The 57,671-nt window shown below is 70.2% G+C and carries 48 protein-coding genes and 2 pseudogenes (1 of these 50 running past the window's edge); 37 read left to right on the forward strand and 13 right to left on the reverse strand.

Going from position 1 to position 57,671, the window contains the following annotated elements:
- Positions 1–95, forward strand: a pseudogene (locus tag J2Y69_RS15935) (IS5/IS1182 family transposase); the annotation flags it as partial.
- A gap of 69 nt (positions 96–164) precedes the next feature.
- Positions 165–1,316: a flavodoxin-dependent (E)-4-hydroxy-3-methylbut-2-enyl-diphosphate synthase gene (gene ispG / locus J2Y69_RS15940; protein WP_310022569.1), complete on the forward strand. Its 1,152-nt coding sequence runs from the start codon at positions 165–167 to the stop codon at positions 1,314–1,316.
- Here the strand turns inward: ispG and J2Y69_RS15945 are convergent.
- Entirely contained in the window at positions 1,306–2,724 is a 1,419-nt protein-coding gene (locus J2Y69_RS15945) for an aminotransferase-like domain-containing protein (RefSeq protein WP_310022571.1), read from the reverse strand. The two genes, ispG and J2Y69_RS15945, sit on opposite strands and share 11 nt — an antisense overlap.
- Between J2Y69_RS15945 and J2Y69_RS15950 the strand changes: the two genes are divergently transcribed.
- The 3 genes from J2Y69_RS15950 (at position 2,723) to J2Y69_RS15960 (ending at position 4,971) form a co-directional block, all read left to right on the forward strand.
- Positions 2,723–3,694 carry a DMT family transporter gene (locus tag J2Y69_RS15950; RefSeq protein WP_310022573.1) on the forward strand — a complete coding sequence of 324 codons (972 nt, stop codon included), beginning with the start codon at positions 2,723–2,725 and terminating at the stop codon, positions 3,692–3,694. The two genes, J2Y69_RS15945 and J2Y69_RS15950, sit on opposite strands and share 2 nt — an antisense overlap.
- A complete protein-coding gene (locus J2Y69_RS15955; protein ID WP_310022575.1) occupies positions 3,691–4,023 on the forward strand; it encodes a nuclear transport factor 2 family protein in 333 nt (110 codons plus the stop codon). The genes J2Y69_RS15950 and J2Y69_RS15955 overlap by 4 nt, the downstream gene beginning before the upstream one ends.
- Before the next feature lie 84 nt (positions 4,024–4,107).
- A complete protein-coding gene (locus J2Y69_RS15960) occupies positions 4,108–4,971 on the forward strand; it encodes an alanyl-tRNA editing protein (protein ID WP_310022577.1) in 864 nt (287 codons plus the stop codon).
- 48 nt (positions 4,972–5,019) lie between these two features.
- Here J2Y69_RS15960 and J2Y69_RS15965 read toward each other — a convergent pair whose 3' ends face one another.
- From J2Y69_RS15965 to J2Y69_RS15975, 3 genes are all read right to left on the reverse strand, one after another.
- Positions 5,020–6,519 (reverse strand): carboxylesterase/lipase family protein, encoded by a 1,500-nt coding sequence (locus J2Y69_RS15965; protein WP_310022580.1) that lies wholly within the window; start codon positions 6,517–6,519, stop codon positions 5,020–5,022.
- Positions 6,519–7,751, reverse strand: a complete 1,233-nt coding sequence (locus tag J2Y69_RS15970) for an MFS transporter (protein WP_310022582.1) — start codon at positions 7,749–7,751, stop codon at positions 6,519–6,521. Before J2Y69_RS15970 ends, J2Y69_RS15965 begins: the two co-directional genes overlap by 1 nt.
- A 125-nt stretch (positions 7,752–7,876) precedes the next feature.
- On the reverse strand, positions 7,877–10,267 hold the full coding sequence (locus tag J2Y69_RS15975) for a glycoside hydrolase family 3 N-terminal domain-containing protein (RefSeq protein ID WP_310022584.1): 2,391 nt from the start codon (positions 10,265–10,267) through the stop codon (positions 7,877–7,879).
- Positions 10,268–10,374: 107 nt separating this feature from the next.
- Between J2Y69_RS15975 and J2Y69_RS15980 the strand changes: the two genes are divergently transcribed.
- Complete coding sequence (locus tag J2Y69_RS15980) at positions 10,375–11,058, forward strand: TetR/AcrR family transcriptional regulator (RefSeq protein ID WP_310022586.1); 684 nt, start codon at positions 10,375–10,377, stop codon at positions 11,056–11,058.
- Between the two features lie 3 nt (positions 11,059–11,061).
- Here J2Y69_RS15980 and J2Y69_RS15985 read toward each other — a convergent pair whose 3' ends face one another.
- Together J2Y69_RS15985 and J2Y69_RS15990 are read right to left on the reverse strand one after the other, a co-directional pair.
- Entirely contained in the window at positions 11,062–12,393 is a 1,332-nt protein-coding gene (locus J2Y69_RS15985; RefSeq protein WP_310022588.1) for an erythromycin esterase family protein, read from the reverse strand.
- Positions 12,390–13,805, reverse strand: coding sequence for an RNB domain-containing ribonuclease (locus J2Y69_RS15990; protein ID WP_310022590.1), 1,416 nt, complete (start codon positions 13,803–13,805; stop codon positions 12,390–12,392). Before J2Y69_RS15990 ends, J2Y69_RS15985 begins: the two co-directional genes overlap by 4 nt.
- Positions 13,806–13,857: 52 nt before the next feature.
- Here J2Y69_RS15990 and J2Y69_RS15995 point away from each other — a divergent pair, with 52 nt between their 5' ends.
- The 4 genes from J2Y69_RS15995 (at position 13,858) to J2Y69_RS16010 (ending at position 18,989) form a co-directional block, all read left to right on the forward strand.
- Entirely contained in the window at positions 13,858–14,631 is a 774-nt protein-coding gene (locus tag J2Y69_RS15995) for an isocitrate lyase/PEP mutase family protein (RefSeq protein WP_310022592.1), read from the forward strand.
- Positions 14,632–14,707: 76 nt separating this feature from the next.
- Positions 14,708–16,468 (forward strand): proline--tRNA ligase, encoded by a 1,761-nt coding sequence (locus J2Y69_RS16000; RefSeq protein ID WP_310022594.1) that lies wholly within the window; start codon positions 14,708–14,710, stop codon positions 16,466–16,468.
- Between the two features lie 43 nt (positions 16,469–16,511).
- Positions 16,512–17,540, forward strand: a complete 1,029-nt coding sequence (locus J2Y69_RS16005) for an LOG family protein (RefSeq protein ID WP_310022595.1) — start codon at positions 16,512–16,514, stop codon at positions 17,538–17,540.
- Between the two features lie 720 nt (positions 17,541–18,260).
- Positions 18,261–18,989: a hypothetical protein gene (locus J2Y69_RS16010; protein ID WP_310022597.1), complete on the forward strand. Its 729-nt coding sequence runs from the start codon at positions 18,261–18,263 to the stop codon at positions 18,987–18,989.
- A 5-nt stretch (positions 18,990–18,994) separates the two neighbouring features.
- Here the strand turns inward: J2Y69_RS16010 and J2Y69_RS16015 are convergent, their stop codons facing one another.
- The gene (locus tag J2Y69_RS16015) at positions 18,995–19,192 is read right to left on the reverse strand and encodes a hypothetical protein (protein WP_310022599.1); all 198 of its coding nucleotides are present in this window, start codon (positions 19,190–19,192) and stop codon (positions 18,995–18,997) included.
- 250 nt (positions 19,193–19,442) lie between these two features.
- Here J2Y69_RS16015 and nusA point away from each other — a divergent pair, with 250 nt between their 5' ends.
- From nusA to J2Y69_RS16040, 5 genes are all read left to right on the forward strand, one after another.
- Positions 19,443–20,426, forward strand: a complete 984-nt coding sequence (nusA, locus tag J2Y69_RS16020; RefSeq protein ID WP_310022601.1) for a transcription termination factor NusA — start codon at positions 19,443–19,445, stop codon at positions 20,424–20,426.
- 36 nt (positions 20,427–20,462) lie between these two features.
- Entirely contained in the window at positions 20,463–20,735 is a 273-nt protein-coding gene (locus J2Y69_RS16025) for a YlxR family protein (RefSeq protein ID WP_310022603.1), read from the forward strand.
- Positions 20,736–20,795: 60 nt separating this feature from the next.
- Entirely contained in the window at positions 20,796–23,582 is a 2,787-nt protein-coding gene (infB, locus tag J2Y69_RS16030; protein ID WP_310022605.1) for a translation initiation factor IF-2, read from the forward strand.
- A gap of 85 nt (positions 23,583–23,667) precedes the next feature.
- Positions 23,668–24,099, forward strand: coding sequence for a 30S ribosome-binding factor RbfA (gene rbfA, locus J2Y69_RS16035; protein WP_310022607.1), 432 nt, complete (start codon positions 23,668–23,670; stop codon positions 24,097–24,099).
- A gap of 207 nt (positions 24,100–24,306) precedes the next feature.
- Positions 24,307–26,514 (forward strand): helix-turn-helix transcriptional regulator, encoded by a 2,208-nt coding sequence (locus J2Y69_RS16040; RefSeq protein ID WP_310022608.1) that lies wholly within the window; start codon positions 24,307–24,309, stop codon positions 26,512–26,514.
- A gap of 17 nt (positions 26,515–26,531) precedes the next feature.
- Here J2Y69_RS16040 and J2Y69_RS16045 read toward each other — a convergent pair whose 3' ends face one another.
- Positions 26,532–27,428 carry an HhH-GPD family protein gene (locus J2Y69_RS16045; protein WP_310022610.1) on the reverse strand — a complete coding sequence of 299 codons (897 nt, stop codon included), beginning with the start codon at positions 27,426–27,428 and terminating at the stop codon, positions 26,532–26,534.
- Between the two features lie 137 nt (positions 27,429–27,565).
- Here J2Y69_RS16045 and J2Y69_RS16050 point away from each other — a divergent pair, with 137 nt between their 5' ends.
- From J2Y69_RS16050 to J2Y69_RS16065, 4 genes are all read left to right on the forward strand, one after another.
- Positions 27,566–29,467: a T7SS effector LXG polymorphic toxin gene (locus J2Y69_RS16050; protein ID WP_310022612.1), complete on the forward strand. Its 1,902-nt coding sequence runs from the start codon at positions 27,566–27,568 to the stop codon at positions 29,465–29,467.
- 22 nt (positions 29,468–29,489) lie between these two features.
- Positions 29,490–30,248 carry a PoNe immunity protein domain-containing protein gene (locus J2Y69_RS16055; RefSeq protein ID WP_310022614.1) on the forward strand — a complete coding sequence of 253 codons (759 nt, stop codon included), beginning with the start codon at positions 29,490–29,492 and terminating at the stop codon, positions 30,246–30,248.
- 92 nt (positions 30,249–30,340) lie between these two features.
- A complete protein-coding gene (locus J2Y69_RS16060; RefSeq protein WP_310022614.1) occupies positions 30,341–31,099 on the forward strand; it encodes a PoNe immunity protein domain-containing protein in 759 nt (252 codons plus the stop codon).
- Between the two features lie 56 nt (positions 31,100–31,155).
- Entirely contained in the window at positions 31,156–32,073 is a 918-nt protein-coding gene (locus tag J2Y69_RS16065; protein WP_310022615.1) for a hypothetical protein, read from the forward strand.
- Positions 32,074–32,084: 11 nt separating this feature from the next.
- Here J2Y69_RS16065 and J2Y69_RS16070 read toward each other — a convergent pair.
- A pseudogene (locus J2Y69_RS16070) lies at positions 32,085–32,534 on the reverse strand (DDE-type integrase/transposase/recombinase); the annotation flags it as partial.
- A gap of 151 nt (positions 32,535–32,685) precedes the next feature.
- Between J2Y69_RS16070 and truB the strand changes: the two are divergent.
- The 6 genes from truB (at position 32,686) to J2Y69_RS16100 (ending at position 39,088) form a co-directional block, all read left to right on the forward strand.
- Positions 32,686–33,627, forward strand: a complete 942-nt coding sequence (gene truB / locus J2Y69_RS16075; RefSeq protein ID WP_310022618.1) for a tRNA pseudouridine(55) synthase TruB — start codon at positions 32,686–32,688, stop codon at positions 33,625–33,627.
- Entirely contained in the window at positions 33,624–33,992 is a 369-nt protein-coding gene (locus tag J2Y69_RS16080; protein WP_310022620.1) for a hypothetical protein, read from the forward strand. Before truB ends, J2Y69_RS16080 begins: the two co-directional genes overlap by 4 nt.
- Before the next feature lie 123 nt (positions 33,993–34,115).
- Complete coding sequence (locus J2Y69_RS16085) at positions 34,116–34,565, forward strand: hypothetical protein (protein ID WP_310022622.1); 450 nt, start codon at positions 34,116–34,118, stop codon at positions 34,563–34,565.
- A complete protein-coding gene (locus J2Y69_RS16090; protein ID WP_310022624.1) occupies positions 34,562–35,518 on the forward strand; it encodes a bifunctional riboflavin kinase/FAD synthetase in 957 nt (318 codons plus the stop codon). Before J2Y69_RS16085 ends, J2Y69_RS16090 begins: the two co-directional genes overlap by 4 nt.
- Positions 35,519–35,686: 168 nt before the next feature.
- The gene (locus J2Y69_RS16095; RefSeq protein ID WP_310022626.1) at positions 35,687–37,843 is read left to right on the forward strand and encodes a DEAD/DEAH box helicase; all 2,157 of its coding nucleotides are present in this window, start codon (positions 35,687–35,689) and stop codon (positions 37,841–37,843) included.
- Positions 37,844–38,059: 216 nt separating this feature from the next.
- Positions 38,060–39,088, forward strand: coding sequence for a 6-phosphofructokinase (locus J2Y69_RS16100; protein WP_310022628.1), 1,029 nt, complete (start codon positions 38,060–38,062; stop codon positions 39,086–39,088).
- Between the two features lie 167 nt (positions 39,089–39,255).
- On the opposite strand, the gene J2Y69_RS16105 is transcribed toward J2Y69_RS16100, so the two are convergent.
- Positions 39,256–40,182, reverse strand: coding sequence for a hypothetical protein (locus tag J2Y69_RS16105; RefSeq protein WP_310022630.1), 927 nt, complete (start codon positions 40,180–40,182; stop codon positions 39,256–39,258).
- Between the two features lie 276 nt (positions 40,183–40,458).
- Positions 40,459–42,594: a S9 family peptidase gene (locus J2Y69_RS16110; protein WP_310022632.1), complete on the reverse strand. Its 2,136-nt coding sequence runs from the start codon at positions 42,592–42,594 to the stop codon at positions 40,459–40,461.
- Positions 42,595–42,769: 175 nt separating this feature from the next.
- Here J2Y69_RS16110 and J2Y69_RS16115 point away from each other — a divergent pair, with 175 nt between their 5' ends.
- From J2Y69_RS16115 to J2Y69_RS16155, 9 genes are all read left to right on the forward strand, one after another.
- Positions 42,770–44,008 carry an inorganic phosphate transporter gene (locus J2Y69_RS16115; RefSeq protein WP_310022634.1) on the forward strand — a complete coding sequence of 413 codons (1,239 nt, stop codon included), beginning with the start codon at positions 42,770–42,772 and terminating at the stop codon, positions 44,006–44,008.
- On the forward strand, positions 44,005–44,337 hold the full coding sequence (locus tag J2Y69_RS16120; RefSeq protein ID WP_310022636.1) for a peptidase: 333 nt from the start codon (positions 44,005–44,007) through the stop codon (positions 44,335–44,337). Before J2Y69_RS16115 ends, J2Y69_RS16120 begins: the two co-directional genes overlap by 4 nt.
- A gap of 15 nt (positions 44,338–44,352) precedes the next feature.
- On the forward strand, positions 44,353–45,252 hold the full coding sequence (locus J2Y69_RS16125) for a phosphodiesterase (protein WP_310022637.1): 900 nt from the start codon (positions 44,353–44,355) through the stop codon (positions 45,250–45,252).
- A 65-nt stretch (positions 45,253–45,317) separates the two neighbouring features.
- Complete coding sequence (locus J2Y69_RS16130; protein ID WP_310022639.1) at positions 45,318–46,793, forward strand: aspartate ammonia-lyase; 1,476 nt, start codon at positions 45,318–45,320, stop codon at positions 46,791–46,793.
- A gap of 298 nt (positions 46,794–47,091) precedes the next feature.
- On the forward strand, positions 47,092–48,357 hold the full coding sequence (locus J2Y69_RS16135; protein ID WP_310022641.1) for an extracellular solute-binding protein: 1,266 nt from the start codon (positions 47,092–47,094) through the stop codon (positions 48,355–48,357).
- 4 nt (positions 48,358–48,361) lie between these two features.
- Entirely contained in the window at positions 48,362–49,312 is a 951-nt protein-coding gene (locus J2Y69_RS16140; RefSeq protein WP_310022643.1) for a carbohydrate ABC transporter permease, read from the forward strand.
- A gap of 4 nt (positions 49,313–49,316) precedes the next feature.
- Entirely contained in the window at positions 49,317–50,207 is an 891-nt protein-coding gene (locus J2Y69_RS16145; protein ID WP_310022645.1) for a carbohydrate ABC transporter permease, read from the forward strand.
- 71 nt (positions 50,208–50,278) lie between these two features.
- Positions 50,279–52,114: a glycoside hydrolase family 3 protein gene (locus J2Y69_RS16150; protein ID WP_310022647.1), complete on the forward strand. Its 1,836-nt coding sequence runs from the start codon at positions 50,279–50,281 to the stop codon at positions 52,112–52,114.
- 47 nt (positions 52,115–52,161) lie between these two features.
- Complete coding sequence (locus J2Y69_RS16155) at positions 52,162–53,295, forward strand: LacI family DNA-binding transcriptional regulator (RefSeq protein WP_310022648.1); 1,134 nt, start codon at positions 52,162–52,164, stop codon at positions 53,293–53,295.
- Positions 53,296–53,319: 24 nt separating this feature from the next.
- Here the strand turns inward: J2Y69_RS16155 and J2Y69_RS16160 are convergent, their stop codons facing one another.
- Positions 53,320–54,207, reverse strand: coding sequence for a fumarylacetoacetate hydrolase family protein (locus J2Y69_RS16160; protein ID WP_310022650.1), 888 nt, complete (start codon positions 54,205–54,207; stop codon positions 53,320–53,322).
- Positions 54,208–54,266: 59 nt separating this feature from the next.
- On the opposite strand from J2Y69_RS16160, the gene J2Y69_RS16165 reads away from it, so the two are divergent.
- The 3 genes from J2Y69_RS16165 (at position 54,267) to J2Y69_RS16175 (ending at position 56,852) form a co-directional block, all read left to right on the forward strand.
- A complete protein-coding gene (locus J2Y69_RS16165) occupies positions 54,267–55,517 on the forward strand; it encodes a PrsW family intramembrane metalloprotease (protein WP_310022651.1) in 1,251 nt (416 codons plus the stop codon).
- A 259-nt stretch (positions 55,518–55,776) separates the two neighbouring features.
- Positions 55,777–56,145 (forward strand): FKBP-type peptidyl-prolyl cis-trans isomerase, encoded by a 369-nt coding sequence (locus tag J2Y69_RS16170; protein ID WP_310022654.1) that lies wholly within the window; start codon positions 55,777–55,779, stop codon positions 56,143–56,145.
- Positions 56,146–56,300: 155 nt separating this feature from the next.
- The gene (locus J2Y69_RS16175; protein ID WP_310022656.1) at positions 56,301–56,852 is read left to right on the forward strand and encodes a YceI family protein; all 552 of its coding nucleotides are present in this window, start codon (positions 56,301–56,303) and stop codon (positions 56,850–56,852) included.
- 37 nt (positions 56,853–56,889) lie between these two features.
- On the opposite strand, the gene J2Y69_RS16180 is transcribed toward J2Y69_RS16175, so the two are convergent.
- Positions 56,890–57,671, reverse strand: partial view of an MFS transporter gene (locus J2Y69_RS16180; RefSeq protein WP_310022658.1) — the 3' portion only. 499 nt of this gene lie beyond the right edge of the window; the window shows 782 of its 1,281 coding nt (coding positions 500–1,281); its start codon lies beyond the right edge, outside the window; its stop codon occupies positions 56,890–56,892.

Here is a 57,671-nt window from a genome sequence, read left to right on the forward strand (position 1 = left end):
CCACTCGCTACGACAAACTCGCGATCGTCTATCGCGCCGCCGTGATCCTCAACGCCGTCATTGCCTGGACCCGACAATTATCAGACACACCCTAGGCGCTTCTGTGCGTGGACGGTGTCCCCGGGCTCGGGTCCCGTTCAGCCGCGGCGGCGTAGGCTGGGGAGGTGCCAGCAGTGAACCTGGGGATGCCCCGCGTCCCGGAAGTCCTCGCGCCCCGTCGCACCTCCCGCCAGATCAAGGTCGGCAAGGTGCTCGTCGGCGGCGACGCGCCCGTCTCGGTGCAGTCGATGACCACGACGAAGACCACCGACATCAACGGCACGCTCCAGCAGATCGCGGAGCTCACCGCGTCCGGCTGCGAGATCGTACGAGTGGCCGTCCCCTCGCAGGACGACGCCGATGTGCTGCACATCATCGCGAAGAAGAGCCAGATCCCGGTGATCGCCGACATCCACTTCCAGCCGAAGTACGTGTTCCAGGCGATCGACGCCGGCTGCGCCGCGGTCCGGGTGAACCCCGGGAACATCCGTCAGTTCGACGACAAGGTCGGCGAGATCGCGAAGGCCGCGAAGGACGCCGGGGTCTCCCTGCGCATCGGCGTGAACGCGGGCTCGCTGGACCGCAGGCTCCTGGAGAAGTACGGCAAGGCCACCCCCGAGGCGCTCATGGAGAGCGCCGTCTGGGAGGCGTCGCTGTTCGAGGAGCACGACTTCCACGACTTCAAGATCTCCGTCAAGCACAACGACCCGGTCGTCATGGTCAAGGCGTACCGGCTCCTCGCCGAGCGCGGCGACTGGCCGCTCCACCTCGGCGTGACCGAGGCGGGGCCGGCCTTCCAGGGCACGATCAAGTCTGCGACGGCCTTCGGCATCCTGCTGTCCGAGGGGATCGGCGACACCATCCGCGTCTCGCTGTCCGCGCCGCCGGCCGAGGAGGTCAAGGTCGGACACCAGATCCTCCAGTCCCTCAACCTGCGCGAGCGCAAGCTGGAGATCGTCTCCTGCCCGTCGTGCGGGCGCGCGCAGGTGGACGTCTACACCCTCGCCGACAACGTGACCGAGGGGCTCAAGGACATGACGGTGCCGCTGCGCGTGGCCGTCATGGGCTGTGTCGTGAACGGCCCCGGTGAGGCGCGGGAGGCCGACCTCGGCGTCGCCAGCGGCAACGGGAAGGGTCAGATCTTCGTCAAGGGTGAAGTCATCAAGACCGTCCCGGAGGCGGACATCGTCGCCACCCTGATCGAGGAGGCGAATCGCATCGCCGCCGAGATGGGCCCCGACGCCCCCCTCGGCACCGCCCAGGTCGTCACGAGCTGACGGCGCCCGTCTCGCGCAGGACATCGGCGAGGATGCGCGCGGCCTCGTCGAAGCGTTCCGGCGTCGGCCCCGCGAAGCTCAGCCGCACGTAGGGCGCCGGCGCCTCGGCGGGGAACCACTCGCCGCCCGCGGCGATCGCCAGCCCGCGGAGCTCGCAGAGGCGGGCCACCTCCTCGGCGTCGACGTGGTCGGGAAGCCGTGCCCACAGCGTCAGCCCGCCGAGGGGACGCGTGTCGACGCGCACCGACGGCGCGTGCTCGCGGAGGGCTGCCAGGAGCGCATCCCTGCGGTCGCGCAGCGTCGTGCGGAGGGAGCGCAGGTGGGCGCGCCACCCGGGCTGCGAGACGACATCGAGCGCCGCTGCCTGCAGCACCCCGCTGACGTACATCGTCTCGGCGGCGCGGTCGGCGAGGATCCGCTCCCGGACAGGGCCCCGGGCGACCACGGCGGCGACCCGCAGCGACGGCGAGACAGACTTCGTGAGCGAGCGGATGTAGACGACGTGCCCGTCCTCGTCGAAGGCGGCGATGGGCGGGAGGCCGGCGTCGATGGCGAGATCGCGCGCCCAGTCGTCCTCGATCAGGAAGGCGCCGTGCGCGCGGATCACGTCGAGGACCTCCCGCCGTCGTCCTGCGCTCCAGAGGGCCGCGGTCGGGTTCGCGAAGGTGGGCTGCGCGTAGAACGCACGGGCTCCCGACTCCTGCAGCGCCCGCTCGACGTCCCGCGGGTCCGGGCCATCGGCGGTCGTGGGGATCGGGACGAGCCGGATCCCGGTCTGCTCGGCGGCGAGGACGGCGCCCCAGTAGCTGGGGGACTCGATCACCATCGCCCGCTCGTGTCCGGCGACCGCGCGGAACACCGAGCTGAGCGCGCTCTGGCTGCCGGGGACGATGACCACGTCCCTGGCCGATGGTCGTGGCGCGTCCGCGGGGACGGCTTCGGCCAGATCGGCGGCGAACCATGCGCGAAGCTCGGCGAGGCCCGCCGCGGGCATGGCGGCGAGGGCGCGCGGCGTGCGGGCGGCACGGATGAGCGCGGTGCGCACGAGCTGCTCCGGCAGCAGGGCAGGCGCCGGATAGCCCGAGTGCAGCGCGATGACGTCGTCGGCCACTGTGCGCTGGGTCGCCGAGAGCCGGATGCGGGCAGGCGCTGCGCCGAGAGCCGCGGTCTGCCAGCCGAGGTCGGCGGAGCGGGGGAGACCTCGGGGGAGCACGAAGGCGCCGACCCCCGGGCGGCTCTCGATGAGGCCGAGGGCGACGAGGCGTCGGAGCACCTTCTGGATCGTGACCGGGCTCGCGCCGTGCGCGGCCGTCAGCGCCCGGGTCGTGGGCAGTTGGGCGCGCGACGGGGCCGCCTCGACCCAGGCGCGGAGCTCTTCGAAGATGTGCGAAGTGCTATCGTTGTCCATGAAGAACAAGAGTAGCGCTATCCGGTCTGACGCGAAGGCGCTATCGTCACGATCGGGACTCGCCTGGGGCGGGCTGGGGGTGCTGGCGTTCTCCTTCACGGTTCCCCTCACCCGGGTGGCGATCGCCGAGCTGTCGCCGGCGTTCGTGGGAGCGGGGCGCGCCGTCGTCGCCGCGGCGCTCGCGGCGATCGCGCTCGGCGCGACCAGGCAGCGGCTCCCGTCGCTCGGGCAGTGGAGGCGGATCGCGCTCGTCGCCGGGGGAGTGGTGATGGGCTTCCCGATGCTCACGTCCTATGCGCTCACCACGGCGCCCGCCGCGCACGGCGCGATGGTGGTCGGCCTGCTGCCCGCGGCGACGGCGATCGCCGCGGTGATCCGCACCGGGGAGCGTCCCGGCACGGCGTTCTGGCTGTTCGGCGGCCTCGGCGCCGCTGCCGTGCTGGCGTTCACGGGGCTTCACAACGGTGGCTTCGGGCTCTTCGAGCCCGCCGACCTGCTGCTGTTCGGCGCGGTGATCGCCGCGGCGGTCGGGTATGCGGAGGGAGGCCTGCTCGCGCGGGAGCTCGGCGCCTGGCAGGTCGTCTCCTGGGCGCTCGTCCTGGCGGCGCCCCTCATGGCGCTGATCGCCGTCGTCTCGGCGGTGCAGGAGCCGCCGATGGCCGGCCCCGCGTCCTGGGCGGCCTTCGGCTACCTCGCCGTCGTCAGCATGTTCCTCGGGTTCTTCGCCTGGTATCGGGGGCTCGCGATCGGCCCCATGGCCCGGGTGAGCCAGGTCCAGCTCGTTCAGCCGGTGCTGAGCATGCTCTGGGCCGCCCTCATCCTCGGTGAGGCGATGGCCGTCCCGACCCTGATCGGAGGCGTCGCCGTCATCCTCTGCGCGGGCCTGGCGGTGCGGAGCAGACGAGGCGGATCGGGGCGTGGGAGAGTGGAGTCGACGACCCCGTCGTCGCGAACTGAGGAGGACTCATGACCGACCACGCGATTCCCGCTCCCGTGCAGGCGATGATCGACGCCATCAACGCCGCCGACACCGACGCCTTCGTCGCGGCGTTCACCCCGGACGGATACGTCGACGACTGGGGGCGCGTGCTCCGTGGCGCCGACGGCGTGCGCAGCTGGGCAGGGTCCGATGCGATCGGCGCGGGCGCGGTGATGACGCCGCTCACCGCTGAGACCGAGGGGGACACGACCCGCGTGCACTTCGACTGGCGCAGCAGCGTCTTCAACGGCGAGTCCGACGGCATCTTCGTCGTCGCCGGCGACCGGCTCGCGAGCTTCACCATCCCGCCGGTGCACTGACCGACCTCCACCGCCTGTCGAGCGCGCCTGTTCAGCGTGCTCGTCCGTCCGTCCGTTCGTTCCACAGATCATTCCGGAGACCCCGTGCAGAGCACCCTGATCACGTTCCCCGCCGGCGCCGTCGAGGGGGAGGCCCGAGTCGTCGGCGTCCATCCGCACGACAGCGGCACGGTGGTGGTCCTCGACCGTACCCCGTTCCATCCGGTGGACCACACCTGGCCCGACCAGCCGGGGGATCGGGGCGTGATCGAGGTCGACGGCGAGCGGGCGACGGTCTCCGAGGCGGTGATGGCGGCGCTCGGCGACGAGGAGGGGTTCGCCGTCGGCGCCGGCATCCCGGTGAAGCGGGGTGCCGAGGGCTGGACCTGGCTCGTCGGCCACCGTTTGGACGGCGCGGTGCCGGACGGGCTCGTCGAGGGGGCGTCGGTCAGAGCGGAGGTCGATGCGGGCCTCCGTGCCGGGCTCAGCCGCGGTCACACCGCCTGCCACCTGGCCTCCCTCGCGCTCGACGCGGCGCTCGCGGATCTCTGGCGCAAGGACCCGGGAGCCGACGCGCTCGGCGCCCCCGACTTCGAGGGCAGGGCGAACCAGTCCAGCCGGATCGGAGCGGACGGCGCGGTGGACGAGTACCGGCTGGGCAAGAGCCTGCGGCGAGCGGGCTTCGACACCGAGACGTTCGCCCTCACGCTGGTCGAGCGCGAGCAGCGGGTCAACGCGCGCCTGGCCGAATGGGTCGCGAGCGGAGCGGCCGGCCGGATCGAGGTCGAGGGGCCGACGATCACCGATCGCCGGCGCTGGATCTGCGAGCTCCCGGACGGCACGGCGTCGATCCTCTGCGGAGGCACCCACGTCTCGTCGTTGTCCGCGTTCTCCTCGATCACCGTGGCGCTCGACCTGAGCGATCCTCAGCTGCTCGTGATGACCACGACGGCCGTGCCCGCGGCCTGACGCCCGAGCCCAGCGCTGGGTCACCGGCGCTCGATCACAGGTGCTCGATCATCGCGTGCCGGCGAGCCCCGCCCTCGTCCACAGGGCTCGCCGCTCGGACAGGGGGTCCGAGACGACGGCGATCTCCTCGTCGAGCACCAGGGTGAACCGGTCCTCACTCTCGTACCTGGGCCAGCCGGGATCGCCCCCGGCGGCGAAGGCGGCCCAGGCGGCGCCCATCCGCTCGGCGATCTCCTGCGGCGCCCTCTCTCCGGCGAAACGCCGCCCGGCAGGGGTGTCGAGCAGGTCGAAGACGAACGGCAGTTCGAGCGAGTGGCAGGCGCCCAGGTCCTTGCCCTCAGCACCGGAACGGTACGCGAACTCGTAGCGCCAGACTGCGCTGCGCCGCGCCGCCGCGGCGAGGGCGAGGCGGTCGGTGGGGGCGCGGAACAGCTCGTCGCCGAGGACCGCGGCCACGATGCTGCGCGGATCCGTCCACCGCTCCTCGTCGGCATAGCCCGCGGCCGCCTCCTCGGGATCGGCGTAGGAGCCGCGGAGCACGGCCATGACTCCCTCCTGATCGATCTCGGGCCCGGCGATCAGCTCGGTGAACAGACGCCCCTCCTCACGGGCGGAGCCGAGGAGGATCGGCACGTCGGCGGAGCTGCCGGCCCGGATCGCGGCGAGCGGCTGCTCGTCGAGGAACGTGCCGTCGACGACGGGGAGGAAGGCCGCCAGCTGGCCCCGCTCCTCCAGCCGACGGTCGAACTCGGCCTGCGCGCGGAGGATGTCCGCGACCGGGAGCGCGCGGAGGGCGTCGAGATCGTGGAGCCCGACGCCCAGGATGTCCGCGAACTCCGCGGCGCGCTCGTCCGCCGCGGCGGCGTCGAGGAGCATCTCGCCGCTGCCGCTCTGCAGGATCGCGCGCTGGTACAGGCCGCGCGAGGCGGGTGCGGCGAGGTGGGCGGCGATGCTCACGGCACCCGCGGACTGTCCGAACAGGGTCACCGCATCCGGGTCGCCGCCGAACGCCGCGATGTTCGAGCGGACCCAGCGCAGCGCCTCGACCTGGTCCAGGAGCCCGAGCGCTCCGGAGCCGGGCACCTGCGGCAGTCGGAGGAAGCCGAGCGCGCCGAGCCGGTAGTTCACCGTCACCACGACGACGTCGCGCCGGCTGCTCAACCGCGCACCGTCGTAGACCGGGTCGCCTCCGGAGCCCCAGGAGAAGGCGCCGCCGTGGATCCAGACCAGCACGGGGTGGCGCCGCCCATCGGAGGCCGGGGTCCAGACGTTGAGGGTGAGGCAGGAGGCCTCGTCGATCCCGTAGTCCGGGAGCCCGAACATCTCCCGGCGACCGAGGTCCTCGGTCTGCGGGGCCGCGGGGCGGACGGTCTCCGTGGCCCGGATCCCGTCCCATCCCGGGTGGGGGAGTGGCGGCGCGAACCGTCGGTCCCCCACGGGGTCCTGGGCGTACGGGATCCCGAGGAACGCGAGCCCGTCGTCCGAGGCCGCCCCGCGCACGCGGCCGGCGACGGTGCGGACGATCGGAGCGGAGGCGGCGTCCGACATCAGACGAGCTTCCGCACCGGCAGGATGGCGAGTGCGCCGACGACGGCGATCACCGCGGCGACCGCGAAGAGCCCGGAGTACCCGACCAGGGTGACGATGAGGGCTCCGAGCGAGGCGGAGAGCACCTGCGGGATGACCATCGACATGTTCATCAGCCCGAGATCCTTGCCGGCGTCGGCGCGGACCGGGAGCACCCGGTTGACCAGAGCGGTGTCGACGGCCATGTAGACGCCGAACGCGAGGCCGTTGAGGACGGCGAAGACGTACATCGCGGTCATACTCGCGTCGAGCAGCGGCACGACGAGCGAGACGGCGAGCCCGAGGCCGGCGATGAGCACGAACGTCTTCAGCCGGCCGCCGCGGTCCGCGAACGGAGCGGCGATGAGGGAGCCGACGATCGAGGCCGCGCCGTTGATCGTGAGCAGCAGCGCGCCCTGTCCGACGGCCTGATCCGCCGGGAGCCCGATGTACTCCTGCAGAGCGAACATGAGGAAGGCGAACAGCAGGAAGTAGCCGAGCATGAGCAGGACGCGGGCGAGGAACACCCAGGCGAAATCGGGGTGCTTGCGCGGGCTCACCCAGAAGGTGGAGAGGACGCTGCGCAGGTGGAACGGCTCGCGGGGGAGGTCGCGCGAGTCCGTGTCCGGGCTGATGAGGACGAAGGCGACGGCGACCACCACGACGAGCGCGGCGAGGAACGTGTAGCCCGTGGGACCCGCGAGCTCGGGGAAGAAGACGAACATCAGCGACCCGAGCAGCACGCCGCCGTTCATCCCGGCGCCGATCAGCGAGGACACCAGGCCGATCCGGCGCACGGGGACGCGGTCGGGGACGATCGCGACATACGCGGCCTGGAAGGCGTTGAGCGTGAGCGTCGTCCCGGCCCAGCACAGCCCGAGGAGCACGATGGACGGCGCGGAGGCCTGCAGCAGCAGCATCGCGCCGCCGGCGAGCGCGCCGCCGACGATCCACGGCGTGCGTCGGCCGAACCGCGATCGGGTGCGGTCGGAGAGGCGTCCGAAGACCGGGTTCGCGATGGCTGCGGCGATCGTGCCGAGCACGCTGGCGAGCGCGAGCGCGCCGACGTCGGTGGTTCCGGTGAGGGTCTGCACCTGCACCGGTATGAGGATGCTCGGCACGGCCGTCCACACCACGAAGAGCATGAGCATCACGATCGGGAGCGTGACCGGGAGCCTGCCGGTGCGCGAGCGGGGAGCCGGCGTCTCTGACACGAGCGGGCCAGACGAGCCAGACGAGCCAGACGGGCCAGACAGGCCAGACGGGCCAGACGTGTCGGATGGGGCGATGGGGAGGGCGGCGTCGTCGTTGATCACCATGGCGGGTACCTTTCGGGGGGTCAGGCGGATGGGTCGGTCGAGGGAGGGACTGCGGTCTGGATGCCCGCCGGAGCGAGGTCGATGGGGAGGGGCGGTGCGCCGTGGCCGCCGACGAGGAGGCGCAGCGGCCCGGTGAGGGCGCGCCAGCCGTCGTGGTGCCATCGTCGCAGCGCCTCGGGGCGCAGGGGGACGCTCACCGTGGCCTCGGCGCACGGGGGAAGGACGACGGGGGCGAAGCCGACCAGGCGCGGGGCCTCGTCGGCGGTCTCGAGGAACACCTGGACGACGTGCTTGCCCGTCCGTGCCCCCGTGTTCCGCACGATCGCCTCGACCGTCGCGCCAACGCCAACGCCATCATCACCGGCGCTCTCATCGCGTCGCGCGGACGCGGCGAGGGCTCGCCAGGCGGTGTAGCCCAGACCGTGCCCGAGTGGGTAGTGCACGGCGGCGGGGCCGCGGGTGCCGAAGCGCTCGCGCTCCGCGTACTGGATCATGCCGTCGATCGGGCGCACGGAGGGCAGGCCGTCGATCGTGCGGGGGATCGCGGTGGGGAGCCGGCCGCCGGGCTCGCGGACGCCGCGCAGACACTCCGCGATCGCCCTCGCACCGCCCTGACCGGGGAACCAAGCCCAGAGGACGGCCGAGACCTGATCCCACCACGGCAGGAGGACAGGGCTTCCCGCGTTGACGACGACGACGGTCCGGGCGCAGACCGCCGAGACGGCGCGGACCAGGTCGTCCTGCCTCCCCGGGAGGCTCAGCGAGTCGCGGTCGAAACCCTCGGACTCGTGCTCGGCGGTGGTGCCGACGACGACGATCGCGACATCGGCCCCGGCCGCCGCCCGGACGGCGCGATCGAACGGGTCGTCGTCCTCGGGCGCGGGGGCCGCATGGCCGAGGTCGACGAGGTGCCATTCTGCGGCGGGATCCCAGAGGAGCGTCACATCGATGTCGACATCGGCGCCCCCGTGGACGGCGACGCGGTGCTCCGCCGGCTCGACCAGGGGCGAGAGCGGGTCGCGGTCGGGCACGGGAAGCGTGAACGTCTCGGCGGGGGCGTCCGCGATCCGCGCCGAGAACCGGCCGTTGCCGCGGATCCCCAGCTGGTGGACCCCGGGCTCGGGCAGGTGCAGCCGTGTCGAGACCCGCACCAGGGCGGCGTCGGAGGGGACCGCGTCGTCGAACACGATGTCGCCGTGACGGAGCGTCCTGACCTCGGCGACCGTGCCGTCGGCGCGCTCGAACGTCACCCTCAGCCCGCCGGGGACGCGCGCGTCGGCGAGGGGCGCGAGTGTGCGGCGGATCGACGTCCCCGGCTCCACGACGATGGACGTGGATGGGCCGAGGAGGTCGGCGAGCTCGGAACCGAGCGGCCGCGTGGGAACGGGGCGCACCCGTGCGCTTCCCCCGCCCTGCAGGGTCAGGTCGGTCGCGCCGGGGCCGATCAGGGCGATGCGGTCCGCGTGGGCGAGCGGGAGGACGCCGTCGTTCTCCAGCAGCACCATGCCCTCGGCGGCGAGGGTGACGAGGAGCTCGTCCGCGTCCTCATCGGATGGTGCGGGGATCGCCTCGCGCCGCCTCGCGACGGTGGTGAGCGCGGCGAGCTTCTCGTCGATCACGCGCTCGGGGAGCAGGCCGTCGCGGACCGCGTCGACGAGCGCGTCGCCCCAGGGGCCGTCCGGACCCGGCATCACGAGGTCGACGCCGGCCTCCGCCGTCGCCGTGGTGGTGCGCGCGGCGCCCCAGTCCGAGACGACGGCGCCGCGGAAGCCCCATTCCCCGCGGAGGATGTCGGTGAGCAGCCGCCGGTCCTCGGTCGCGCGGGTGCCGTTCACGCTGTTGTACGCGGCCATCACGGCGTCCACGCCGCCACGGCGGACCGCGGCCTCGAAGGGCGCGAGGTACAGCTCGCGCAGGGTGCGCTCGTCGATCCGGGCGTCGTACTCCAGGCGCCCCGTCTCGCTCTCGTTGCCGACGAAGTGCTTGGCGGTCGCCGAGACCCCGGCCGACTGGATGCCGCGGATGATCGCGACGCCGATCTCCGATGTGAGATGCGGGTCCTCGGAGAAGCACTCGAAGTGCCGACCGCCGAAGGGGGTGCGGTGGAGGTTGAGGACGGGGGCGAGCAGCCAGTCGATGCCGGCGCGTCGTGCCTCGCGTCCCAGCAGCATGCCGGCGCGGGCGACGAGGCTCTCATCCCAGCTCGCGGCGAGCGCGGTCGCGTTGGGCAGCAGTGTGCCGTCGGCCTCGGTCCCGAAGGAGCCGCCGCGCACGCCGGAGGGGCCGTCGGAGAGGGCGAGGGCGGGAAGGCCCGCGGCGTCGAGGGCGGCGGTGCGCCATCCGTCGGCGCCGGTCAGCGCCGTCGCTCGTCGAGCGAGCGGGATGTGCGAGAACGTTCCTGTCGTCGTCACCGTCGACCTCTCCTTCGGGTTGGGTCGAGAGTAGAGCTGAAAACCACGAGCACTCGTGGTTTGTTATCTGAACGTTACTAAAGTCAGCGGAGCCTATACTTCTCGTCATGCCCGAGAACTCCGCCGCGGCCCCCTCGGGGCGTCCGGCACCCGGTTCCTACGCATCCGGAAGACGCAGCCGCGACCGCATCCTCGGCGTCGCGCTCCGGGAGTTCGCCGAGTTCGGATACCGCGGCGCCGCGATGACCCGCATCGCCGAGCGGGCGGGGATCTCCGAGGCCGGGCTGCGCCATCACTTCCGCTCGAAGGACGAGCTGCTCATCGAGATCCTCCGCGGCCGCGACGATCGGTCGAACCGGCTCTGGGAGGAGGCCGGCGCACCGGTCGGCATCGCCGATCTCGAGTACAACCTCCGCCTCATGGAGCTCAACGCGGCGGCTCCCGACCTCGCCCGGCTGTTCGCCGTCGTCATCGGGGAGTCGGTGACGCAGGGGCACCCCGCCGCGGAATGGGCGAGCACCCGTTACCGCGCGCTCGTGGCGACGATGGCGGAGAGCGTGCAGGGCGGGATCGACGCCGGGGAGTTCCGCGCGGACACGGACACCGCCCGGATCGGCCGACAGATCGTCGCCGTCATGGACGGCCTGCAGACGCAGTGGCTGCTGGATCCGGACGGTGTCGACCTCGCTGCGGAGTTCCGTGGATACATCGACGGCCTGATCGCCCTGCTCCGCCCCGTCCCGCCCGCGGATGCCGGTGCCGGCGCGGACCTGAGCGCGGGCGCCGGGTAGCGCTCAGGCGAGCCCGCGCTCGTCGACCCAGGTGTGCCACGGCGTGACGCGGTCGACGAAGACGAGCGCGTCGAAGGCCTCGCGGACCGACAGCGGCTGCAGCACGTCGCCGTTGTGCAGCCCCGCGGTCGCGTCGAGCGCCGCTGCGGCCGCAGGCGGCGCGGAGCGCAGGTCCAGCAGGGCGTCGCCGGTCCCCGCGCGGGCGATGGCGGCATCGACGCTGTCCGGGCGGAGGGGGCCGATCCCGCTGACGAACGGACGGGAGTGCCCGGGAGGGTCCTGCGGATCGGGACGGTGCAGCCACTGCTCTCCGCCGCCGAACGCCGTGCCGATCACCACCAGGTCATCGCCCAGGCGCGCGGCGAGGTGGCCGCCCAGGGTCGTCATCGGCTCCGGGGCGAACGGCGGGGCCGAGAACCGGGTGCGCTGCACGTGACCGTTCGCGGCCGCGACCAGGACCCGGGGCTCCCGCTCCAGGACCCACTCCACGGAGTCGGCCATCCAGGCGTCGCGGACGTTCGCCGGCGGCCAGGTGCGCTCAGCCCCGTGGGTCATGGCCTGCAGGAACGCGTCGGCTGCCCGCGCGGAGTCGGCGGCGCGGATCGCCTCGTCCACCCGCTCCCTCGCGACGGGCGTGCCGCCGAGGAGCGCGAGTGCGTCGGGGCGCCTCGCGCGCATCCGCCACGCCAGATCGCCGATCTCCGTCGTCAGCGCAGCGCGGTCCTCGGCGGGCAGCGCGAGGTAGGCCTGGATGGTGGGAGCCGCCTGCGCGAGTCCCGAGCGGTCCGTGGGCAGGTAGCCGAAACGGGGGAGCAGCGTCGCGCGGACGTGGCGGGCGTACTCCGGATCCGTCTCATCGGCCAGGGACAGCGCGGCGAGGACGCCGGGCAGCGCGCTCGCGGACGAGTCGGGGATGTCCATGCCCCGGAGGCGGACGGGGCCGTCGCCCTTCGCGTTCCGCTCGCGCATCCAGGTGAGCTGGTCCAGCACCTCCTGGCAGGCACCGAACCCGTAGGTGATGCCGCGGCGCAGGACCTCGCGCAGCCCGCCGTCGCCGCGTCGGGTCCAGGCGTCGGCGGCGATGGTCTCCGGAAAGCCGCTCTCCAGGACGAGCGTGGTGAAGCCCGCCCGCCGGGCGAGGAAGCGGAACAGACGGTGGCGGATCTGCAGGAACTCGTGCACGCGGTGCATGGACTCGCCGATCGCGACGACGCGCGCGTCGCCCACGATCTCCAGCACGGGCTCCAGGTCGGAGTCGTCCTCGTCGTCCGGATCCAGGGTGCGCAGCCGCGTGGCCGACGACCGGATCCAGGCCGTCAGCTCGATCTCGCTCACAATGCGAACTCGATCTCGCCGCGGGCGATGTCGGCCCGGACGACCAGGAGCGTGAGCCGATCGCCTGGCCGGACATCGGGAGGGGCGGGCGCCGTCCCCGTGACCACCGGCTCGGCGAGCTGCACGGTGGCCTTCTCGCCACGGACGGCGATCACCGTCGCCTCGATCCTGGAGCCGACCAGCGGCGTGAGGAGCGCCGCCTCGACCGCGTTGATCGTCGCGGCGTCCAGGCGGGACGCGCGCTGGCCCGAGGCCTGCATGAGCGCCGGGAGCCCGGACAGCGAGTCGCGCGCCCAGGCCGGCGGCTCCTCGCCGCGGGAGACGGCGAGGCAGATCGCCAGCCCCCATCGGTCGACGAGACGGCGCAGGGGCGCGGTGACGTGGGCGTAGGGCGCCCCGATCGCGGCCTGCACCGGGTCGGCGGGCACGGCGCCGTCGAAGGTCTCGTAGCCCGCGCCGCGGAACAGCCCGGCCGCGGCCTGCAGCACCGGGAGCGTCATCGGGTCGGCCCTGTCCAGGCCCCTCAGATAGTCCCCGTAGCGTCCCTGCGTCCACGGGCGGCCCAGCGCCTCGGTCTGGCGGCGGAAGGTCTCGAAGGCCCGCTCGTCGGGCTGGGGCATGGTGCGGAGCACGCCGACGCCCGCCCCGATCATCAGCTCCGCCGCGGCCATCCCCGTCATGAGGGACAGCTGCGCGTTCGCGTCCTCGACGGGAAGGGGACTCCTGCGCTCGATCGCGTAGGAGCCGTCCGCGGCGCGGACGACCTCCTCGTCCGGCAGATTGAGGCTCGCGCCGCCGCGGGCGCTCTCCTGCGCGAGCCGCAGCGCGCCGATCTCCGGGAGGAGGGCTGCGGGTGTCTCCTCGCCGGCGTCGAGCGCACGCTGGGTGGAGACGTAGTCCAGCTTCGCGCGGGACCGGATGAGCGCGCGCTCCAGCCGGTGCTCCAGCGCCACGCCGTCCGCGTCGAGACGGAAGGTCCAGACCAGAGCGGGGCGGTCGACGTCCGGGAGGAGCGATGCCCTGTCCGTCGACAGCACGGGAGGATGCAGCGGGATCGATCCGTCCGCGGCGTAGATCGTCTGGCCGCGCTCGCGCGCCTCGGCGTCGACCGCGCCGCCCGGCGCGACGAAGGAGGGGACGTCGGCGATCGCGTAGCGCACCGTGTACCCGGAGCCGTCCCTCGCGAGGCGGAATGCCTGGTCGAGATCGCGGGACCCCGCAGGATCAAGCGTCGCGAACGGGATCTCGCGCAGGTCGAGCGCGGGGGCAGCGGGCGAGGCCGCCTCCGCCTCCGCGAGCGCCGCCGCGGAGAACTCCACGGGGGCGTCGAGGTCCGTGCGCAGGGCGGCGAGCGCTGCGGCCAGCTCGCTCTGCGCGGCGGACGGGGCGACGTGGGATCGGCGCTGGGGCATGGACTCAGCCTAGGGCGGCCTCCATGTCGGCGGACGGCATTAGCGTGGAGGCATGAGCACCAATGCCGAGAAGGCGCAGACCCTTGCCGGGCTGTACGCCGCACCCCAGATCCTCCGCGTCGTCAACGTGTGGGACGTCGTTTCCGCACAGGCGGTCGCCGCCCTCCCCGAGACCACGGCGATCGCGACCGCCGGGCACTCCATCGCCTCCTCGTACGGCTACGACGACGGCGCGATCCCTCGCGACCTGATGCTGGACATGGTCGGTCGGATCGCCGCGGCCGTCGAGCTGCCGGTCACCGCCGACCTCGACGACGGCTACGGGGACGCTGGGGAGACGGCACGGCTGGCGATCGCCGCCGGGGTCGTCGGCGCCAACGTGGAGGACAGGCTCCGCCCGCTCACGGAGTCGGTCGCGAGCGTCGAGGCCATCGTGCGCGCCGGTGTCGCCGAGGGCGTCCCGTTCGTGTTGAACGCCCGCACCGACGCGTTCGTCCGCGCGGGCGGACGCCCGGTCGAGGAGTCCGTCGCCGACGCGGTGGAGCGCGGGCGCGCCTATCTCGACGCGGGCGCGACCTGCGTCTTCGTCCCCGGGATCCTGGACGCCGACGTCACGCGGCGTCTGGTGGAGGGAATCGGAGAGGGGAAGGTGAGCGTGATCGGGCTTCCGGGGGCGCTGACCTCGACCGAGTACGAGGCGCTCGGCGTCGCCCGGATCTCCTACGGTCCCCTCCCGCAGCGCGTCGCGCTCACCGCGCTCCAGGACGCCGCGTCTGCGATCTACGCCGGCGGCGTCATCCCCGCGGGCACCAGGGCCCTGAACTAGCAACCGTGACCGCCTGCAACCCGGCGCAGTGCCGCCGGGTCGCAGGCGGGGGATCGCGCGTCACTAGACTTGTCGCGTGGTCACTCGTCTGTCGAACTTCTTCCTCCGCACTCTCCGTGAAGACCCCGCCGAGGCGGAGGTCGTCGGCCACCGGCTGCTGCTCCGGGCGGGCTACATCCGCCGACAGGCCGCCGGCATCTTCGCCTGGCTTCCGCTCGGTCTCCGCGTCAAGGCGCGGATCGAACGGGTGGTCCGCGAGGAGATGGCGGCCGCGGGCGCGCAGGAGGTCCATTTCCCGGCCCTCATGCCGCGCGAGGCCTATGCGGCGACGGGGCGCTGGGACGAGTACGGCGATCTCCTGTTCCGCCTCCAGGACCGCAAGGGCGGCGACTACCTGCTCGCGCCGACGCACGAGGAGGCCTTCACGCTGCTGGTGAAGGACCTCTACTCGTCGTACAAGGACCTGCCGCTGACGATCTACCAGATCCAGGACAAGTACCGCGACGAGGCACGTCCGCGGGCCGGTCTCCTGCGCGGACGCGAGTTCACGATGAAGGACGCCTACTCCTTCGACTCCTCGGACTCGGGGCTCGAGGTCTCCTACCAGGCCCAGCGCGACGCCTATGAGCGCATCTTCCAGCGTCTCGGCCTGGAGTACGTGATCGTCCAGGCCGATGCCGGAGCGATGGGAGGCTCCCGCAGCGAGGAGTTCCTGCACCCGACCCCCATCGGCGAGGACACCTTCGTCCGCTCCGACGGCGGCTACACGGCGAACGTCGAGGCCTACACGACCACGGCACCGGCGGCGGTCGGCTGGGACGGCGTCCCCGAGGCGACGGTCTTCGACTCGCCCGATACCCCGACGATCAGCACGCTCGTCGCGCACAGCAACGAGGTGCTGGACCGCGAGGTCTCCGCGGCCGACACCCTGAAGAACGTGGTGCTCGCCCTCACCCATCTCGACGGCAGCCGCGAGCTCGTCGTCGTCGGCATCCCCGGCGATCGCGAGGTCGACGAGAAGCGCGCGGAGGTGGCCTTCGCCCCCGCCGAGGTGGAGCAGGCGACGGACGCTGACTTCGAGCGCAACCCGCTGCTCGTGCGTGGCTACATCGGACCGTGGTCGCCTACCGGCCCGATCCTCGGCGAAGAGTCGGCGACCGGTATCCGCTACCTCGTCGACCCCCGCGTCGCCGACGGCACGCAGTGGATCACAGGGGCCAACGTCGATCAGAAGCACGTGCACACGGTCGTCGCCGGTCGCGACTTCACGGCCGACGGCGTGGTCGAGATCGCCGATGTCCGCGCCGGCGACCCGGCACCGGACGGCTCGGGTCCGGTGACGCTCGCGCGCGGCATGGAGATCGGGCACGTCTTCCAGCTCGGTCGCAAGTACGCCGATGCGCTGGGCCTGAAGGTGCTGGACGAGAACGGCAAGCTCGTCACCGTGACCATGGGGTCCTACGGAATCGGTATCACCCGCATCCTCGCGATCATCGCGGAGCTGAACAACGACGACAAGGGGCTCATCTGGCCGGCGTCGGTCGCGCCGTTCGACGTCCACGTGGTCGCCGCAGGCAGGGACCAGGCGGCCTTCACCCTCGCGGAGGACGTGTCGGCCCAGCTCGAGGCGGCGGGCTTCGACGTGCTCTACGACGACCGTCCCAAGGTCTCGCCGGGCGTCAAGTTCGGAGACGCCGAGCTCGTGGGCGTGCCGCGTGTCCTCGTCGTGGGACGCGGCGCCGCCGATGGCCAGGTGGAGCTGTGGGACCGCCGGACCGGCGAGCGCGAGGCGCTCCCGGTCGACGAGGCGGTCCGGGCGCTCATCTCGGCGCGCTGATCCCGCGGCTCCCATCCGGGGCACCGCATGGGAGGGTGGAGGCATGAGCGATCTGACCCTCCCCGAAGGAATCCAGGCCGATGTCGATGCGCTTCTCGATGACGCCGGCGTGCGCGGAGAGCGTGCCCTCATCAACCGGATGGTACGGACGGCCGTGCTGCTGGGGCAGGAAGGGGCCGACCGTCTCGACCTGAAGATCGCCTCGGCCGCCCTCAGCGAGATGAGGGACGCGTTCGGACTGTTCCGGCCGTTCGAGGGCGTGCCCAAGGTGACGGTGTTCGGGTCGGCGCGGACGCGACAGGACGACCCGCTCTACGTCCAGGCGCGGGACGTGGCGGCAGCCCTCGCCGCGGAGGGATGGATGGTCGTCACCGGCGCCGGCCCCGGGATCATGCAGGCGGCCGCCGAGGGCGCGGGGGCTGCGATGTCGCTCGGCGTGTCCATCCGCCTCCCCTTCGAGGAGAAGGCCAACGCGATCGTGACGCAGGAGTCGCAGGTCGTCTCGATGAAGTACTTCTTCACCCGCAAGCTCATGCTGATGAAGGAGTCGAGGGGGTTCGTCTGCCTGCCCGGCGGCTTCGGGACGCTGGATGAGATGTTCGAGCTGCTCACCCTCCAGCAGACCGGCAAGGCCGAGCCGATGCCGATCGTGCTCCTGGACGAGAAGGGCGGCGCGTTCTGGGCCGGCCTGAAGCAGTACGTCGACACGCAGATGGTGCCGGCGGGTGTGATCTCCCCGGACGACCTCGACCGGGTCGTGATCACCGACTCGATCGAGGAGGCGGTGGCCGAGATCACCGGCTTCTGGCGGAACTACGACTCGCTGCGGTGGGTCGGGGACCGTCTCGTGCTGCGCCTGCGCGCGGCCGTCACCGATGAGCAGCTCGAGGCGCTGAACGCCGAGTTCGCCGACCTCTGCGCCTCGGGGCGGATCGAGCGCACCGAGCCCCTCGCGCCGGAGCGCACGGATCAGGACCGCCTGGAGCTGCCCCGGCTCGTGCTGCACCTCCAGCAGCGCTCGGTGGGGTCGCTGCATCGCCTGATCCGCGCGGTCAACGAGCTCGCGGCCTGAGCCGGGCGGGCGATCCCTGGCCCCTATGCTCCGGCGGCGACGGATCCGTGTTGAGAGGAACGATCCTCCGAGCACGGTCAGGGTCGCCCCTGCGGCGGCGGCGAGGAGGAGCTGCGGCAGGTGCTGGTCGAGACCGGTGGTCGCGAGGCCGTTGCCACCCCGGTCGGGTTCGCTGTGACGCGCGTTCCGCGTGAAAGTCCGTCTCGCCGTCGTCGATGCGGTCAACAACGCCGTCGCCTGCTTGGGAATGTCGCCGGCTACGTGGTTCGTACCGATCGAGGATCGCAGTTTCGCGCGAGGAAGCTGGTGCGCACCCTGCACAATCACGGAATATCGGATCGATATGCAGAGTCGGCGCAGCGGGCGATAGCGCGGCGATGGAATTGTTTTTAGTTTGCTGCAGACGCCAGAAACGGCTCCACTGTTTGACGCCGATCGAATACGAAGTGATCATGACTCCAACCGTCACACCGGCGACATGACTCCAACCCATCACATACTGGTGCAGCAGAATCGACCCGCTCAGCATGAACAGGTTGATAATTGTTTTTCCGGTTGCGGAATGTTCGGAAGGCCTCAGCGGCTGCCGGAGCAGACGGACGAGCGGCGTTGACAGCTGGCGGGACCTGCGATGGCGGAGTCGGGAGGACAACGTGAAGGTCATGGGGACCTTATGCGCGGCGCAAGCGCGAGCACGGCGACGGTAAAAGGGGGAAGACGATGTCAGTGGAAACTGCAGCTAGCGAAACGCAGATGAGAGCCGTCCGGCGACCTGGCCTGTGGGTAAAACGTGTCGGTGGGGTCGTGGGTTTCGCGGGAGGTGTCATAGGCATCATCGGTGGCATCGCCGGGGTGATGTTCGGGCTGCCGGGGTACAACCGGGCGACCGGGGACCCGCTCGTGGTGACGTATGGTGTGCAACTCATCTCGGTCGGGGGCGTGAGCGACGTGTCGAGTGGAAGCCAGGTCACTCGCGAAATCCCCGGTGCTACCTCAACGATGCTGGTGTCGAACCGTTCCGACAGGCCCGTGACAGTCGCGAACATTGGACCGCGCGACGCCCCGGACAGCTACACCGCCAACTTCACCAGCGCCAACGTTGCCGATGGGCGCCCAGTGACCGACACGTTCGACAAGCGAGTCAATCTCGCATTCGTGTTGCAACCAGGTGACTCGGCTTGGGTCGTCGCAACCATCGGAAACCTGTCCGGGTCATGCGGACCGGCCTCCTCCGATTGCGCTCAGCTGGACATCTTGACCGGTGACGAAGCCCACATCCGCGTGAACCTTGCCCAGGAATCGTCTGACTGCACAGGTGGGCCAGACTCGCCGTGCGGCCGGTTGCAGGAAGTATGGGAAGCAGCCCTGGCATCACCGCAGCTCCGGAAGGAGCGTTGTGTCTCAGCGCTGCGGGAGCACCTGGAGCTTTCGCCCGACCAGTGCAGGTGATGAGGCTAGCTCGCGTGCGCGCGCAGTATGTCGTCGAGTGTCCACAATGCGCGCTCGGGGACGAGTTCAAGCTCGTCCCCGGCCTCGTAGTATAAGCGAACGCCCGCGTTTATCGCGATGATGCGGATGGGCGAGGTCGCGGGGGTCGGTGTCAGGATGCAGTTCCCGACATGTACCGCCTCGTCAAGCTTGATGGTGAGCATGGGAATGTGCTCCACGTACGGCACCGGCAGCTCAGCATCGATTTTGTTCGCGCTTGGCCATGAGACGCATTGCTGCCCGGGCGAAGACGTCCGCGACGAGTGGAGGACACGAGGTTGCGCGGGGATTGACGGCGCGATGTGCCAGGCCAGGCGTGTGGGGATCTCGGGGCGCGAGGCGGGGATCCGGTATCGTTGTACGGATGTCGGTCCGCTTTCGCGCGCCGACGAGAGCTGAATAGGGAGGCCGCCCATGGACATCGATCTCGGACTGCTGCGCACGATCGAGCGGGAGAAGGAGATCCCCTTCGACGAGCTCATCGCCATCATCGAGCAGGCAGTGCTGACCGCCTACGCCAAGCACGCCTCCGCCGACGGAGAGCTCCCCGAGGGCGCCCGCGTCGAGCTGGACCGCCGGACCGGCCACGTCGCCGTCTTCGTCCCGCTCCTCGATGAGGAGGGCGCCGTCATCGGTGAGGAGGACTCCACCCCGGACGACTTCGGCCGGATCGCCGCGTTCGCCGCGAAGCAGGTCATCAGCCAGCGTCTGCGCGACATCGCCGACGACGCGGTGCTGGGGGAGTTCCGCGGCAAGGAGGGCGACATCGTCGCCGGCGTCGTCCAGCAGGGCCCGAACCCGCGGATGATCCACGTCGACCTAGGCTCGGTCGAGGCGATCCTGCCTCCCGAGGAGCAGGTCCCGGGGGAGGAGTACAGCCACGGCTCGCGTCTGCGCGTGTACGTGACCTCCGTCGCCAAGGGCGCCAAGGGCCCCGCCATCACCGTCTCGCGCACCCATCCCGGCCTCGTCCGCAAGCTGTTCGCGCTCGAGGTGCCGGAGATCGCGGCCGGTCTCGTCGAGATCGTCGCCCTGGCCCGCGAGGCCGGGCACCGCACGAAGATCGCGGTCACGGCGAAGGACCCGTCGATCAACGCGAAGGGCGCGTGCATCGGCGAGCTCGGCCGTCGTGTGCGCGCGGTGACCGAGGAGCTCGCCGGCGAGAAGGTCGACATCGTCGACCACGACCCGGACCTCGCCACGTTCGTGGCGAACGCGCTGTCGCCGGCGAAGGTGACCAGCGCCTTCGTGCTCGACGCGTCGACCAAGGCCGTCCGCGCGCTCGTGCCGGACTACCAGCTCTCCCTCGCGATCGGCAAGGAGGGGCAGAACGCCCGTCTCGCCGCCAAGCTCACGGGCGCGAAGATCGACATCCAGCCTGACAGCGTCATGGACTGAGCCCCCCGCGCAGAACGAGGACCGGCGAGGTGTAACATGGAAGCCGTACGAACGTGTGTCGGTTGCCGCGCTCGTGCGTCTCGCTCCGCCCTGATCAGGGTGGTCGCGCAGGATGGTGTGCTCGTCGTCGACGAGCGTGCTGCTCTGCCGGGAAGAGGCGCCTGGGTGCATCCGGCACCGGAGTGCGTGGACACCGCTCTGCGGCGTCGCGCTTTCGCCCGTGCACTCCGTGTGCCAGCTCCGCTGGACACGCAGACCATCGAGAAACGGCTGAACGGCTATGGAAACAAAGTGAACGGCTCGAAATGAGACCCGTCCGCGACTAGTGGTCTGCCCTGCCTGGGCGGACCGACCCCAGACAGGAGAATTGTGGCTGCCAAACCACGTGTGCACGAGATCGCCGCCGAACTCGGCGTCGACAGCAAGTTCGCGCTCGCCAAGCTGAAGGAGCTCGGCGAGTTCGTCAAGAGCCCCTCATCGACGATCGAGCCGCCCGTCGCGCGCAAGCTGCGCGCGGCGATCGAGGCCGACAAGCCCGCAGACGCAGCGCCCGCGAAGAGCGAGGGCTCCCCGTCGCCGCGCCCCGGTGGCGCACCGAAGCCCGGCCCCAAGGCCCCGGCTCCGAAGCCGGGCCCGGCGAAGCCCGCTGAGGCCCCCGTCGTCGAGACGCCCGCCCCTGCGGCGGCCCCCGCGGCCGAGGCCGCGTCGGCGCCCGCTCCCGCCGAGACTGCGGACCCGGCGACCGCCGGTGCGCCCAAGCCCGGCCCCGCCGCCCCGGCACCCAAGCCGGGCGGTCAGGGACAGCCCCCTCGCCCCGGCGCCCCGCGCCCGGGCAACAACCCCTTCTCCTCGCAGCAGGGGATGGGATCGCGTCCCGCAGGGCCGCGTCCCGGAAACAACCCGTTCGCCTCGCAGCAGGGCATGGGTCAGCGCCCGACGCCCGGCAACATCCCGCGGCCGCAGGCCCCGCGTCCGGGCTCGCCCCGGATCGGCGCGCCCCGCCCGGGTCCCGGCGGCGGTCGTCCCGGTCGTCCCGGCGGTGCCGGCGGCGGTCGTCCCGGTGCTCCGTTCCAGCAGCGTCCCGGCGGCCCCGGTCGTCCCGGCGGCGCCGGTGGTGCGGGCGCAGGCGGCGGCTTCCAGCGTCCGGCCGGCGGCTTCGCAGGCCGTCCCGGCGGCGGTGGCGGTCGTGGCCGTGGCCCCGGCGGTGGCACCGCAGGCGCCTTCGGCAAGGGCGGCGGCAAGAGCAAGCAGCGCAAGTCGCGGCGGGCGAAGCGGCAAGAGTTCGAGATGCGGAGCGCCCCGATCGTCGGTGGCGTCAACGTCACCCGCGGCAACGGGGAGATCATCCGCATGCGTCGCGGCGCGTCCATCGCGGACTTCGCCGACAAGATCGAGGCGCTGACCGGCTACACGGTTCAGCCCGGCACGCTCGTGACCATCCTGTTCAACCTGGGCGAGATGGCCACCGCGACCGAGTCGCTCGACGAGGCGACCTTCGAGGTGCTGGGCGCGGAGCTCGGCTACAAGATCCAGATGGTCTCGCCCGAGGACGAGGACAAGGAGCTCCTCGAGGGCTTCGGTCTCAACCTCGCGGAGGAGCTGGAGAACGAGAGCGAGGACGACCTCGAGATCCGTCCTCCGGTGGTCACCGTCATGGGCCACGTCGACCACGGAAAGACGCGACTGCTCGACGCGATCCGTCAGACCAACGTCATCGAGGGCGAGGCCGGCGGCATCACGCAGCACATCGGTGCGTATCAGGTGTGGACCGAGCACGACGGCATCGAGCGCGCGATCACCTTCATCGACACCCCGGGTCACGAGGCGTTCACCGCCATGCGTGCCCGTGGTGCGCAGGTCACCGACCTCGCGATCCTGGTGGTCGCGGCCGACGACGGCATCATGCCGCAGACGGTCGAGGCGCTGAACCACGCCCAGGCGGCGAACGTGCCGATCGTGGTCGCGGTGAACAAGGTCGACAAGCCGGACGCCAACCCCGGCAAGGTCCGCCAGCAGCTCACCGAGTACGGCCTGGTGGCCGAGGAGTACGGCGGCGACGTGATGTTCGTCGACGTCTCCGCTCGTGCCGGCACCGGCATCCAGGAGCTCCTGGACGCGGTGCTGCTTACGGCGGACGCGGGTCTTGACCTCACAGCCAACCCGAACAAGGCCGCTCGCGGTGTCGCCATCGAGGCGAAGCTCGACAAGGGTCGCGGCTCGGTCGCGACGGTGCTGATCCAGTCCGGAACCCTCCACATCGGCGACGCGATCGTCGCGGGCACCGCCTACGGCCGTGTCCGTGCGATGGTCGACGAGAACGGCGACGCGGTCGAGGAGGCCTACCCCTCCCGTCCGGTCCAGGTGCAGGGTCTCAACTCCGTGCCGCGTGCCGGTGACGTGTTCATCGTCACCGAGGAGGACCGCATGGCCCGCCAGATCGCTGAGAAGCGTGAAGCGGTCGAGCGCAACGCCCAGCTGGCCAAGGCCCGCAAGCGCATCTCGCTCGAGGACTTCACCCGTGCTCTCGAAGAGGGCAAGGTCGAGACGCTCAACCTCATCATCAAGGGTGACGTCTCCGGTGCCGTGGAGGCACTGGAGGAGTCGCTGCTCAAGATCGAGGTCGACGACTCGGTGCAGCTGCGGATCATCCACCGCGGCGTCGGCGCCATCACGGAGTCGGATGTGAACCTTGCGACGATCGACAACGCGATCATCGTGGGCTTCAACGTCCGTCCGGACGCCAAGGCGCGGGAGGCCTCCGTCCGCGAGGGCGTGGACATCCGCTTCTACTCGGTGATCTACAACGCGATCGACGAGATCGAGAGCTCGCTCAAGGGCATGCTCAAGCCGGAGTACGAAGAGGTCCAGTCGGGCGTCGCCGAGATCCGCGAGGTGTTCCGCTCCTCGAAGTTCGGCAACATCGCCGGTGTCATCGTGCGGTCGGGAACGATCACGCGCAACGCCAAGGCCCGGGTCATCCGCGACGGCGTCGTGCTGGCCGATGGCCTGGCCATCGAGTCGCTGCGCCGCTTCAAGGACGACGTCACCGAGGTCCGCACGGACTACGAGGCCGGTATCGGTCTCGGCAAGTACAACGACATCCAGATCGGCGACGAGATCGAGACGACCGAGCTCGTCGAGAAGCCCCGCGGCTGATCGACTCCGGATGACGCCCCGCCCACGATCTGTGAGCGGGGCGTCATCCGGTTGTCCGACGGTGGCAGAGAGATAGGAGAAGGACATGGCTGGTGAACGACAGGCCCGGCTCGCGGACCGCATCCGCGTCATCCTCGCCGAGCGTCTGGAGAAGGGGCTGCGCGATCCGCGCCTCGGTTTCGTGACGATCACCGACGTGCGCGTCTCCGGCGACCTGCAGCACGCCTCCGCGTTCTACACGGTGCTGGGGACAGAGGAGGAGCGGGTGGCCAGCGGCGCTGCCCTCGCCTCCGCGACCGGCATGCTCCGCAAGGAGGTCGGTCGTCAGCTCAACATCCGGCTCGTGCCGACTCTGGAGTTCATCCCCGACGCGCTCCCCGAGACGGCGGTCCACCTGGAGGACCTCCTCCGCCAGGCCCGCGAACGCGATGCCGAGGTCGCGGAGCTCGCCACGGGTGCGCATCCCGCGGGTGAGGCCGACCCCTACCGACGCGACGAGCCCGCCCCTGAGGACTGACTCGACCGCCTGATCCCAAGCCCGATCCAGGGTTTGATCCCAGGCCTGATCCAGGGTTTGATTCGACGGCCCGATCTGAAGGTCTGATCCGTTCCGAAGACCCCGCGTCCCGCGGATCGTCGAGCGCTTGCTACCATGCGGCACGCGATCGACGGTCGAAGCTGGGGGGCAAAGATGTCGACGGATGCGATCGGAACGACGGTGCGCATGGCGGATTCGCCGCGCGTCGACATCGGCGACGAGATCGGTCGCGACCTCACGGCTCCCGCCACCGCTCCGGCGGTCGCGGGAGCCGTGCTCTCGGCGTGCGCCGGAGACGCCTGGGCGGCCGCGGAGGTGCTGGAGTCTCTGACCGCCGCCCAGCGCCGGGGATTCCGCGCGCTTCCGGATCCGCTGCCGCTGACGGCCTCGATCCTGCGGCACGGGGACTCGCTCGGTCTGGAGGCCGAGGACCGGCGTCTCCTGCTGGTCGCGGCGGCGTCCGACCCCGGCGTCCGGCTCGATGTCGTCCTCGGCGCATCCGGATGCGCCGTCGAAGACCTGCGCGATCTCGCGTCCCGGAAGGCGCTGGCCCTGTCCGCGGGTCGGGTCTATGTGGATCCCCGTATCAGGATCTGGGGCCTCGGGGTCGCGAACGCCCGCGAGCGTGCCGCGGTCCATCGCGCGCTGGCACGGGCCCATACCGATCTCGGGGAGGAGCGGGAGGCGCTACGGCACCGGGCATGGGCGGCGGCAGGAGCGGAGACGGCGTTCGCGGAGCCGCTGCGGGCACTCGCGGAACAGACGAACGCGGAGGGCGATGCCGGCGCCGCGTTCCGGCTGGCCGTCGAGGCGTCGGCGAGCGGAGGGGCGCGCTCCCGGACGAGGGCGGACGTCGCCGCGGGTCTCGCGGCGATGAGCGGGGGCTGGCTCGACGACGCGATCGAACGGCTGGCTCCGACCCCGGACTCTGGCGAGGACGGGGTCGTCCCCGAGGCGATGGGGGCGTTCGTCGTGGCCTTCACGATGAGAAACGGCGCGGTGCCCGATCCCTCCGTCATCGAGGCGGGGTGCCGCGCCGACCGTGCGGCCCTCGCTCGCACGGCTGGCCTCGCCGCCCTGCTGTGCGCGGAGCGGGGGAGCGCCGCGGAGAGCCGGTCGTGGCTCGCGCGATCCCGGTCGGCCGACGCCGGCGTGGACGGAGCACCGGCCGATGACGTCCTCGGAGCGCTGTGCGGGCTCCTGCTCGGCGATGAGGCCCCGATGCCCTCCGACGGCCAGGGCGCCGGCGGTGCCGTCGGCGCAGGGGGTGCGGTTGTCGGTGCGATTCTGGACGCGCTTCGGGCGGGCATCGCCGGCGACGTCGCCGGCGGTCTCCGGTTCGTCGCGAGGGCGCAGGGGCCGGTCGTCCCCGGGGCCGATCCGCTCCTGCGTCGCACCGGGCGCGGCCCGATGGCCCGGGCGTACCTCGCGGTCACGGAGGCGCTCCTGCAGGTCTGGGGTGGAGACCTCCGTGCTGCCACGAGAGTCCTGGGCGCCTCTGCCTCCGTGCTGCCGCTGTCGCTTCCCTTCGCCGGGCTCGCTGTCGTGCTCGCTCGCAGGCTGGAGCTCGCGACGGACGGCGCGACCGGGCCGCTGTCGGCGATGCTCGCGGCGGGGCTCCCGGACGTCGTCCCCCAGGACTCCCTGGTCGATCGGGCGATCGCGGCCCATCTCCGCTCCCGTCCGGACGAGGCCGCAGCGCACCTGCGTCTCTGGCGCGATCGCGGTTCCCCCGGACCGGTCCTCGCCGTCCCCGGGCTCGAGGAGGCGGCGACCGGAGAACCGCGGACGCCCATCGTGCCCGTGCCTCTCGCGCCCGTGTCGGTCGGCCCCGTGTCGGTCGGCCCCGTGCCGATCGGTCCTCCGGACGCGCAGCGGGGGAGCGCGCTGCGCTGGCGCATCCGCCGGGCCGGTGCATCGACGTGGATGCGGGAGTATCCGGGCATCGTGGCCGAGAGCCGTCCCATCGTCTCGCCGTTCGAGCGCGGCCGGGTGGAGGCGTTGCTCGGGGCGACCTGTCTGGTCCGCGGCGAGCGAGCCGGCGGTGTTCGGCATCTGTCTCTCGCCGTGGACCTCTTCGAGGACGCGGGCGCGCCGGCGTGGGGCGCCTGGGCCGCTCGGCGACGCGGGGAGTCCGGGGCCGGCGACCGCCCGCCGCGGCGAGCGGATCCGCTGTCCGCGTGCCGTGCCCTGTGGGAGCCCCTCCTCACCGCACGCGAGCTCGCGGTCGTCCTGCTGGTCGCGGAAGGACGCACGAATCGCGAGATCGCCGGTGCGTTGCATCTCTCGGTGCGAACGGTCGAGGTCCACGTGGGGCATCTGTTCGCGAAGTTCGACGTCCGTACCCGCGGTGAGCTGATCGCCCTGGCCTATCGTGCCGATCACTACGGATGAGGCGACGCCGGACGTCGTCAGCGGGGGAGTCTCAGCTCGTCGTCCTGCGCCTCGACCAGACCGTCGGCGATGAGCGAGTCGATCGCCCTGTCCCGCTGCGTCGCATCGGGCCACTCCGGGATCACGGCCATCGCGGGCAGCTGGTGCTCGACGGCGTTCCGGAGGGCGCGCAGCACCCCGCCGCGGGCCTGACGGTCCGATCCCTCGTACGCCGCCTGCCTGCGTCGTCGGTCCTCGCCCGCGGGGTGGCCGGCGGCGTGCCAGGCGCAGGTGGTGGACAGCGGGCACGGCTCGCAGACCGCGCGGCGCGCTCCGCAGAGCGTGGCGCCGAGCTCCATCATCGCGGCGTTCACGACGGCGGCCTCCGCGTCGTCCGCGGGGAGGAGGAGGGCCATGTCGTCGAGATCGCGACGGGAGGGAGGCGCGGGCTGTGCCCGACCGTGGATCGCGCGGGCGATCACCCGTCTGGTGTTGGTGTCGACGACGGGATGGCGGTCTCCGAACGCGAAGACGGCGACGGCTCTGGCCGTGTAGTCGCCGATGCCGGGGAGGGCGAGGAGCGCCGGCACGTCCCGCGGGGTGTCGCCGCTGTGCCGGGCGACGATCTCCTGTGCCGCCCGGTGCAGCCACAGAGCGCGCCGGGGATAGCCGAGGTTGGCCCACTGGTGGACGACCTCCGCGGGGGTCGCCTGGGCGAGCGCCGCGGGCGACGGCCAGCGCGCGAGCCACGCCTTCAGATGCGGGATCACCCGCGCGACCGGGGTCTGCTGGAGCATGAACTCGCTGACGAGGATCCCCCAGGCGCCGAACTCCACGAGGAACTCCGGGCGGCGCCACGGCAGATCTCTGGCGTTCTCGCGGTACCACGATCCGAGCGACGCGGTCGACGCGCTGCGGGTGGGGGAAGCCTGCATCCGGCCAGCCTATTGCGGCGAGGTGCTATTGTCGCTCGCACGCGGGGGTGTGACTCTCACGTGTAGGGGTGTCTCCGGGGGGAGTGGTTTGGCGTGGACGGTGTGGTGCGGGACGTGCGGCTGTGTGAGGCATCGCAGTGAGTGTTGTTGAGTTCTCTGCTGATTCGTGGCAGGCGTCCTCTCCGGGGTTGCAGAAGGGGCTCGGGAACCGGATTGAAGCGCTCACCGTGCTCGCGCAGGGCCTGGAGTCTCTGGCTGCATCGAGCAATATCAGCGGTAAGGGTGCCGACGCGATGCGCGCATACGTCCGTGAAGTGCACGTCCCGATCGTGCAGTCCATGCTGGTCAGCCTTTACACCTTCCAGACCGCGATCGGCGTGTACTGGAACGGGTACTCCCAGGTTGACACTGACGGAAGCTTCCGGCTCGTGGACGACGAGTTCGACGCTCATCTCACCCAGCTCGACACCGGCATGGGGCAGCTGCGTGGCTTCGCCGATGATCTCAGATCGATCGCTGCCAGCGCCTCCCACCTGGTCTCCCTGGGTGGTGCCGGCGCGACCGCCGCCGACCGCACCGCCGACGATCTTGAGCGTGCGCGGTTGATCGCGAAGGCCCAGCAGGAGACGTGGGCGGCGTATGAGGCGTCGGATCCGGGCTTCAGCCAGGTGAAAGAGCTCATCGCTGAGCTGAAGAGCATCGTGAAGAATGTCGGCACCCTCACCGTCGGGCAGGGACGCGACTACCAATCCGGATCGTTCAACCTCACCCTCACCACCCTGGGCGAGCTCACGAGCGGGATGCTGGACTACTGCACCGAGAACCAAGACATCGCCTCCGACGGGTGGGAAACCCTGTTCAACGGGTATGTCGATGATGTTGAGGCGGAAGAGGAACGCAAACGTAAAGAAGACGCGTTGTGGGGGATGCTCTGGGACGGCCTGCAGGTTGTCGCCGGTGCGGTCGTCGTCGCGATCGGTGTGGTGGGGACGCCGTTCACGGGCGGGTTCTCGTTGGGTCTCACGGTCCTGGGCGGGTCCCTGGTCGTGGGTGGGGTGAACAGTGCGATCAACCATGCCTCGATCGCAACCACCGGCAGTGAGCTGAATCTGATCGGGATGGCCAGCGACGGCATCGGTCAGTGGTACGACGTGAACGTCGCGCAGCCCGCGATCGCGTCCGGGGACAAGGGCCTGCAGTTCCTCGCGGGTCTTGGGTCGGGTGTCGGTCAGGTGGTCAGCGAGGCCGCGCAGGTGAACGTGGTCGAGATCGGTACCGGCATCGTCACCCTCGCCACCAGCGACCAAGCACGCTCCCAGCTCTGGAACCAACTCACCGCCACGGTCGGGCAGGTCGCTGCGGGGGACACGTTCGTGATCGGACAGATCGCCGGGAACCTCATCCCGTTCGGCGCCGTCGCGAAGCTCAGCAAACCAGGCCACCTTCTCGGCAAAGTCGATGACCTCGGTCTCAAGGGTGGGAAGCTCCCCGACTTCACACCCGTCAAACTCTCCACCCCGAACGCGGCGACCAGTGCACTCGACTGGCTCAAAACCCGCCTCGGTGCCGGTGGCGTGAAAGTCAGCGACGGCTTCACACCCACAATACGAATCCCGAACGGGGTGCCGGAGAAGCCTCCTACACCGAACGCGAGCAACCGCGTCAAGGGCGAGTACGGGGAGCGGGTGAGCGACCAGTACTTCCGTGATCTCGGGTACGAGCGACTGGATATGCCCAAGGACGTGAACGCGAAGGGCATCGACGCGATCTACCAGACCCCTGACGGCAAGTACGTGATCGTTGAAGCGAAGTACTCCACCAGCGGGAGCCCGAAACTCGGGAACACCCTAGACGGCCCGCAGATGGGCAACGACTGGCTGACCGGTGAGAAGACCCGGTTCAACCGGATCCTGGAAGCCGTAGGAGGCAACACGAGTCTTGCGGATAACATCGTCGCGGCTCTGAATCGGGGTGAGGTGGACAAGATCATGACTATTGTCCGTCCGGATGGGTCACTAACTTCGAGGACTATTCCGTAGAGGGCAGGTATCGTTGATGGCAATGGCAGCAAGCAAGTTCCGTGACCCGCGCGCAGAACCAGAACCACTCGAAGAACGCCTTCAGGTCAAGTTTCGATCGATTCAGCGACGTCTGGGCTGGTTGAAAGGTGAAGAGGGAGTTGGTCCCCCAAAGCTCTCGGATTTTCGTGACCTGGGGCGGTGCTATTCGGAGGCGTTGTCGATTTCGTATTCGTTGGGTGCGGATACAAATGAGCTTCGCGAGTTTGTAGCACCGGCGGTTGATTGGTTTGTCAAGCATGCACGGGAGTACTACCGGGAGTATCCAGACGTTTCTTGGAGAGAGGTGCCGATCGGGGTGATTGATGCGGCGCAGCTTCTGAGTGTGGTGGTTCTGTTGGGCACGGCGGAGCAGCGTGCCCGGATCGGTGAGACGGTCGGGTTGCAGGGCACTGATACTGCGTTGGAGTTCCTAGCGGGGTTGCACGGGGACTCGCTGGATGGTGTGGAGGTGGTGTTGTCGCAGCCGCGTCCGTATGGACGGTTGGTGAAGGTGGTGCAGGCGGAGCCCGAGCAGCGTCCCAAGCTGATGGCCGATTTTGTGAAGCACTGGTATAACGACTGTCGGAAGGCGTACTGGTGGGGGGAGCATCTGCGGATGCCGAAGTACGGGAAGCCGGTCTCGTATGACGGGTACTGGTGTTTCGAGGCTGCGGCGGTGACGAAGCTGCTGGGGATCGACGACACCCTGTACCGTGACAACGAGTATTACCCGCAGGACTTGCTCCCCACCCGAGACTAAGAGGCGCTTCAACAAGATCATGACCATTATCCGACCGGATGGGTCACTAACTTCGAAGGCTATTCCGTAGAAGGCAGGTATCGTTGATGGCAATGGCAGCAAGCAAATTCCGTGACCCGCGCGCAGAACCAGAACCACTCGAAGAACGCCTTCAGGTCAAGTTTCGATCGATTCAGCGACGTCTGGGCTGGTTGAAAGGTGAAGAGGGAGTTGGTCCCCCAAAGCTCTCGGATTTTCGTGACCTGGGGCGGTGCTATTCGGAGGCGTTGTCGATTTCGTATTCGTTGGGTGCGGATACAAATGAGCTTCGCGAGTTTGTAGCACCGGCGGTTGATTGGTTTGTCAAGCATGCACGGGAGTACTACCGGGAGTATCCAGACGTTTCTTGGAGAGAGGTGCCGATCGGGGTGATTGATGCGGCGCAGCTTCTGAGTGTGGTGGTTCTGTTGGGCACGGCGGAGCAGCGTGCCCGGATCGGTGAGACGGTCGGGTTGCAGGGCACTGATACTGCGTTGGAGTTCCTAGCGGGGTTGCACGGGGACTCGCTGGATGGTGTGGAGGTGGTGTTGTCGCAGCCGCGTCCGTATGGACGGTTGGTGAAGGTGGTGCAGGCGGAGCCCGAGCAGCGTCCCAAGCTGATGGCCGATTTTGTGAAGCACTGGTATAACGACTGTCGGAAGGCGTACTGGTGGGGGGAGCATCTGCGGATGCCGAAGTACGGGAAGCCGGTCTCGTATGACGGGTACTGGTGTTTCGAGGCTGCGGCGGTGACGAAGCTGCTGGGGATCGACGACACCCTGTACCGTGACAACGAGTATTACCCGCAGGACTTGCTCCCCACCCGAGACTAAGTCCGTAAACTCATGCCCTGGTCGTTGAGAGCATCCAGTGAAGAAAGTAGGGCGATGTGGCCGCTCCCTCTGTATCTGATTTCCCCTCCAGCTACGCGGCTGCGCATGGTCGCATCCAGTTGCGGCCGTTCGGGGCGATGCCCGCCGTGGTGAGACATCTCGAACTTCAGGTGGCAGATCGCGCTGACGCGTTTCCTGTGTTGGTGAGTGTGAGCGATGAGATGAATCTCGCGCCGGTCGTTGCCCTTGAGGTCGGGACTGCGTGGCTGACTCCGGCGACGCTCGCAACATGGGGCGTGTCGGTGGAGATTGTCGCCAGTGACGCGCTGGCGAGTCTCGGCGATCTGGAAGTTGATGTGCGCCGGGTGGGCCGGGGCGCCTTCGTCGTGCACGGTGAGGTGTTCGCCGGAGCGGTGTGGGGGCGGCCGCAGCTGGTGAGTGGGCTGGGAGTGTCCGGGAACCCGGTCGTCTGGAACGCTGGCGACGGTGTCACGCTCGTCACGGGCGACGAGGCTTCTGAGGGGTTCCAGATCGCTGTCGCGGTGCTGACCGAGCGCTTACAGTCTGGTGTCGAGCTTGAGACGCTCACCCCGCACCGGATGGTTGATGATGCGTGGACGCCATCGGTGTGGCCTGCGTCTGTGCAGGATGCGTTACGGACTGCGGAGCGGTTGTTTGCCCGGCAGTGGTACGAGCGGCAGCGTGAGCCGCTGCGAGAGCACTACCAGTCGCAAGGTCATGAGATGAACGTGCCCGAGTATCGCGTGATGGACACCCCGCAGGGCGAGGTGGTCTCGGCATGTGCCTGCGTCGTGGGTGTCCCCAATCTGATCCCCGACGTTGACACAGTCCTGCTGATCCAGCCAGACGGCACTGCGAGGCCGTATTCCTTTGCGGAGTTCCGTGATCAGTTCGCCGTCTCGATGCAGGACGCTGGAATGTCACCGCCACGCTGGCTGACGCTCGGGCAGTAGTACGCAGGCATCGTTCTCCGCTTCTTCCGGTTCAGCAGTTCGATCTGTATCGAGGACCAGAAGCTCTCCATCATCGCGTTGTCCAGCCCGTCGCCGACGGATCCGAATGAGGGCAGCAAGCCGGCGGAGCGGATCTTCTCCCCGAAGAGCCATAGGGTGAACTGTGTTCCGTGGTCCGCGTGGACGGTTCCGCCCGGCGCGGGACGGCGATTTCTGATGGCCTTGTCGAGCGCGTTGATGACGAGCGTGGTGTCTTGCTTGGAGTCGATCGACCAGCCGATGACGTGATAGCGCCGCGGAGTGCCGCGTGTGGTGACATGGACCTCCCGGATCAGCCCGGTCAGCCATTGCCGACGAAGTTCCGACGGGGTCAGGGGTTTCCGTTTGACGCGATGGCAATGCCGCCTCGCGACCCCGAGGACGCGGCAGCAGCGGCCGATCGGGATCCCGGCGTTGGCGAGCAGTTGGCCACCGAAACTGGAACCATTTCCGTGGGGCAGATCAAACTGTCACCAGTTCCTACATCAGACCCGGCAGTTGAGGGTGCAGTGGCCTGATCGCGGGGGTGGCCGGTAGCGTCGAGGTCTCCGAGCTGAAGGCTAGGCTGGGGGGATGGCGAGTGGAACCGCGACCGAGGCGCCGTCGCCGGGGATTCTGCTCGTCGACAAGCCGGGCGGGATGACCAGCCACGATGTTGTCGCACGGGTGCGGAAGGCAGTCGGCACCCGCAAGGTGGGCCACGCGGGGACGCTCGATCCGATGGCGACCGGCCTGCTGGTGATCGGCGTCGAGGCGGCGACCCGACTCCTCACCTATGTTGTCGGCGCCGACAAGACCTACCTGGCGACCATCCGCCTCGGGCAGCGCACGAGCACCGACGACGCCGACGGAGAGATCGTCGAGCGGGCGGCCCCTGGAGCGGTCGCCGCCATCGGCGTCGACCGGATCGACGCCGCGATCGCGGCGCTGACCGGCCGGATCTCTCAGATCCCGAGCGCGGTCTCGGCGATCAAGGTCGACGGGCGCCGCGCCTACGACCGGGTCCGTGCCGGAGAGGAGGTCGTCCTCGCCGCGCGAGAGGTGACGGTCTCCCGTTTCGCGGTGCTGGCGGATCGCGAAGCGGACGGCGTCCGCGATCTCGACGTCGTCGTCGACTGCTCCTCCGGCACATACATCCGCGCGCTCGCGAGAGACCTCGGCGCGGATCTCGGGGTCGGCGGGCATCTGACCGTGCTCCGGCGGACCAGGGTCGGACCGTTCTCCGTCGACGGCGCCGCGGAGGTCGCCGATCTCGCCGGACACACCAGGCTCACCCCGGCCGAGGCCGCGTCCCTCGTCCTCGAGCCCGTCGCCGTGACGGCGGAGGAGGCCAGGGACCTGCGACACGGCAAGCGGCTCGCCGGACAGCGAGGACGCATCTCCGGCGGGCTCGCCGCCGCCATCGACCCCGCAGGGGAGCTGGTCGGCGTCGTCGAGACCCGGGGCGATGATCTGAAGAGCGCCATGAACATGCCGACGCCCGCCGCCCGCGGCGGGGCGGAGGCGGGCGGATGATCCTCTGGTTCACGGTGGTCCAGCTCGCCGTCGCCGTCGCCGCCGGGCTCCTCTGCCTCATCCTCGGATTCGCCGGGCGCCGCCCCAGCGATCTCTCAGTGGGCGCGATCGCGCTGGTCGAGGTGCTCCTGATCGTGCAGGTCGTCGCCGCCATCATCGCGCCGTTCGCCGGCAATCCGCCGCTCGGCGACGCGCTGGAGTACTGGGTCTACCTCGTCTCGGCGGTGCTGCTGCCGGCGGGCGGGGTGCTCTGGGCGCTGCTGGACCGGACCCGGTGGAGCACGGTGATCCTCGGGGTGGTCGGGCTGTCCCTGGCCGTCATGCTGTGGCGCATGCAGGTGATCTGGACCACCGCGCCCTTCTGAGCGTCCGTTCTGAGCGTCCGTTCTGAGCGCTTGTTCTGAGTGTCTGTCACCGCGGCACGCGATGATGCGGTGCCGGCGGGCGGACGACCGCTGTCGGTGCGTCGCCGTAGGATGGAGTCCGCTATGAGCACCGCTTCCACCCGCACAGATCCGGCCGGAACCAGGCCGTCCCGCCCTCGCATGCGAGGCATCGGCCGCGTCCTGGTGATCGTCTACGCCGTCATGGCCCTCGCCTCCACCGGACGCTCCTTCGTGCAGATCGTGCGGAGTTTAGACGAGGCGCCCCTGGCGTACCTGCTGTCGGCGGTCGCCGCCGTCGTCTACATCGTGGCGACCCTCGGGCTCATCCTCGCCGGTCGTCCGGGGTGGTACGCCGTCGCCTGGGTCGCGATCGTGTTCGAGCTGACCGGCGTCCTCGTCGTCGGCATCCTCAGCTTTGCCGCCCCCACGCTCTTCCAGCACCCCACGGTGTGGTCGCAGTTCGGGCTCGGGTACATCCTCGTGCCGCTGTTCCTGCCGATGCTCGGCATCTGGTGGCTGCTCTCACACCGTCCGGGCGGAGTCAGGGCATGATCGTCTTCCGCGACCCGAGCGAGGTCCCGGCGGACTTCGGCCCGACCGTCGTCGCGATCGGGAAGTTCGACGGCGTCCACGCCGGGCACCGGGCCGTGCTCGATCGCGCGAGACAGGATGCGGCGGAGCTCGGCGCACGGACCGTCGCGGTGACCTTCGACCGCAATCCGCTGAGCATCCTCCGCCCGGATCGCTGTCCCGAGAACGTCGTGGGCGTCGAGCGTAAGTTGGAGCTGCTGGCAGGGACCGGGGTCGACGCCACGCTCGTGCTCACCTTCGACGAGCAGCTGGCCGCGCGGGAAGCGGAGGACTTCGTCCGCTCGATCCTCGTCGAGTCCCTCCACGTCGTCGCCGTGCTCGTCGGCCGCGACTTCCGGTTCGGCCATCGCGGCGCGGGGACGCCTGCGCTCCTGCAGGAGCTGGGCGCCGCGAACGGGTTCGCCGTCGACATCGTCGAGGACGTGTTCCTGGAGGGCTCGGACCGTCGGGTCTCCTCGACCTGGGTGCGTGAGCTCCTCGCTGAGGGCGACGTCTCCCTCGCCGCCGAGGTCCTGGGGCGCCGTCCCTCGGTTCGCGGCGAGGTCGTCCACGGGCTGAAGCGGGGCCGTGAGCTGGGCTTCCCCACGGCGAACCTGCCGTCGACCCTCGACGCGCTGGTCCCTGCGGACGGGATCTACGCGGGATGGCTCGTCGATCACACCAGCGGCCTCCGGCATCCCGCGGCCGTCTCGGTGGGGACCAACCCGACCTTCGACGACGTGCCGGAGCGGCAGGTCGAGGCGCACGTGATCGATGAGTCGGGGCTCGACCTCTACGGGCACGACGTGACGGTCGAGTTCACCCACCGTCTGCGGGGGATGACGGCCTTCACCGGCATCGAGGCGCTGAAGGAGAGCATCGCCGCGGACGTCGTCCAGGCCAGGGCTCTGCTCCTCCAGGACACCGCGCGCTGACCTCGTGGCCGTCATGGCGTAAACTGACCGAAGAAGCCTCCGTGTCCCGGTACGCCGTTCTCGACGTGTTGCGCCCGCCGGAGGCCGCCCGCCGTCCTGGTGAGAGCCACGCGCGGGCATCAGTACCGTTCGCCGCCAGGCGAAGAGGCATCCACGCTCAGGAGGAGCATGCCGAGCACGGCAACCACCGCGCGGTCCACCGCCGCATCGCGGAAGAAGACGTCGCGTCGCGACGACGAGGCCCCCCTCATCCCCATCCTTGCGCGCAAGGTCCGGGAGATCGAGGCCAAGGCGCAGCGCGGGAAGCTGGGGCCGACCAATCGCGTCAAGTTCCAGGTGATCGCCTTCCTGGTGCGCGAGGAGCGCGCCAGGGTGAAGACCGACACGGCCATCGCCGAGGGGGCGCGGTCCGAGCTGCTCAAGCGTCTGGACGGGGTCGCTACGATCCTGGCGAAGACCGCGGCGCGCGACACCTCACTCATCCAGCTGCTCGAGGCGGATCAGGCGACGAGCCCGGTGGCCAAGCGGATGCGCCGTGACTGGCTGCTCGAATCGGGTGCGGAGCTCGCGCCGGAGGAGCTCATCATCACCGATGTCGCGCCGGTCCAGGCCACGGTCGTGCCCGCGGCCCTCGCGGAGCGTCAGGTCACCCCGCCGTCCGTCGAGGCGCGGATGATGGCGAACCCGTTCCTCCCGCCCGATCTGACGCCGCGCGCGGCGTCCACCCCGCGTCGTCGCCTGGACGGCTGGGAGCTCATGGGGCCGCTCTACAAAGCGTTCGAGACCGGAGCGGGAGGGTCCTCGGCGTCGATGGACCTGCCGCCCCTCCCGGAGCACGACCACCTCTCTCCCAAGGGGCTGGAGGTGATGGTGCACCAGTCCCGGTTCCTGGAGTCGGTGCGCGCCGGTCACCGCTCCTTCCTGCTCGCCGACGAGCCGGGCCTCGGCAAGACCGCGCAGTCGGTGCTCGCCGCGTCCGTGGCCGACGCCTATCCGCTGCTGGTCGTGGTGCCGAACGTCGTGAAGATGAACTGGGCGCGCGAGGTGGAGCGCTGGACCCCGCAGCGGAGGGCAGCGGTGATCCAGGGCGACGGTGCCGACATCGACGCCTTCGCCGACGTGTTCATCGTCAACTACGAGATCCTCGATCGCCACCTGTCCTGGCTCGGTGCGATCGGACTGCGCGGCATGGTCGTCGATGAGGCGCACTTCATCAAGAACCTCAGCTCGCAGCGCTCCCAGAACGTGCTCGCGCTGTCGTCCAGGGTCCGCGCGCAGACTCCGGGCGGTGCGCCGCTGCTGATGGCGCTCACCGGAACGCCGCTGATCAACGACGTCGAGGACTTCGACGCGATCTGGCGCTTCCTCGGCTGGACGACCGGGGACAAGCCGGCGACCGCGCTGATGGAGAAGCTCGAGGGGACGGGGTTCACCCCCGCCGACAAGGCCTTCTACGCGGAGGCCCGCGACGCCGTCATCTCGATGGGCATCGTCCGCCGCAAGAAGGTGGACGTCGCCGCAGACCTCCCGGACAAGCTGATCGCCGACCTCCCGGTCCAGCTGGACGACGAGTACGGTCGCAGCATCCGCGAGGCGGAGCGCGAGCTGGGCGAGCGGATGGCGGCGAAGTACCGTCGGATCATCGAGGCCCGTGGAGATCGGGGGCTCGCTGCGGGCGAGATCGACGAGGACATCGTGCGCCTCGTCGCCCACAACGAGCTCGAGGAGTCGAAGGCCGCGGGCACCGGAGGGGACAACGTCTTCACGATGGTGCGGCGGATCGGCCAGGCCAAGGCGCAGCTCGCCGCGGACTATGCCGCCCAGCTCCAGCGCTCGGTGGGCAAGGTGGTCTTCTTCGCGAAGCATATCGATGTCATGGATCGGGCCGAGGCGCACTTCGCGGCGTCCGGGATCCGTGCGGTGTCGATCCGAGGGGATCAGACGACCCCGGTCCGCCAGCAGGCCATCGACGACTTCAACGAGGACCCCGAGGTGGGGATCGCGGTGTGCTCGCTGACGGCAGCGGGCGTCGGGGTGAACCTCCAGGCCGCGTCGAACGTCGTGCTCGCCGAGCTCAGCTGGACCGCGGCGGAGCAGACGCAGGCGATCGACCGGGTGCACCGCATCGGCCAGGACGAGCCGGTGACGGCATGGCGGATCATCGCGGCGCACACGATCGACACGAAGATTGCCGAGCTCATCGATCAGAAGCAGGGGCTGGCCGCCCGTGCGCTCGACGGCGAGACGGTCGAGGAGACGGCGAGCGAGTCGGTGCAGATGGCCGCGCTGACGCATCTGCTGCGTCAGGCGCTCGGCGGGGAATAGGGCGATGCCGATCAAGGCGTCAAGAATGCGAGTTCCTGACGCCTTCTGAGGTGCTGTCTGCGGGATCTGAGGCAAGAACGGCGAAAATGCCGGATCTGTCCGGCAAGAAGTTCGGTTTTCGACGCTCCCGAATGGCGCCGTCGATGCCGGCGGCACTATGGTCGAAGCAGGCAGCGTCGCCGGTCCCCTCCAACCCGAACGTGTGAAGGCAGCAGCATGAAGATCGGCATCCTCACCAGCGGCGGCGATTGCCCCGGCCTCAACGCGGTGATCCGCGGCATCGTGCTCAAAGGGACCACGACCTACGATCTGGAGTTCGTCGGCATCCGCGACGGCTGGCGCGGCGTCGTCGACGGCGACTTCTTCCCGCTCACCCGGCACGAGGTGAAGGGGCTGTCGAAGGTCGGCGGCACGATCCTCGGGACGAGCCGCACCAATCCTTACGAGGGCGAGCGCGGCGGACCCGCGAACATCGCGCGGATGCTGGAGAAGCACCGGATCGACGGCATCGTCGCCATCGGCGGGGAGGGGACCCTGGCCGCGGCGAACCGCCTCGCGGGGGACGGCATCCAGGTGCTCGGCGTCCCGAAGACCATCGACAACGATCTGCGCGCGACCGACTACTCCTTCGGCTTCGACACCGCCGTGAACATCGCCACCGACGCGATGGACCGCCTCCGCACCACCGGGGACTCTCACCAGCGCTGCATGGTCGCCGAGGTCATGGGCCGGCACGTCGGCTGGATCGCCCTCCACGCGGGAATGGCGGCGGGTGCTCACGTGATCTGCATCCCCGAGGTCCCGATGTCGATGGAGGAGGTCTGCGCGCTCGTCACGAGCGCCCATGACCGCGGACGCGCCCCGCTCGTCGTCGTCTCCGAGGGCTTCACGCTCACCGGCATGGATTCCGCCTACAGCGACAAGGGTCTGGACGCGTTCAACCGTCCGCGTCTCGGCGGCATCAGCGAGATCCTCGCCCCCGAGATCGAGCGCATCACGGGGATCGAGACGCGCTCGACCGTGCTCGGCCACATCCAGCGAGGCGGCTCGCCGTCCGGGTTCGACCGCGTGCTCGCCACGCGTCTGGGGCTGCACGCCGCCGATGCGATCGTGGAGGGCGCCTGGGGCCAGATGGTCGCGATGCGGGGGACCGACATCGTCCGGGTCCCGTTCGCCGAGGCGCTCGGTGAGCTGAACACGGTGCCGCTGCACCGCTACGAGGAGGCCGCGGCGCTCTTCGGCTGATCCCTCCCGGGCCGCCTCCCGATCTCGAACCTGATCCCGATCCCGATCCCGATTCCTGCGCCCCGTGTCCCACTTCTCGGGACCCTTGTCCCGATTTCTGTTGTGGATTCGCCGCCGAGGAACCGATTTCGGGACACGGAGAGGGTGGCCGCTCGGTTGCTTCAGGGTCATCCCGACATTCCCGGACGCCATCCGGCGTCGATGAGCGCCTCTCGGACCCGTCCCGTCGCGATCTCCGCCCGTCCGCCCATGTGATGGGACAACACCCGCACGAGGGTCCAGCCCTCACGGCGGACGGCGTCCCATCGATCCGCGTCGCGGGCGAACTGCGCCGGGTCCTCGGCATGCTGACGACCGTCGTACTCGGTTGCGATCCGCCAACGGGGGTAGGCGAGATCGAGCCGCGCGACGAACCGACGCCGCCCGTCGCGAAGCTCCCAGCCCGGCACCGGTTCGGGGAGGCCGCTGCGGACGATCGCCAGGCGGAGGGCGGTCTCACGGGGAGATTCGACTCCGACCCGTGTCCACGCCAGTGCACGACGCAGGATGCCGTCTCGCCGGTCTCCCATCACGTCCGCTTCGTCGCGGAGGTCATCGATCGTGGCCAGGCCGTTCCCAACGTGGACGAGATGGTCGGCGGCGGCGATCAGCGCGTCGAGGGGCCAATCCGCACCGGCCTGACGCCAGGCGCGTACGGGATGCTCGACGGGCAGGCCGTCGATCGTCGTGACCGTCGCCGGCTCCCTGAGCTGGAGGCGGTGCCCGATGACACCCCGCACGCGTGGCTCCCGCGCGGGACGATGGGTCGCGATGTGGATGGACGGCTGATAGGGAAACGGTGGCAGAGGCACACCGAGCAGGAGGAGCGCCGTCTCGTGGCTGAAGAACTGGCCCGGCCGAAGACGGGGCGCATAGTCCAGACATCGCGCGCGCAGGTCGGACGGCTCCAGGACCTCCGCACGTCGCCGGACGCCGGGGAAGGGAGCGGCAAGGTCCCGCGAGCGGAGACGCTGAGTCCCGATCCCGAGCCGCTGCGCGTGCGCGACGGAGAAGCGTTCGCCGAGCGAGGGCGGGATCGGGGTGCGTGAGCTCATGACACCCACTCTTCGCTGCTCGCCGCCGCGGAGGACGTCGATGTGCAGGACCGGTGGAGATCCTCACCGATCCTGCCGATGTGCAGGACCCTCCGTTCCCCGACTCGTCCGTCCCGCGGATCCTCTTTCACCCTCGTGTCCCACTTCTGGTTCTTCGACGGTGCCCTGAGCAACCAGAAGTGGGACACGGTGCTCGAGAAGTGGGACACGGTGGCCCAGAAGTGGGACATGGGCGGCCCGACAGAGACGGGCCGGTGGCGGGACGGGCCGGCCGGGTCAGGCGCGGCCGAGGCGGTCCAGGATCCAGGCGAGCTCGAACGCACGCTCCCGCCAGGAGCTGTAGCGCCCGCTCACGCCGCCGTGGCCTGCGACCATCTCGCACTTGAGCAGGACGTCCTGGGCCCCGGCATCGCGCAGCCGTGCGACCCACTTGGCGGGCTCCACGTAGAGCACCCGCGTGTCGTTGAGCGATGTCACGGCGAGGATGGGCGGATAGGCCGCGCCCTCCCGGACGTTCTCGTACGGGGAGTATGACTTGATGTAGGCGTAGGCCTCGGCATCGTGCAGCGGGTCGCCCCATTCGTCCCACTCGATGACGGTGAGGGGGAGGGACGGGTCCAGGATCGTCGTCAGGGTGTCCACGAACGGCACGGAGGCCAGGATCCCGGAGAAGAGCTCGGGGGCGAGGTTCGCCACGGCGCCCATCAGCAGCCCGCCGGCGCTGCCGCCCTCGGCGACGAGGCGGTCGGGCGCGGTGACCCCGGTGGACACCAGATGCCCGGCGACGGCGACGAAGTCGGTGAACGTGTTCTTCTTGTGCGCGAGCTTGCCGTCCTCGTACCAGTGCCGGCCGAGCTCGCCGCCGCCGCGCACGTGCGCGACCGCGAACACGACGCCGCGGTCGAGGGCCGAGAGCCGCATGACGGAGAACCCGGGGTCGATGGAGTGCTCGTACGAGCCGTAGCCGTAGAGGTGCACCGGGCGCGGCTCGCCGCCGTCGGTCGGGTCGCCGAACTCCCGTTTCCAGACGAGCGAGACGGGCACCCGGGTACCGTCCTCCGTCACCGCCCAGTCCCTGGCCTGCGCGTAGTCGTCCGGGTCGTAGCCGCCGAGGACGGGCTGGCGCTTGCGGAGGTGCAGCTCGCGCGTGCGCCAGTCGAGGTCGTAGACGGTGGACGGCGTCACGAAGGACCCGTACCCGAGCCGGAGGAACGGCGCAGTCCATTCGCCGTTGCCGCCGAGACCTGCGGCGTAGAGCGGCTCGGCGAACTCCAGCTCGTCGAGGGCGCCGGAGGACACGTCCATCAGCGCGATCCGGCTCATGCCCTCGCGGCGGTACTCCACGGCCGTGACGTCGCGGAAGGCGTCGACGCTCTCCAGCCGCCGCCCGGGGGTGTGCGGCAGGAGCACGCGCCGCTCGCCGAGGGGATCCTCCAGCGCGACGGCGACCAGCTCGAAGTCGAGGGCGTCGTCGTTGTGCAGGATGAGGAGCTCGTCCCGCCCGTCGACGACCGCGTGCTCGATCGAGTACTCCACGCCGTCCTTGCGCGGCCAGACCGGACGCGGGGGAGCGGTGATGTCGTCCAGATCGACGATCATCTCCTCGCTGGTGATGTTCGAGCCGATCCCGATCACGAGGAAGCGCCGGCTGCGCGTGATCCCCGCGCCGAGCCAGAACCGCTCGTCCGGCTCGTGGAAGAGCTGGACGTCGTCGGCCACGGGGGTCCCGATCCGGTGGAGCCAGAGCGTGTCAGGGCGCCAGGACTCGTCGACGGTCGTGTAGACGATCGACTGCCCGTCCGGCGTGAGGAACGCGCCGGAGGTGCCGGGGATCTCGTCCGGGAGCGTCTCGCCGGTGACGAGATCGCGCACGTGCACGGTGTAGCGCTCGTCGCCCTCGAAATCGGTGGACCAGAGCAGCCGGGTCGCGTCGTCCGAGACCCCGAAGGCGCCGAGCGAGAAGAACTCGTGCCCCTCGGCCTCGGCGTTGCCGTCGAGGAGGACCTCTTCGCCCTGGACCTCGACGCCGGGGTCGAGGACGGGCGGCGTCCAGTCGTCCGCGGAGGAGACACGGGCGCGGCACTGCAGGCCGTACTGCTGGCCCTCCACTGTGCGGCCGTAGTACCACCAGTCACCGCGTCGCGAGGGCACCGACAGGTCGGTCTCCTGCACGCGCTCCTTGATCTCCTCGAACAGCCGCTCGCGCAGCGGCGCGAGGTGGGCGGTCCTCGCGTCGGAGTATGCGTTCTCGGCCTCGAGGTGGGCGACGACATCGGCGTCATCCTTGGCGCGCAGCCAGTCGTAGGGGTCCTGGACGGTGTCGCCGTGGTGGGTGCGCGAATGCGCGCGGCGGGCGGCACGGGGCGGGGCGGGAAGGGAATCCGGACGTGCGTCGGATGCGGCGTTGGTCACCGCTCCACGCTATCCGACGAACCCAGTCCTGGCGTGGTCCGCTGAGTTGACCGGGCGGGACCGCGGTGGGAGGATGCACTGGGCCCGTTAACGGATGCTGAACCCACGGTGAACTCTTCGTTCGTCACGCCGATCCCGTCGGCACTGTCTGAGTCAACCCAACGGAAAGCGAACGGTGGAAACCGCAGCCCTCATCGTCGTGCTGGTGATCCTGCTGGCACTCTTCTTCGACTTCACCAACGGCTTCCACGACACGGCGAACGCGATGGCCACGCCGATCGCGACGGGGGCGCTCAAGCCGAGGACCGCGGTCCTGCTGGCCGCCGTCCTGAACCTGGTCGGGGCGTTCCTCTCCACGGAGGTCTCCAAGACGATCTCCGGCGGCATCGTCCGCGAGGACCAGATCGGGCACGGGATCCTCCCCTCGCTGATCTTCGCCGGCCTCATCGGCGCGATCACCTGGAACATGCTCACCTGGCTCCTCGGCCTTCCGTCCAGCTCCTCCCACGCGCTGTTCGGCGGCCTGATCGGGGCGACGCTGGTCGGGGTGGGACTCTCCGGCATCGACTTCGGGGTCGTGCTGTCGAAGGTCGTGCTCCCCGCCCTCATCGCTCCCGTGACGGCGGGCATCATCGCCTTCGCGGTCACCAAGATCGCCTATGCGATCACTCGGCGCTACGACGAGAAGCCGGACGGCCGGGACGGATTCCGCTGGGGCCAGATCTTCACGTCCTCCCTCGTCGCCCTCGCCCACGGCACCAACGACGCGCAGAAGACCATGGGCGTGATCACGCTCGCCCTGATCACGGTCGGGTGGCAGTCGGGTGCGCACCACGAGCCGCAGCTCTGGGTGATCATCGCCTGCGCGCTCACGATCGCGCTCGGCACCTACCTGGGCGGATGGCGGATCATCCGCACCCTCGGCAAGGGCCTCACCGACGTCAAGCCCGCGCAGGGCTTCTCCGCCGAGACCTCGACGGCGGCCACGATCCTCGCCTCCAGCGCCCTGGGCTTCGCCCTCTCGACGACCCAGGTCGCGTCGGGCTCCGTCATCGGCTCAGGCCTCGGCCGGCGCGGTTCGACCGTCCGCTGGCGCACCGCCGGCCGCATCGCGTTGGGATGGATCCTCACGCTCCCCGCCGCCGGCGGTGTCGGAGCGCTCGCCGCGGTTCTGGTGGTCTGGCTCGGCGGCTGGGGCGTGTTCATCGACGCGGTGCTGGCCGTCATCCTCATCATGGCGATGTTCCTGCGGTCGCGGCGCAATGCCGTCACCGCGCACAACGCGTTCAGCGAGGTCGCCGCCTCCGGCCACGCCGTCGAGGTGCCGGACGCCCCGCCGCCCACGCCCCGGCAGCGTCGCGTGCAGCGTGCGCGCAAGGCCGAGAAGCGCGCCGCACGGGAGGAGGGCCGATGAACGTGGTCATCGACTGGCTGTCCTTCGCCAAGGTCTTCGGCGCGGCCCTTGCCGGCGCCGTGATCGTCGTCGGCTTCTACGCCATGGGCCTGCGCCTGCTGGTCCGCTCGGGACGCGCGCCGGTGGTGAGTCCGGCGGAGTTCACCGACGCCATCACGGTCATCACCGAGAAGGAGGCGAAGCGGGCCGCCAAGGCCGCCGCGAAGGCGGCGAAGAAGAGCCCGCTCACCGAGGGGCAGAAGAGCGTCGCGCTCGTCGGGGCGATCGCCTGCTTCGCGGTGTGCGCGCTCGCCGTCGTCGCAGGGATCCTGCTCATCGTCGTCGGCTAGGGATAGCCTGGCGCCATGCCGCAGTTCGGTCGCTACGCCCCGCCTACGCACACGCTCGTCCACCTGAGCGATCCGCATCTGCTCGCGGGCGGGGAGCGCCTCGGCGGACGATTCGACGTCGACGCCTCCCTCGAACGCACGCTCGCCGCGATCGAGAGCGCGGCGGAGCGGCCCGATGCGATCGTCGTCACCGGGGACCTCGCGGACCTCGGCGAGCCGGACGCCTATCGCCGGCTGCGGGCGTCGGTCGAACCCGTCGCCGCGCGTCTCGGCGCACCCGTGGTCTGGGTGGCGGGCAACCACGACGAACGCCCGGCCCTCCGCGAGCACCTGCTCGACGCCGCGCCCTCCGAGGAGCCGGTGACCGGGGTGTGGGACCTGAACGGCCTGCGCCTGATCGCGCTGGACTCGACCGTGCCAGGATGGCACCACGGGGACGTGGACGCCGCGCAGAGGGCATGGCTGACCGAGATCCTCCGTGAGCCGGCGCCCCACGGCACGATCCTCGCGATGCACCATCCGCCGGTGCCCAGCCATCTGCCCTTCTTCGACATCCTGGAGCTGCGGCATCAGGACGAGCTGGCCGATGTGCTGCGCGGATCGGACGTGCGCGGCATCCTCGCGGGGCATCTGCACTACTCGCTGCACGGCTCGTTCGCCGGGATCCCCGTGAGCGTGGCCTCCGCCACCTGCTACACGATGGACGTCGCGAGCCCCGCGGAGAGCGTCAACGGCATGGACGCCGCGCAGTCGTTCCAGCTTGTCCACGTCCGCCCCGAGACCATCACGCACACGGTCGTCCCGGTGGTGGACGCGGTCCCCGCCGAGGTGTTCTCGCCGGAGTGGGTGGCGCGGATGGCGGCGCTCACCCCGGACGAGCGGCTCGACGCGTTCTCGCGGAAACCGGGGCGATGACCCGGTGGCGATAGACTCGACGCATCCCCTGAACCCCGTTCGCCACCACCCACAAGGATGTGTCCATGGCTGCCGATGCGCCTGCCCTGACCCGTACTGAGTCCGACTCCCTGGGAAGCAAGGAGATCCCCGCCGACGCGTATTGGGGTATCCACACCCTCCGCGCCGAGGAGAACTTCCCGATCACGAAGCGGCCGATCTCGGTCTATCCCGATCTCGTGCGGGGCCTCGCGATGGTGAAGCAGGCGAGCGCCAGGGCGAACAAGGAGATCGGCGTCCTCGACGCCGAGCGCGCCGATCTCATCGACGCGGCCGCGCAGCGCGTGATCGACGGCGAGTTCCACGACCAGTTCGTGGTGGGGGTCATCCAGGGGGGTGCGGGGACCTCGACCAACATGAACGCCAACGAGGTCATCACCAACATTGCGCTGGAGCTGGCCGGGCGCCCCAAGGGAGACTACGAGTTCCTGTCGCCGATCGACCACACCAACCGCAGCCAGTCCACGAACGACGTCTACCCGACGTCGATCAAGATCGGCCTCTCCCTGACGCTCCGATCGCTGCTGGACGAGCTCGACCTGCTCCGCCGCTCGTTCCTCGGCAAGGCGAACGAGTTCCACGACGTGCTCAAGGTCGGGCGGACGCAGCTGCAGGACGCGGTGCCGATGACCCTCGGTCAGGAGTTCCACGGCTTCGCGACCACCCTCGGCTACGACCACACGCGGCTCACCGAGAACGCCTCGCTGCTGTTCGAGATCAACATGGGCGCCACCGCGATCGGCACCGGCATCACCACGCACCCGGGCTACGCCATCGCGGTCCTCCGCCACCTCCGTGCGATCACGGGGCTGGACCTGGCCACCGCGGGCGACCTCGTCGAGGCGACGAGCGACACGGGGTCCTTCATGTCGTTCTCCTCGTCGCTGAAGCGCAACGCCATCAAGCTCTCGAAGATCTGCAACGACCTGCGCCTGCTCTCCTCCGGCCCGCAGGCGGGGCTCGGCGAGATCAACCTGCCCGCGCAGCAGGCGGGATCGAGCATCATGCCCGGCAAGGTCAACCCGGTGATCCCCGAGGTCGTCAACCAGGTCGCCTTCGCGGTCGTCGGCGCCGACACCACCGTCACCATGGCGGTCGAGGGCGGCCAGCTCCAGCTCAACGCCTTCGAGCCGGTCATCGCGCACTCGATCTTCCAGTCGATCACCTGGATGCGCCAGGCGATGTGGACCCTCCGCGTCAACTGCGTCGACGGGATCACCGCGAACCGAGACCGGCTCGGCGCGATGGTCGGCTCGTCGGTCGGCGTGATCACCGCCCTCACGCCCTTCATCGGCTACGCCGCCTCGGCGGCGCTCGCGAAGGCCGCTCTGCTCACCAAGCGCAGCGTCGCCGACCTCGTCGTCGAGGCCGGCCTCATGTCGCGCGAGGAAGTGGCCAAGCAGCTCTCCCCGGCGCGTCTGTCCGGGCTCGAGACGGTCACCGCGGCCATCCCGATCATCGCGGCCGAGGACCTGGCCGAGGGCACCCCCTCGACCATCTGATCCGCAAGGACCACCCGGCCCGCTCAGGGCCCTCTGATCCGCCCAGGACGCGGCGTCGGCGAACACTCGCCGACGCCGCGTCCTCGTTTTCCACGGCCACCATGTCGGGCCGATGCACCTCTGTCGGCCAGATCGGCCTCTACCATCCGACAGCGTTGCGATCGGCCGACCAGATGAGCGTCCAATCGGGCTTGCGACGACACAATCTAAGCGCTTAGACTCGCCATACGGGAGAGTTTAAGCGCTTAGATCATCGATGATCCCTGCGTCTCCCGGTCGACGATTCAAGGAGGAAGACGTGAAGACCAAGACCCTGCTGAGCGGACTCGCGGCATTGGTCGTCGTGCCGCTCGTCCTCAGCGGCTGCGGCCGCGCGGACGACGCGGCGACGAAGCCCTCGGGCGCTGCCGTCGTCGATGACGGCCCCGCCACGGGGAAGATCACCGTCTGGGCGATGGGCGCGGAGGGCGAGGCGCTCCCGGACTTCCTGAAGGCGTTCGAGAAGGAGAACCCGGACGTCGAGATCGACGTCACCCCGATCCCGTGGGACGCGGCGCACAACAAGATCCAGACCGCGATCGCAGGTGGCAACACGCCGGATGTGGCCATGATGGGCACCACCTGGATGGCCGACTTCGCCGACGCGTTCGCCACCGTCCCGGAGCAGATCCCGGACACCGGGTTCTTCGACGGCGCGCAGAGCACGACGATGGTCGGCGATCGCCGCGCCGGCGTGCCCTGGTACGTGGACACGCGTGTGCTCTACTACCGCACCGACATCGCGCAGAAGGCGGGATGGAACGCCGCGCCGACCTCCTGGCCGGAGCTCAAGCAGATGGCCTCGGACATGCAGCAGAAGGGCGGCTCGACCTGGGGGATGCGTCTCCCGGCGGGGAACGACTCGTTCCAGGGCGCCATGTGGATGCCCTGGTCCGCTGGCGCCGAGCTGATCGACGGCGGCTCCTGGACGCTCGACACGCCGGAGATGGCGAAGGGGCTGGACTATTACCAGAGCTTCTTCACCGACGGCATCGCAGACCCCAACGTCGACACCTCGCCCGGCGCCACCGAGGCGGAGTTCGTCGCGGGCACCGCGCCGATGGTGGTGGAGGGCCCGTTCCTCCGCGGCCAGCTGGAGGCCGTCGGCGGAGAGGGGTTCGCGGAGAAGTACTCCACCGCCGTGCTCCCCGCCGAGAAGGGCTCCGTCTCGTTCAGCGGCGGCGCCGACCTCGTGGTGTTCGACAAGAGCAAGAACGCCTCATCGGCATGGAAGCTCGTCGACTGGCTCAGCGAGCCCGCGACCCAGGCGGCCTTCTTCGAGGCCACCGGCGACCTCCCCGCGGCGAAGGCGGCGTGGGAGGAGCCCGCGGTCTCCGGCGACGCAAGCCTTGCGACCTTCGGCACGCAGCTGGAGACGGCCAAGGCGCCCCCGGTGACCACCAGCTGGGTCAAGGTCGCGGCGAAGGGCGATCAGGCGCTCGAGGCGCTCCGGAGGGGGAACGGGACCGTCGCGACGGTGCTCAAGGATCTCCAGGGCCAGGCGGACGCGATCGGACTGGACTGAGGTCATGACCGCAACGGCCATCGCTGCCGAAGGGGCGCGGGTCCGCGACGGCGGCCCGCGTCCCGGCGGACTGCACGCGCGGCGCAGGAGGCGCCAGGCGCTCATCGCCTGGGCCTTCTGCCTGCCGTTCGTCGCGGTCTTCGGCACGTTCATGCTCGTCCCCATCCTGGGGTCCTTCGCGATGTCGTTCACCGACTTCACCGCGCGCGACATCGGCTCGCCCTTCGCGGTGAACGCGGTCGGGATCCAGCAGTACCTCGCGCTCTTCTCCGACACGCGGTTCCTGACGTCCCTCGGCGTCACCGGGATCTTCGTCGTCGTCGGGATCCCGGTGACGATGGCTCTCGCCCTTGCCCTCGCCCTCGCGCTGAACAGCGGAAGAGGCCGGATCGTCTCGTTCTTCCGCGTCGGGTTCTACGCGCCGGTCGTCACGAGCATCGTCGCCGTCTCCGTGGTGTGGCGCTACATCCTCCAGCCGGACGGTCTCCTGAACGAGGCGCTCGGCGTCTTCGGGATCGACGGCCCGAACTGGCTCAACGATCCGGCGTTCGCCCTGCCGTCCCTGATCATGATGGCCGTCTGGCGCAACGTCGGCACGCTCATGGTGATCTTTCTCGCGGGGCTCCAGGCCGTCCCCGCCGAGGTCAACGAGGCGGCGACCATGGACGGCGCCTCGGCGTGGCGACGACTCGTCTCGGTCACGCTGCCGCTGCTCCGGCCCACTCTGCTCCTGGGCGCCGTGCTCATCTCGGTCGGCTATCTGCAGTTCTTCGAGGAGGCCTTCGTGATGACCAAGGGCGGGCCGTTGGACTCGACGCTCTCGGTCGCCTTCTACACCTACCAGCAGTTCGGATTCGGGGAGTACGGCCTCGCCTCGGCGGCGAGCTACGTGCTGTTCCTCGCGATCGCGCTGCTCAGCCTCCTGCAGTTCCGGCTGCTCCGTTCGAAGGACTGACGACATGTCGACGACCGTCGCCCCGGAACGCCCAGGGACCGCCACCCCGTCCGGCTCGGGCAGGCGCCGGCGACCCCGCATGGACAGGGGCCGTATCCTCACCTACACGGTGCTCGCCGTCGGCCTCGTCCTCTGGCTCATCCCCTTCGTCTGGATGGTGCTCGGGTCGGTCAAGACGCAGGGGGAGATCCTGCAGCGGCCGCCGACGTGGTGGCCGGAGAACCCCACCGGGGCGAACTTCGCCGAGTGGTTCGGGCCGCTGGAGTTCGGGCGATTCTTCGGCAACAGCCTCATCGTCGCCGTCGTCACCGTGCTCGGCAACATGGTGTTCTGCTCGATGGTCGGCTATGCGCTCGCCAAGATGGACTTCCCGGGCAAGAGGACGCTCTTCGCGATCGTGATGGTGACGCTCATGGTCCCGGGAGTTGTGACCTTCGTCCCGCTGTTCGTGATGGTGTCGGGCCTCGGCCTGGTGAACACCTTCCCCGGGCTCATCCTCCCGTTCATCACGGCGCCCATCGGGGTGTTCCTCATGCGGCAGTTCATGCTCGGGATCCCCGATGCGCTGCTGGAGGCCGCGCGCATCGACGGCGCGGGGGAGTGGCGGATCTTCGCACGGATCGTGATGCCGCTGTGCGGGCCGCCGCTCGCGACGCTCGGGATCCTCACCTTCCTGTCGTCGTGGAACAACTTCCTCTGGCCGCTCGTGGCAGCGCAGACCCAGGAGATGTACACGCTCCCCGTGGCCCTCTCGCTGTACTCCACCGGGCAGAACGCGACCGACTACGGCCTGCTGCTGGCGGGCTCCGTGCTCGTGATCGCGCCCATCCTCCTCCTCTTCGTCTTCCTCCAGCGGTGGTTCATCCGCGGCGTCGCGACGACGGGGCTGAAGTGACCACCGCCCCGACCACCGCGACCACCGCCCCGACCGCTCCGCTCGCCCTCCGACCAGAAAGCAGGTCCGCCATGACACCGACCCTCCACCGCTCGCCCGACGGCACGGCCTTCCGCGACCTCAACGGCAACGGCGTCATGGACCCCTATGAGGATCCGCGGCGGGGCACGGAGGATCGGGTCGCGGACCTGCTGTCCCGGCTGAGCCTGGAGGAGAAGGCCGGGCTGATGTTCCAGACGGTGATCGAGATCGGCGACGGCGGGGGGCTGCTGGAGGAGCCCGGCATGATCTCGAAGTCCCCGACCTCCGCGGTGGTGCTCGGGAAGCACATGAGCCACTTCAACGTCCACGCGATCAGGACCGCTCGCGAGGCGGCGCGCTGGAACAACCTCCTGCAGGGGCTCGCCGAGCGCACGCCGCACGGGATCCCCGTCACGATCAGCACCGATCCGCGGCACGCATTCGTGGAGAACACCGGCGTCGCCTTCTCCGCCGGACCGTTCTCGCAGTGGCCGGAGGCGATGGGACTCGCGGCGATCGATGACCTGGAGACGATCCGCGTCTTCGCGGAGACCGTGCGGCGGGAGTACCGCGCCGTCGGGATCAGGGCGGCGCTGCACCCCCAGGTGGATCTCCCGACCGAGCCCCGATGGGGTCGCCAGGGGCAGTCGTTCGGCTACGACGCGCAGCGGGTGGCCGAGATCGTCGGGGTGTACCTGGATGCGCTCCAGGGGGAGCGGCTCGGCCCGGACAGCATCGCCTGCACCACCAAGCACTTCCCCGGCGGCGGCCCGCAGCTCGACGGCGAGGACGCGCACTTCCCCTATGGGCGGGAGCAGGTCTATCCCGGCGGCCGGTTCGAGGAGCACCTCCTCCCGTTCCGCGAGGCGATACGGCGCGGGACCGCGGGGATCATGCCCTACTACGGGATGCCGATCGGCGTCGTCCGGGACGGCGTGCCGATCGAGGAGGTGGGCTTCGCCTACAGCCGGCAGATCGTCACGGGCCTGCTCCGCGAGGAGCTGGGGTACGACGGGGTCGTGCTGACGGACTGGGAGCTCGTCAACGACAACCACGTCGGCGATCAGGTGCTCCCCGCCCGTGCATGGGGCGTCGAACAGCTCACGCCACGGGAGCGGATGCTCCGGCTCCTCGACGCGGGCGCCGACCAGTTCGGCGGGGAGGAGTGCGTGGACCTGCTCCTCGACCTCGTGCGCTCCGGCGACGTCCCTGAGCCCCGGGTCGACGAGTCCGTCGCCCGGATCCTGCGGGTGAAGTTCGATCTCGGACTGTTCGACGACCCCTACGTCGACGAGGACGAGGCGGAGCGCGTCGTCGGAAGCAGCGAGCTGCGCGAGATCGGGCTGCGGGCCCAGGCGGAGTCGGTCACGGTGCTCGAGGACCGCGAAGGCCTGCTCCCGCTGTTCCAGGGGTCCCGGCCCGCCGTCTACGCGGAGGGCGTCCGCGACGATGCGCTCGCCGCATACGGGGACCGGGTCGCAGGACCCGAGGACGCGGATCTGGCGGTCATCCGCATCGGCGCGCCCTTCGAGCCCCGCGACGACCTCTTCCTGGAGAAGTGGTTCCATCAGGGATCGCTCGAGTTCCCGCCCGGCCTGGTCGTGCGGCTGGCGCGGATCGCGGCGCAGTGCCCCTTGATCCTCGTGGTGACGCTCGACCGTCCGGGGATCCTCACCCCGTTCGTCCCCGTCGCCTCGGTCCTCGCGGCGGACTTCGGCAGCTCCGACGAGGCCGTCCTGGCGGCTCTCGCCGGGCGGGTCTCGCGTCGCGGGCGGCTGCCGATCGAGATCCCCCGCTCGATGGACGCGGTGCGCCGCTCGCGGACGGACGTCCCGGACGACACCGACGATCCGGTCTACGCGCGGGGCTCGGGTCTGGCGCTGTGACGGCCGGACCGTGAGGCGTCAGTAGAATCGCCGGGAAGCGAGGTGCCATGTCGTCCAGCCGTCCCACCGTCTACGACGTCGCCGAGCGGGCGGGCGTCTCGATCGCGACGGTGTCCTTCGCCTTCCGCCGGCCGGAGAAGGTGCGTCAGGAGACCCGCGAGACCGTGCTTCGCGTCGCGAGGGAACTGGGCTACGTGCCCAGCGGATCGGCGCGGAACCTCGCGAGGGGCCGTACCGGCGTCCTCGGCCTGCACCTCTTCGATCTCCTCCTCGACGGCCCCCCTGAAGGGGCGATGCCCCGGGACCCGGCCGCGCACGCGGGGCTCCGCGAGCTGGACGCGATGGACCTGGACGGCGGCACGGTCGCGTGGGACGCCGCGGAGGACGCACGGCAGAGCCAGCCGCAGACCTTCCCCCTCTACGTCGACGAGGTCCAGCGCGGCTTCGTCCTGGAGTGCAAGCGCAACGGCCGCGCCGTCCTGCTCAGCACGGGCGGGACGGGGCCGTCCGAGATCGCCGACACCGCGGGCAGGGTCGACGGGCTCGCGGTGCTCCCCGGGGAGTCGGCGATGGCGTCCCTCGCGTCCGTCGCCGCGAACGTCCCGGTCGTGCTCCTGAGCACCGCGGCGGGCACGGGGCACCGGGTGCTCGTGGACAATGCGGCTGGCGAGCGGATGCTGGTCCGGCACCTGATCGACGTCCACGGCGTCCGTTCGCTCGGCTGGGTCGGCGCGCGGGCCGCGGACGACTACCGCGAGCGGATGGACGCCTTCTTCGGCGCCGTCGCCGAGGGCTCGCCGTCCACGACCGCCGAGGCCCTCGACGAGGTCGACCTCGAGCGCTCGCCGCTGTTCACGAAGGTCATCGAGCGGGCGCGTGCCGGCACCCTGCCGGACGCCCTGGTCTGCGCGAGCGACCAGATCGCGATCGCCCTGTTCGACGTGCTCGCCGAGCAGGGGCTGCAGGCGCCCCGCGACGTCCTGATCGCCGGCTTCGACGGGATCCTCGCCGGGCGCACGAGCACACCCACCCTCACCACGATCCGTCAGCCGATGGAGCTGATGGGACGCATCGCCGCCCACCTGCTGCTCACCGATCCCGGCGACGGCACGCAGGAGCCGCGCACCGTGCGGCTCGGCGTCGGCCTGCAGCTCGGCGGCAGCTGCGGCTGCGAGGGCTGAAGGCCCCCGTCCGGCGCGGAGCCGCTACGAGGCGGTCGGCGCGCCGTCCAGGATCCGGCAGTGGGTGGTCAGCTCGCCGATCCCGTCGATGCCGACGGTCACGGTGGAGCGGTCGCGCAGGAAGATCTGCGGATCGCGCGAGTAGCCGGCGCCCCCTGGGCTCCCGGTCGAGATGAGGGTCCCGGGGAGCAGGGTCAGCGACTGGGAGAGGTGCGCGATGAGGGTCGCGACCGATCGGACCATCTGGCCGGTCGTCGCGTCCTGGACGGTGTGCCCGTCCACGACGGCCCAGATGTGCAGGTCCTGCGGGTCGGGGATCTCGTCCGCCGTCACGACGACCGGACCCGTGGGGGTGAAGCCGTCGAAGGACTTGCAGCGCGACCACTGCGCCTCGGAGAACTGGATGTCCCTGGCGGTGATGTCGTTGACGACGGTGTATCCCCAGACGTGGTCGAGCGCGTCCGCGGCGGAGACGTCCTTGGCTGCGGCGCCGATGAGCACTCCCAGCTCCGCCTCGTAGTCCACGGACTCGCTGAGCGACCGCGGCCACGCGGTCGTCTCCTCGTGGCCGGTCAGGGAGTTGGGCCACAGGGTGAAGACCGTGGGGGCCGTGTCTGTCTTCAGGCCCAGTTCGCTGGAGTGGGCCGCGTAGTTGAGCCCGACGGCGAGGACGGCGGGAGGGGCGATCACCGCCGAGGCGAACGCGAGCCCGTCCAGCCGGCGGCGAGGGGCCGTCCCGACGGCGAGCGCCGCGCGGATGTCGTCGAGCAGCGCGTCACCGCCCTCGATGAGCTGTTGAAGGGAGGCAGGAGCAGGGTCCACGAGATCGGAGACGAGGATGGCATCGCCGGAATCGACAACCGCGAGGGAGATGGCAGAAGACTCGGGACGGCGCAGATGAGCAAACCGCATGCCTCTACGCTACCGGGGCGGGACCGCTGCCCGCGCGAGGCGCCCTCTAGGCTTTGTCCATGAGCTTTGGAGGACCCTACGACCCCGTGCGGCCGGAGGACGGGGCAGGCGCGCCCGTGGACGGGGCAGCCGGGTATGCGCCGCCGGTCTACGGCTCCGTCCTCGCCCAGCGTCCGGAGACGGCCGCGCAGCCCGTGTACCGCCCGCCGGCGCCGGTCCCCACCGTGCCGTCCCTCCCGGTGCCTGCGCGCCGGGGGCGCGCAGCGGTGATCTGGGCGCTGGGGCTCCTGGGCTTCGTGCTGATCGCGCTCGTCGGCTACTTCGTCGGGACGCTCGGCGCCGCCGCCTCCGTCATCGGCCTGGTGCTCGCCCTGATCCCGCTGGGGATCGTGCTGTTCGGGGTCAGGCTCATCGACCGCTGGGAGCCCGAGCCCCGTTCGCTCGTCGTCTTCGCCCTCGCCTGGGGCGCGCTCGCAGCGGTCGGGATCGCGCTTCTCGTCGATCTCGGGCTGACGACCCTCCTCGGGCAGCGCGACGACACGCTGACCTCGATCCTGCAGGCGCCGATCGTGGAGGAGGGGGCCAAGGGGCTCGGCGTGCTCCTGGTGTTCCTGATGGCCCGCCGCGCCTTCGACGGTCCGGTGGACGGCATCGTCTACGGCGCCCTGGTGGGGGCGGGCTTCGCGTTCACGGAGAACATCCAGTACTTCGCCGTGAGCCTCATCGAGGGCGGGGGACAGGACCTCACGGTCACCTTCGTCCTGCGCGGGCTCATGTCGCCCTTCGCCCATGCGATGTTCACCTCCCTCACCGGGTTCGCGATCGGCATGGCGGCGCGGCGGGGCGGCACGCTCGGCGCGGTGTCCTCGGCGGGCCTGGTCGGTCTCGTCGGCGCGGTCCTCCTGCACGCCTTCTGGAACGGGTCCTCGGTCTTCGGCGACTTCTTCGCCCTCTACCTGACCGCGCAGGTGCCGTTGTTCATCGGCTTCATCCTCGGGATCGTCGGCCTCCGGCGGGAGGAGTCGCGCCTGACCAGGGAGCGGCTCTCGGAGTACGCCGCCGCGGGCTGGTTCACCCCTCAGGAGGTGACGATGCTCGCCACGCCCGCCGGGCGCCGGGCGGGTCTGCAGTGGGCGAGGGGACTGCGCGAGGACCGCCGTCCGGTCATGAAGGCATTCATCAAGGAGGCGACGGCGCTGGCCGCCGTCCGGCAGCGGATCATCGGCGGACGGGACGCCGTCGCGATCCAGGACGAGCGCGCGCTGCTCCTGCGCGCCCAGGCGACCAGGGCCGAGCTGCTCGCCTACTGACTCCGGCCAGGCAGACTCAGCGCCCGGTGCTGCGGCGATGCCTGCATGTCTCCCGGGCGCTGAGTTGATCTGAGAACAGGGTGCACCCGCCCGCGTGGCCTGTCAAGGCCCGATCGGTCGGAACGCCGCACCGGGAGAGCGCACCGGGAGAGCACACCGGGAGGGCACACCGGGGGAGCGCATCGCGGGACGCCGGGTGTTCGCTGTGGGCTGGTGCGCCTGCGTTGACCCTCCCCGCCTCCTCGGGTTGGATGGAGGCATGACTGAGCGCACCAAGCCTGAGTTCGATGCCCCGAGCGGACCCGCCCCCACCGAGCTGGTCGTCCGCGACCTGATCGTCGGCGACGGCGATGAAGCCAAGCCCGGCGACACCGTCACCGTGCACTACGCCGGCGTCGAGTTCGACTCCGGCGAGGAGTTCGACTCCTCCTGGGGTCGCGGGGAGACCATCCAGTTCCCGCTGCGCGGCCTCATCCAGGGGTGGCAGGATGGCATCCCCGGCATGAAGGTCGGCGGTCGCCGCGAGCTCGTGATCCCGCCCCAGCTCGCCTACGGGCCCGCCGGCTCGGGACACTTCCTCGGCGGGAAGACCCTCATCTTCATCATCGACCTCGTGGCCGTCGGCTGATCGCACGCTGTTCGGGAGGCCCTCGTCGCATACCGCGACGGGGGCCTCCGTCTTGATCCCCGTCCAATTCTCCATGCACGGGAATACATTCAGTCGCATGTAAGTTGGAGTCCATGTCGCCGGACGGCGGCCACCGTCCGACAGAGGAGAACCACATGACGATCGACATCCCCGGCTATCGTTCGGGCACCTGGGTCCTTGACCCCGCGCACAGCGAGGTGACCTTCAGCATCCGTCACATGATGATCTCGAAGGTCCGCGGCACCTTCGGCGTCAAGAGCGCGACGATGACGGCCCCCGAGAACCCGCTCGAGACGACCGTCGAGGCCAGCGTCGACGTCGCATCGCTCGACACCAAGGACGCCAACCGCGATGCGCACCTGCGCTCCGCGGACTTCTTCGACGTCGAGAACTACCCGACCATGGAGTTCCGCTCCACCGGCGCCCGCGTGGACGACGGCGACTTCTTCGTCGACGGCGACCTCACGATCCACGGCGTCACCCGTCCGGTGAGCTTCGCCTTCGACTTCGGCGGCTTCGGCACCGACCCGTACGGCAACTACAAGGCCGGCGCCTCGGCGAGCACCGTCATCAACCGCGAGGACTTCGGCCTCACCTGGAACGCGGCGCTGGAGACCGGCGGTGTGCTGGTCGGCAAGGACGTCACGATCACCCTGGACCTCCAGGGCGCGCTGCAGCAGGACTGACCGCCCCGTCCGCGGAGCCCCGGACCCCGACCTCGTGTCAGGGCTCGGGGCTCTCCGCGTCATAGGCGCGGAACCGCGGATGCAGTCGTGCGAGCAGCGCGACCAGGGTGATCACGAGGATGCCGCCGAGGAGCGGCGGGAACCAGAGCGCGGTCATCGATGCGAGGACGCCGGCGTACAGCGCGCCGAGGCGCGGCCCGCCGGCGACCACGATCACGAAGACGCCCTGCAGGCGCCCGCGCATGGCGTCCGGCACGGCCGCCTGCATCATCGTGTTGCGGTAGATGGAGCTGATGTTGTCGGCGGCCCCCGACAGGGCAAGGGCCAGGCAGGCGGCGACGACGAGCGCGACGTTCGGCATCGATGCCGAAGCCGGTCTCTGCCAGGCGCCGATGAGCAGCACCGCGCCGAACAGGAGGATCGCTGCTCCGTACACCTGGACGGCGCGGGCGATACCCCGCCCGTGCCATCGGTACTGCACGACCCGCCCGGAGAACAGGCTCGAGAGGAACGTCCCCACCGCGACGGCCGCGGTGAGCAGGCCCGTCGTGATCTCGCCGCCGCCGAGCAGGACCGTGCCGAGCGCGGGGAAGAGCGCGAGGGGCTGACCAAAGGTCATCGCGATGATGTCGAGGATGTACTGCATGCGGATGTTCCCCGCACGGCGCAGGAACCGGGCACCGTCGATCAGCGACGCCAGGCCAGGGCGCACGATCTCGCCCTCGGGGCGGAGCGAGGGCAGCGTCCAGAGGCCGAGGAACATGGACAGCATGAGCAGCACGTCGATCGTGTAGGTCCACCCGTAGCCGGTGAGGGCGA

The organism is Microbacterium resistens, assembly GCF_031456305.1.
Taxonomy (GTDB): Bacteria; Actinomycetota; Actinomycetes; order Actinomycetales; family Microbacteriaceae; genus Microbacterium; species Microbacterium resistens_A.

Coding starts and splice junctions, on each gene's coding strand:
- J2Y69_RS16150 (WP_310022647.1), top strand. CDS start 50,279: ATGACACCGACCCTCCACCGCTCGCCCGACGGCACGGCCTTCCGCGAC.
- J2Y69_RS16155 (WP_310022648.1), top strand. CDS start 52,162: ATGTCGTCCAGCCGTCCCACCGTCTACGACGTCGCCGAGCGGGCGGGC.
- J2Y69_RS16090 (WP_310022624.1), top strand. CDS start 34,562: ATGATCGTCTTCCGCGACCCGAGCGAGGTCCCGGCGGACTTCGGCCCG.
- J2Y69_RS16140 (WP_310022643.1), top strand. CDS start 48,362: ATGACCGCAACGGCCATCGCTGCCGAAGGGGCGCGGGTCCGCGACGGC.
- rbfA (WP_310022607.1), top strand. CDS start 23,668: ATGGCTGGTGAACGACAGGCCCGGCTCGCGGACCGCATCCGCGTCATC.
- J2Y69_RS16025 (WP_310022603.1), top strand. CDS start 20,463: ATGGAAGCCGTACGAACGTGTGTCGGTTGCCGCGCTCGTGCGTCTCGC.
- J2Y69_RS15980 (WP_310022586.1), top strand. CDS start 10,375: ATGCCCGAGAACTCCGCCGCGGCCCCCTCGGGGCGTCCGGCACCCGGT.
- J2Y69_RS16005 (WP_310022595.1), top strand. CDS start 16,512: ATGAGCGATCTGACCCTCCCCGAAGGAATCCAGGCCGATGTCGATGCG.
- nusA (WP_310022601.1), top strand. CDS start 19,443: ATGGACATCGATCTCGGACTGCTGCGCACGATCGAGCGGGAGAAGGAG.
- J2Y69_RS16125 (WP_310022637.1), top strand. CDS start 44,353: ATGCCGCAGTTCGGTCGCTACGCCCCGCCTACGCACACGCTCGTCCAC.
- J2Y69_RS16165 (WP_310022651.1), top strand. CDS start 54,267: ATGAGCTTTGGAGGACCCTACGACCCCGTGCGGCCGGAGGACGGGGCA.
- J2Y69_RS16015 (WP_310022599.1), bottom strand. CDS start 19,192: ATGCTCACCATCAAGCTTGACGAGGCGGTACATGTCGGGAACTGCATC.
- J2Y69_RS15945 (WP_310022571.1), bottom strand. CDS start 2,724: ATGGACAACGATAGCACTTCGCACATCTTCGAAGAGCTCCGCGCCTGG.
- J2Y69_RS16095 (WP_310022626.1), top strand. CDS start 35,687: ATGCCGAGCACGGCAACCACCGCGCGGTCCACCGCCGCATCGCGGAAG.
- J2Y69_RS16170 (WP_310022654.1), top strand. CDS start 55,777: ATGACTGAGCGCACCAAGCCTGAGTTCGATGCCCCGAGCGGACCCGCC.
- J2Y69_RS15955 (WP_310022575.1), top strand. CDS start 3,691: ATGACCGACCACGCGATTCCCGCTCCCGTGCAGGCGATGATCGACGCC.
- J2Y69_RS16120 (WP_310022636.1), top strand. CDS start 44,005: ATGAACGTGGTCATCGACTGGCTGTCCTTCGCCAAGGTCTTCGGCGCG.
- J2Y69_RS16105 (WP_310022630.1), bottom strand. CDS start 40,182: ATGAGCTCACGCACCCCGATCCCGCCCTCGCTCGGCGAACGCTTCTCC.
- J2Y69_RS15990 (WP_310022590.1), bottom strand. CDS start 13,805: ATGCCCCAGCGCCGATCCCACGTCGCCCCGTCCGCCGCGCAGAGCGAG.
- J2Y69_RS16130 (WP_310022639.1), top strand. CDS start 45,318: ATGGCTGCCGATGCGCCTGCCCTGACCCGTACTGAGTCCGACTCCCTG.
- J2Y69_RS16080 (WP_310022620.1), top strand. CDS start 33,624: ATGATCCTCTGGTTCACGGTGGTCCAGCTCGCCGTCGCCGTCGCCGCC.
- J2Y69_RS16145 (WP_310022645.1), top strand. CDS start 49,317: ATGTCGACGACCGTCGCCCCGGAACGCCCAGGGACCGCCACCCCGTCC.
- J2Y69_RS16160 (WP_310022650.1), bottom strand. CDS start 54,207: ATGCGGTTTGCTCATCTGCGCCGTCCCGAGTCTTCTGCCATCTCCCTC.
- J2Y69_RS16010 (WP_310022597.1), top strand. CDS start 18,261: ATGTCAGTGGAAACTGCAGCTAGCGAAACGCAGATGAGAGCCGTCCGG.
- J2Y69_RS15950 (WP_310022573.1), top strand. CDS start 2,723: ATGAAGAACAAGAGTAGCGCTATCCGGTCTGACGCGAAGGCGCTATCG.
- J2Y69_RS15965 (WP_310022580.1), bottom strand. CDS start 6,519: ATGTCGGACGCCGCCTCCGCTCCGATCGTCCGCACCGTCGCCGGCCGC.
- J2Y69_RS16060 (WP_310022614.1), top strand. CDS start 30,341: ATGGCAGCAAGCAAATTCCGTGACCCGCGCGCAGAACCAGAACCACTC.
- J2Y69_RS16045 (WP_310022610.1), bottom strand. CDS start 27,428: ATGCAGGCTTCCCCCACCCGCAGCGCGTCGACCGCGTCGCTCGGATCG.
- J2Y69_RS16085 (WP_310022622.1), top strand. CDS start 34,116: ATGAGCACCGCTTCCACCCGCACAGATCCGGCCGGAACCAGGCCGTCC.
- J2Y69_RS15995 (WP_310022592.1), top strand. CDS start 13,858: ATGAGCACCAATGCCGAGAAGGCGCAGACCCTTGCCGGGCTGTACGCC.
- J2Y69_RS16055 (WP_310022614.1), top strand. CDS start 29,490: ATGGCAGCAAGCAAGTTCCGTGACCCGCGCGCAGAACCAGAACCACTC.
- J2Y69_RS16100 (WP_310022628.1), top strand. CDS start 38,060: ATGAAGATCGGCATCCTCACCAGCGGCGGCGATTGCCCCGGCCTCAAC.
- J2Y69_RS16040 (WP_310022608.1), top strand. CDS start 24,307: ATGGCGGATTCGCCGCGCGTCGACATCGGCGACGAGATCGGTCGCGAC.
- J2Y69_RS16175 (WP_310022656.1), top strand. CDS start 56,301: ATGACGATCGACATCCCCGGCTATCGTTCGGGCACCTGGGTCCTTGAC.
- truB (WP_310022618.1), top strand. CDS start 32,686: ATGGCGAGTGGAACCGCGACCGAGGCGCCGTCGCCGGGGATTCTGCTC.